At 72.5% G+C, this 56,685-nt stretch carries 50 protein-coding genes, 1 pseudogene and 1 riboswitch (1 of these 52 only partly in view); of the genes and pseudogenes, 34 read left to right on the top strand and 17 right to left on the bottom strand.

Annotation, left to right across the window (positions count from 1 at the left end; all coding sequences use genetic code 11):
• A protein-coding gene (locus ACIP4P_RS16985; protein WP_400919033.1) for an LLM class flavin-dependent oxidoreductase crosses the window boundary here: on the top strand, positions 1–386 show its 3' end. It extends 688 nt beyond the left edge of the window; only the last 386 of its 1,074 coding nucleotides appear in the window; its start codon lies off the left edge, out of view; it ends in the stop codon at positions 384–386.
• Positions 387–571: 185 nt separating this feature from the next.
• On the opposite strand, the gene ACIP4P_RS16980 is transcribed toward ACIP4P_RS16985, so the two are convergent.
• The gene (locus ACIP4P_RS16980; protein ID WP_400919030.1) at positions 572–1,564 is read right to left on the bottom strand and encodes an aldo/keto reductase; all 993 of its coding nucleotides are present in this window, start codon (positions 1,562–1,564) and stop codon (positions 572–574) included.
• A gap of 402 nt (positions 1,565–1,966) precedes the next feature.
• Here ACIP4P_RS16980 and ACIP4P_RS16975 point away from each other — a divergent pair, with 402 nt between their 5' ends.
• From ACIP4P_RS16975 to ACIP4P_RS16955, 5 genes are all read left to right on the top strand, one after another.
• Complete coding sequence (locus ACIP4P_RS16975) at positions 1,967–2,986, top strand: LLM class flavin-dependent oxidoreductase (protein WP_400919027.1); 1,020 nt, start codon at positions 1,967–1,969, stop codon at positions 2,984–2,986.
• 297 nt (positions 2,987–3,283) lie between these two features.
• The gene (locus ACIP4P_RS16970; protein WP_350513435.1) at positions 3,284–3,850 is read left to right on the top strand and encodes a TetR/AcrR family transcriptional regulator; all 567 of its coding nucleotides are present in this window, start codon (positions 3,284–3,286) and stop codon (positions 3,848–3,850) included.
• Positions 3,851–3,926: 76 nt separating this feature from the next.
• Positions 3,927–4,511 carry a DUF4865 family protein gene (locus tag ACIP4P_RS16965; protein ID WP_400919024.1) on the top strand — a complete coding sequence of 195 codons (585 nt, stop codon included), beginning with the start codon at positions 3,927–3,929 and terminating at the stop codon, positions 4,509–4,511.
• Between the two features lie 17 nt (positions 4,512–4,528).
• A complete protein-coding gene (locus tag ACIP4P_RS16960) occupies positions 4,529–5,050 on the top strand; it encodes a carboxymuconolactone decarboxylase family protein (RefSeq protein ID WP_400919022.1) in 522 nt (173 codons plus the stop codon).
• Complete coding sequence (locus ACIP4P_RS16955; RefSeq protein ID WP_400919019.1) at positions 5,047–6,018, top strand: phosphotriesterase; 972 nt, start codon at positions 5,047–5,049, stop codon at positions 6,016–6,018. The genes ACIP4P_RS16960 and ACIP4P_RS16955 overlap by 4 nt, the downstream gene beginning before the upstream one ends.
• 146 nt (positions 6,019–6,164) lie before the next feature.
• Here ACIP4P_RS16955 and ACIP4P_RS16950 read toward each other — a convergent pair whose 3' ends face one another.
• Complete coding sequence (locus ACIP4P_RS16950; RefSeq protein ID WP_400919016.1) at positions 6,165–6,929, bottom strand: SDR family NAD(P)-dependent oxidoreductase; 765 nt, start codon at positions 6,927–6,929, stop codon at positions 6,165–6,167.
• Positions 6,930–7,066: 137 nt separating this feature from the next.
• Here ACIP4P_RS16950 and ACIP4P_RS16945 point away from each other — a divergent pair, with 137 nt between their 5' ends.
• Together ACIP4P_RS16945 and ACIP4P_RS16940 are read left to right on the top strand one after the other, a co-directional pair.
• Entirely contained in the window at positions 7,067–7,747 is a 681-nt protein-coding gene (locus ACIP4P_RS16945; RefSeq protein WP_400919014.1) for a TetR family transcriptional regulator, read from the top strand.
• Positions 7,748–7,845: 98 nt separating this feature from the next.
• Positions 7,846–8,997, top strand: coding sequence for an alpha/beta hydrolase-fold protein (locus ACIP4P_RS16940; protein WP_400919011.1), 1,152 nt, complete (start codon positions 7,846–7,848; stop codon positions 8,995–8,997).
• A 144-nt stretch (positions 8,998–9,141) separates the two neighbouring features.
• On the opposite strand, the gene ACIP4P_RS16935 is transcribed toward ACIP4P_RS16940, so the two are convergent.
• Entirely contained in the window at positions 9,142–9,471 is a 330-nt protein-coding gene (locus tag ACIP4P_RS16935; protein WP_350513442.1) for a MoaF-related domain-containing protein, read from the bottom strand.
• A 246-nt stretch (positions 9,472–9,717) separates the two neighbouring features.
• Here ACIP4P_RS16935 and ACIP4P_RS16930 point away from each other — a divergent pair, with 246 nt between their 5' ends.
• Positions 9,718–11,055 (top strand): esterase/lipase family protein, encoded by a 1,338-nt coding sequence (locus ACIP4P_RS16930; protein WP_400919008.1) that lies wholly within the window; start codon positions 9,718–9,720, stop codon positions 11,053–11,055.
• A gap of 260 nt (positions 11,056–11,315) precedes the next feature.
• A riboswitch (cyclic di-AMP (ydaO/yuaA leader) is annotated at positions 11,316–11,481 on the top strand.
• Position 11,482: 1 nt separating this feature from the next.
• A complete protein-coding gene (locus ACIP4P_RS16925; protein WP_400919005.1) occupies positions 11,483–12,817 on the top strand; it encodes a hypothetical protein in 1,335 nt (444 codons plus the stop codon).
• 169 nt (positions 12,818–12,986) lie between these two features.
• Here ACIP4P_RS16925 and ACIP4P_RS16920 read toward each other — a convergent pair whose 3' ends face one another.
• Positions 12,987–13,784, bottom strand: a complete 798-nt coding sequence (locus ACIP4P_RS16920) for an IclR family transcriptional regulator (protein ID WP_400919002.1) — start codon at positions 13,782–13,784, stop codon at positions 12,987–12,989.
• A gap of 201 nt (positions 13,785–13,985) precedes the next feature.
• Between ACIP4P_RS16920 and aceB the strand changes: the two genes are divergently transcribed.
• Both aceB and ACIP4P_RS16910 read left to right on the top strand, forming a co-directional pair.
• Positions 13,986–15,668 carry a malate synthase A gene (aceB, locus tag ACIP4P_RS16915; RefSeq protein WP_400918999.1) on the top strand — a complete coding sequence of 561 codons (1,683 nt, stop codon included), beginning with the start codon at positions 13,986–13,988 and terminating at the stop codon, positions 15,666–15,668.
• Between the two features lie 104 nt (positions 15,669–15,772).
• A complete protein-coding gene (locus ACIP4P_RS16910; protein ID WP_400918996.1) occupies positions 15,773–16,174 on the top strand; it encodes a gamma-glutamylcyclotransferase in 402 nt (133 codons plus the stop codon).
• A 318-nt stretch (positions 16,175–16,492) separates the two neighbouring features.
• Here ACIP4P_RS16910 and ACIP4P_RS16905 read toward each other — a convergent pair whose 3' ends face one another.
• The 7 genes from ACIP4P_RS16905 to ACIP4P_RS16875 all read right to left on the bottom strand — a co-directional run bounded on the left by ACIP4P_RS16905 (position 16,493) and on the right by ACIP4P_RS16875 (position 22,543).
• Complete coding sequence (locus ACIP4P_RS16905) at positions 16,493–17,878, bottom strand: 8-oxoguanine deaminase (protein WP_400918994.1); 1,386 nt, start codon at positions 17,876–17,878, stop codon at positions 16,493–16,495.
• Between the two features lie 69 nt (positions 17,879–17,947).
• Positions 17,948–19,486, bottom strand: a complete 1,539-nt coding sequence (locus ACIP4P_RS16900) for a nucleobase:cation symporter-2 family protein (RefSeq protein ID WP_400918991.1) — start codon at positions 19,484–19,486, stop codon at positions 17,948–17,950.
• Positions 19,487–19,800: 314 nt separating this feature from the next.
• Positions 19,801–20,721, bottom strand: a complete 921-nt coding sequence (pucL, locus tag ACIP4P_RS16895; RefSeq protein ID WP_350512662.1) for a factor-independent urate hydroxylase — start codon at positions 20,719–20,721, stop codon at positions 19,801–19,803.
• A 30-nt stretch (positions 20,722–20,751) separates the two neighbouring features.
• Positions 20,752–21,087, bottom strand: coding sequence for a hydroxyisourate hydrolase (gene uraH / locus ACIP4P_RS16890; RefSeq protein WP_400918987.1), 336 nt, complete (start codon positions 21,085–21,087; stop codon positions 20,752–20,754).
• A 104-nt stretch (positions 21,088–21,191) separates the two neighbouring features.
• Entirely contained in the window at positions 21,192–21,695 is a 504-nt protein-coding gene (gene uraD / locus ACIP4P_RS16885) for a 2-oxo-4-hydroxy-4-carboxy-5-ureidoimidazoline decarboxylase (protein WP_400918985.1), read from the bottom strand.
• A 225-nt stretch (positions 21,696–21,920) separates the two neighbouring features.
• Positions 21,921–22,301 carry a helix-turn-helix domain-containing protein gene (locus ACIP4P_RS16880; RefSeq protein ID WP_350512664.1) on the bottom strand — a complete coding sequence of 127 codons (381 nt, stop codon included), beginning with the start codon at positions 22,299–22,301 and terminating at the stop codon, positions 21,921–21,923.
• Positions 22,298–22,543: a thiamine-binding protein gene (locus ACIP4P_RS16875; protein ID WP_400919768.1), complete on the bottom strand. Its 246-nt coding sequence runs from the start codon at positions 22,541–22,543 to the stop codon at positions 22,298–22,300. The genes ACIP4P_RS16880 and ACIP4P_RS16875 overlap by 4 nt, the downstream gene beginning before the upstream one ends.
• A gap of 239 nt (positions 22,544–22,782) precedes the next feature.
• On the opposite strand from ACIP4P_RS16875, the gene ACIP4P_RS16870 reads away from it, so the two are divergent.
• The 14 genes and pseudogenes from ACIP4P_RS16870 (at position 22,783) to ACIP4P_RS16805 (ending at position 38,265) form a co-directional block, all read left to right on the top strand.
• A complete protein-coding gene (locus ACIP4P_RS16870) occupies positions 22,783–23,625 on the top strand; it encodes a TIM barrel protein (protein WP_400919766.1) in 843 nt (280 codons plus the stop codon).
• A 130-nt stretch (positions 23,626–23,755) separates the two neighbouring features.
• Positions 23,756–24,649 (top strand): 2-hydroxy-3-oxopropionate reductase, encoded by an 894-nt coding sequence (locus ACIP4P_RS16865; RefSeq protein WP_350512667.1) that lies wholly within the window; start codon positions 23,756–23,758, stop codon positions 24,647–24,649.
• Positions 24,650–25,024: 375 nt separating this feature from the next.
• Positions 25,025–26,167: a glycerate kinase gene (locus ACIP4P_RS16860; RefSeq protein ID WP_350512668.1), complete on the top strand. Its 1,143-nt coding sequence runs from the start codon at positions 25,025–25,027 to the stop codon at positions 26,165–26,167.
• Positions 26,168–26,358: 191 nt separating this feature from the next.
• Positions 26,359–27,738: an allantoinase AllB gene (gene allB / locus ACIP4P_RS16855; RefSeq protein ID WP_400918980.1), complete on the top strand. Its 1,380-nt coding sequence runs from the start codon at positions 26,359–26,361 to the stop codon at positions 27,736–27,738.
• A gap of 150 nt (positions 27,739–27,888) precedes the next feature.
• Positions 27,889–28,935 (top strand): annotated as a pseudogene (alc, locus tag ACIP4P_RS16850) (allantoicase); the annotation flags it as partial.
• Positions 28,936–29,255: 320 nt separating this feature from the next.
• Complete coding sequence (locus ACIP4P_RS16845; protein ID WP_400918977.1) at positions 29,256–30,716, top strand: catalase; 1,461 nt, start codon at positions 29,256–29,258, stop codon at positions 30,714–30,716.
• A gap of 284 nt (positions 30,717–31,000) precedes the next feature.
• On the top strand, positions 31,001–31,780 hold the full coding sequence (locus ACIP4P_RS16840; RefSeq protein ID WP_400918974.1) for an IclR family transcriptional regulator: 780 nt from the start codon (positions 31,001–31,003) through the stop codon (positions 31,778–31,780).
• Between the two features lie 209 nt (positions 31,781–31,989).
• The gene (locus ACIP4P_RS16835) at positions 31,990–32,907 is read left to right on the top strand and encodes a metal-dependent hydrolase (RefSeq protein ID WP_350512673.1); all 918 of its coding nucleotides are present in this window, start codon (positions 31,990–31,992) and stop codon (positions 32,905–32,907) included.
• Positions 32,908–33,088: 181 nt separating this feature from the next.
• The gene (locus ACIP4P_RS16830; protein WP_400918971.1) at positions 33,089–34,177 is read left to right on the top strand and encodes a PDR/VanB family oxidoreductase; all 1,089 of its coding nucleotides are present in this window, start codon (positions 33,089–33,091) and stop codon (positions 34,175–34,177) included.
• 25 nt (positions 34,178–34,202) lie between these two features.
• Positions 34,203–35,168: a M24 family metallopeptidase gene (locus ACIP4P_RS16825; protein WP_400918968.1), complete on the top strand. Its 966-nt coding sequence runs from the start codon at positions 34,203–34,205 to the stop codon at positions 35,166–35,168.
• The gene (locus tag ACIP4P_RS16820; RefSeq protein ID WP_400918966.1) at positions 35,165–36,907 is read left to right on the top strand and encodes an SDR family oxidoreductase; all 1,743 of its coding nucleotides are present in this window, start codon (positions 35,165–35,167) and stop codon (positions 36,905–36,907) included. Before ACIP4P_RS16825 ends, ACIP4P_RS16820 begins: the two co-directional genes overlap by 4 nt.
• 96 nt (positions 36,908–37,003) lie before the next feature.
• A complete protein-coding gene (locus tag ACIP4P_RS16815) occupies positions 37,004–37,201 on the top strand; it encodes a type II toxin-antitoxin system VapB family antitoxin (protein WP_400918964.1) in 198 nt (65 codons plus the stop codon).
• Positions 37,194–37,610 (top strand): PIN domain nuclease, encoded by a 417-nt coding sequence (locus tag ACIP4P_RS16810; RefSeq protein WP_350512678.1) that lies wholly within the window; start codon positions 37,194–37,196, stop codon positions 37,608–37,610. Before ACIP4P_RS16815 ends, ACIP4P_RS16810 begins: the two co-directional genes overlap by 8 nt.
• A gap of 34 nt (positions 37,611–37,644) precedes the next feature.
• Positions 37,645–38,265, top strand: a complete 621-nt coding sequence (locus ACIP4P_RS16805; protein WP_400918960.1) for a LysE family translocator — start codon at positions 37,645–37,647, stop codon at positions 38,263–38,265.
• 24 nt (positions 38,266–38,289) lie between these two features.
• Here ACIP4P_RS16805 and ACIP4P_RS16800 read toward each other — a convergent pair whose 3' ends face one another.
• The 5 genes from ACIP4P_RS16800 to ACIP4P_RS16780 form a co-directional block, all read right to left on the bottom strand.
• Positions 38,290–39,483, bottom strand: a complete 1,194-nt coding sequence (locus ACIP4P_RS16800; RefSeq protein WP_400918957.1) for an XdhC family protein — start codon at positions 39,481–39,483, stop codon at positions 38,290–38,292.
• 145 nt (positions 39,484–39,628) lie between these two features.
• Entirely contained in the window at positions 39,629–41,113 is a 1,485-nt protein-coding gene (locus ACIP4P_RS16795; protein WP_400918954.1) for an NCS2 family permease, read from the bottom strand.
• 271 nt (positions 41,114–41,384) lie between these two features.
• On the bottom strand, positions 41,385–43,751 hold the full coding sequence (gene pucD / locus ACIP4P_RS16790) for a xanthine dehydrogenase subunit D (RefSeq protein WP_400918951.1): 2,367 nt from the start codon (positions 43,749–43,751) through the stop codon (positions 41,385–41,387).
• A complete protein-coding gene (locus ACIP4P_RS16785; RefSeq protein ID WP_350512684.1) occupies positions 43,748–44,236 on the bottom strand; it encodes a (2Fe-2S)-binding protein in 489 nt (162 codons plus the stop codon). The genes pucD and ACIP4P_RS16785 overlap by 4 nt, the downstream gene beginning before the upstream one ends.
• Positions 44,233–45,120 (bottom strand): FAD binding domain-containing protein, encoded by an 888-nt coding sequence (locus ACIP4P_RS16780; RefSeq protein ID WP_350512685.1) that lies wholly within the window; start codon positions 45,118–45,120, stop codon positions 44,233–44,235. Before ACIP4P_RS16780 ends, ACIP4P_RS16785 begins: the two co-directional genes overlap by 4 nt.
• A 401-nt stretch (positions 45,121–45,521) precedes the next feature.
• On the opposite strand from ACIP4P_RS16780, the gene ACIP4P_RS16775 reads away from it, so the two are divergent.
• Positions 45,522–47,114 (top strand): PucR family transcriptional regulator, encoded by a 1,593-nt coding sequence (locus ACIP4P_RS16775; protein ID WP_400918946.1) that lies wholly within the window; start codon positions 45,522–45,524, stop codon positions 47,112–47,114.
• 203 nt (positions 47,115–47,317) lie between these two features.
• On the opposite strand, the gene ACIP4P_RS16770 is transcribed toward ACIP4P_RS16775, so the two are convergent.
• Positions 47,318–48,400, bottom strand: a complete 1,083-nt coding sequence (locus tag ACIP4P_RS16770) for an alpha/beta hydrolase-fold protein (RefSeq protein WP_350512687.1) — start codon at positions 48,398–48,400, stop codon at positions 47,318–47,320.
• Between the two features lie 360 nt (positions 48,401–48,760).
• Here ACIP4P_RS16770 and ACIP4P_RS16765 point away from each other — a divergent pair, with 360 nt between their 5' ends.
• From ACIP4P_RS16765 to ACIP4P_RS16735, 7 genes are all read left to right on the top strand, one after another.
• Positions 48,761–49,780, top strand: a complete 1,020-nt coding sequence (locus tag ACIP4P_RS16765) for a substrate-binding domain-containing protein (protein ID WP_400918943.1) — start codon at positions 48,761–48,763, stop codon at positions 49,778–49,780.
• Positions 49,777–50,817 carry an ABC transporter permease gene (locus ACIP4P_RS16760; protein WP_350512689.1) on the top strand — a complete coding sequence of 347 codons (1,041 nt, stop codon included), beginning with the start codon at positions 49,777–49,779 and terminating at the stop codon, positions 50,815–50,817. Before ACIP4P_RS16765 ends, ACIP4P_RS16760 begins: the two co-directional genes overlap by 4 nt.
• Positions 50,814–51,629, top strand: coding sequence for an ATP-binding cassette domain-containing protein (locus ACIP4P_RS16755; RefSeq protein WP_400918939.1), 816 nt, complete (start codon positions 50,814–50,816; stop codon positions 51,627–51,629). The genes ACIP4P_RS16760 and ACIP4P_RS16755 overlap by 4 nt, the downstream gene beginning before the upstream one ends.
• The gene (locus tag ACIP4P_RS16750) at positions 51,626–52,732 is read left to right on the top strand and encodes an ROK family glucokinase (protein WP_400918936.1); all 1,107 of its coding nucleotides are present in this window, start codon (positions 51,626–51,628) and stop codon (positions 52,730–52,732) included. Before ACIP4P_RS16755 ends, ACIP4P_RS16750 begins: the two co-directional genes overlap by 4 nt.
• Before the next feature lie 268 nt (positions 52,733–53,000).
• Complete coding sequence (gene ggt / locus ACIP4P_RS16745) at positions 53,001–54,788, top strand: gamma-glutamyltransferase (RefSeq protein ID WP_400918933.1); 1,788 nt, start codon at positions 53,001–53,003, stop codon at positions 54,786–54,788.
• Between the two features lie 168 nt (positions 54,789–54,956).
• Positions 54,957–55,760, top strand: coding sequence for an exodeoxyribonuclease III (locus tag ACIP4P_RS16740; protein ID WP_400918930.1), 804 nt, complete (start codon positions 54,957–54,959; stop codon positions 55,758–55,760).
• A gap of 184 nt (positions 55,761–55,944) precedes the next feature.
• Complete coding sequence (locus tag ACIP4P_RS16735; protein ID WP_400918927.1) at positions 55,945–56,532, top strand: hypothetical protein; 588 nt, start codon at positions 55,945–55,947, stop codon at positions 56,530–56,532.
• Positions 56,533–56,685 lie beyond the last annotated feature (153 nt).

Genomic DNA, 56,685 nt, shown 5'->3' with positions numbered 1-56,685 from the left:
TGATCGTCCGGGACACCGAGGACGAGGCCTGGGCGGCCGCCGACCGGCTGCTGGACGTGACCAGCCAGGCCACGTACGCCCGGCAGCTGGGCTCGGTCGAGGGGGAGGACGGCGTCGGCTGGCAGCGCCAGTTCCGCCAGCACGGCGGCAAGGTCCCTGCGCGCGCCCGGGAGTTGGAGGCCTACCCCAACCTCTGGCCGGGCATGAGCCTGTTCCGCCCCGGGCCGGGAACGGCGGTGGTCGGCTCGACCGCCCAGGTGGTCGAACGGCTGAAGGAGTTCGAGAGCCTGGGGGTCGACACCTTCATCCTCTCCGGCAACCCGTTGCTGGAGGAGGCCCACCGGGTCGCCGAGACCGTACTGCCCGCGCTGGGCATCCGGCGCTGACCTGCCGATCCGCTGATCCGCTGATCCGTCGACCGGGGGCGACAGCGTCGGCGAACAGATGACAGCTGACGGATAACAGCGAACAGATGACAGCAAACGGATAACAGATGACAGATTTCGAAATCTGTCATCTGTCATCCGTCATTCGTCACCCGCCCGCCGTCATCCGTCCGCTGTCGTCACCCTCAGAGGCTCAGCCGGTCGATCTCGGCCAGCTCCTCCTCCGTCAGCGGCCCCCCGGCCAGCGCGTCGAGGTTCTGGTCCAGCTGGGCCACGCTGCTCGCCCCGATGATCACCGACACCACCCGCGGGTCCCGCAGCACCCAGCACAGCGCCAGCTGCGCCAGGCTCTGCCCGCGCCCTTCGGCGACCTTGTTCAGCGCCCGCAGCTGCTCCAGCTTCTGCTCGGTCAGCGCCTCCTCCTTCAGGAACTTGCCGACCGACATCCGCGACCCGACCGGCACCTGTCCGGAGAGGTAGCGGTCCGTCAACAGCCCCTGGGCGAGCGGCGAGTAGGCGATCAGACTGGTCTGGGTGTCACCCACCGCGTCCAGTACCCCGGCCTCCTCGACCTTCCGGTTGAGGATCGAGTACACCGATTGGTTCAGCAGGACCGGCGTCCCCAGCTCGCGCAGGATCGCCACCGCCTCCCGATGCTGCTCGGCCGGGTAGTTGGAGATCGCCGCGTAGAGCGCCTTGCCCGAGCGCACCGCGCTGTCCAGCGCCCCCATCGTCTCCTCGATCGGGGTCTCCGGGTCGTAGCGGTGCGAGTAGAAGACGTCGACGTAGTCCAGCCCCATCCGTCCCAGCGACTGGTCCAGGCTGGCCAGCAGGTACTTGCGGCTGCCGCCGTTGCCGTACGGGCCGGGCCACATGTCCCAGCCGGCCTTGGTCGCGATGAACAGCTCGTCGCGGTACGGCCGGAAGTCCTGCGCGAACAGGTAGCCGAAGTTGCGCTCGGCGCTGCCGTACGGCGGGCCGTAGTTGTTCGCCAGGTCGAAGTGGGTGACACCCCGGTCGAAGGCCCGGCGCAGCACTGCCCGCTGCACGTCCAGCGGCTGGGCGTCACCGAAGTTGTGCCAGAGCCCCAGCGAGACGGCGGGCAGCTGCACGCCACTGCGGCCGGCCTTCCGGTAGGTCATCGAGGCATAGCGGTCATCCGCGGCGAGGTAGCTCATGCCGGACATCTTGCCAGCCGGGCCCGCCCGATCAAGCCCTTGCCCGACTTTCCGGCCGCTGCTTATCCTCGCGGAGGACCGTGTGGGCCGTACAGAGCGACGAGCGAGGCGAGGGGGAGCGTGATGGCAGTCCGGACCGTGACCGCCGCGCCCCGCTGTTGTTGTCGTCGCACCCGCCGCAGCACCGCGCGCTGAGGCCGCCGCCGAGCGGCCTCGCCCGCCGGGTCCGTCCTGGATCCAGACCCGCCCCGGTGCGGGCTCCGATTCCGGTCCCCGGTCCGCCCCGGTGCTGCCCGCCCGAGCGCAGCGCCGCCGTGCCCGTACCGCACCCGTACCCGCAGCGCTCCGAGCGGCCCAGCGCCCTCCCGTCCTTCGACCATCGAGCGCCCCAAGGAGACCGCCGTGCGGTTCACCGTCTCGTCCCTCGTCGCCAACGCCCCCGATCCGGTCACCGGGGTCCGGCGCAGTCCGCAGCAGAAGCTCCGGAACGTGATCGACCAGGCCGTCCTGGCCGAGCAACTCGGTTACGACGGTTACGGGGTGGGGGAGCGGCACGGCGAGCCGTTCCTCTCCCCGGCGCCGCCCGTCCTGCTGAGCGCGATCGCGGCCCGCACCACCACCATCCGGCTGTTCACCGCGGTGACCGTGCTCAGTGTCCTGGATCCGGTCAGGGTCGCCGAGGACTACGCACTGCTGGACCAACTCTCCGACGGACGGGTCGAGTTGATCATCGGCAAGGGCAATGATCCGCGCCACTCCGGTCTGTTCGGCCTTCCCGAGGAGCGTCAGTGGGAGGCGCTCGCTGAGAACTACGCACTGCTGCGCAGGCTTTGGCGCGAGGAGAAGGTGACCTGGCAGGGGTCGACCCGCCCGCCGCTCACCGAGGCCACCGTCTGGCCGCGCCCGCTGCAGGAACCGATCCCGGTCTGGCACGGCAGCGCGACGAGCACCGGGTCCACCGACCTGGCCGCCCGCTTCGGCGACCCGCTGTTCTCCGCCAACTCCTTCCATTCGCTGGCGAAGTACCGGGCCCTGGTGGAGCACTACCGCGAGCGCTGGGAGCACTACGGCCGCGACCCGAAGGAGGCCCGGGTGGGTGCGAGCTTCGGTGGGCTGTACGTCGCGAAGCGCTCCCAGGACGCCGTCGAGGGCTTCCGCCCGTACTGGGACGCGATGTTCAACTCGGCGGCGGGCAGGCACAACAACTCGCCGTTCGGGTCGCTGGAGGACGCATTGGAGGAGGGGTCGGCCCTGGTCGGCAGTCCGCAGCAGGTGGTCGAGAAGATCCACCGCTACCACGAGGCCTTCGGCAACGAGGTGGTCGGCATCGGGGTGGACGCGCTGACCGAGGGTGCCCAGCGGGAGCAGCTGGAGCTGTTCGCCGAGGAGGTGGCCCCGGTGATCCGGCGCGAACTCCCCTGAGGGGCCGGCCCCGCCGGTCGGCGCCTACTCCGTGTGACGTCCGCCACGGTACGTGACGTGACGCGCGCCACCGGCGGAGACGGAATGCCCGTCGGTGGCGCGGGGGATGACGAACGGTCGAGGGGCCGTGGCCGCCGGGGGGCGGCGCACGGCCCTCTGTTCTTCCGCGGGCCCTCCCGTCGCGCGCTCCCACTACGCGTTCCCACTGCGCGTACCCGCCGCCTGCCCCCACTGTGCGCTCCTGCCCGGTGAGGAAAACCGCTTCCCGCTGTACCTACTGGTATGTACAGTGGAGCCATGAGCACCCAGGACCGCCTCATCGAGAGCACCCAGGCACTCCTCTGGGAGCGCGGCTACGTCGGCACCAGCCCGAAGGCCATCCAGCAGCGCTCCGGCGTCGGCCAGGGCAGCATGTACCACCACTTCACCGGCAAGCCCGACCTCGCCGCCGCCGCCCTTCGCCGCAGCGCCGAGCAGATGCGGGGCATCGCCGAGGCCGACCTGGCCGCCCCCGGCACCGCGTACGACCGGATCGCCGCCTACCTGCAGCGCGACCGCGAGGTGCTGCGCGGCTGCCGGATCGGCCGGATGGCCCAGGACCCGGACGTGGTCGCCGACCCGCAGCTGCGCGCCCCGGTCGAGGAGACGTTCGACTGGCTGCGCGGCCGGATCGCCGACCTGGTCGCCGAGGGGCAGACGCACGGCGAGTTCGCCCCGGGCCTCGACCCGGCGGACACCGCCGCCGCCGTGGTCGCGGTCGTCCAGGGCGGCTACGTCCTGGCTCGCGCGGCGGACAGCGCCGAGCCCTTCGACCAGGCCGTCCGCGGCGCCCTCGGCCTGCTCGCCGCCCACCGCCGGGCCTGACGACCGAAGCCCGCCGGCTGCGGGCCGAGGCCCAGCCGAACCACCGTCGAAGCCCGCCCAGCCCGGGAGTCCCGCCGTGCACGCCATGCAGTACGAGATCACCCTCCCCGCCGACTACGACATGGGCATCATCCGCAAGCGCGTGGCCGACAAGGGCCACCTGCTCGACGCCCACCCCGGCCTCGGCCTCAAGGTCTACCTGGTCCGCGAGCGCGGTCAGGACGGCTCGCCGGTCAACCAGTACGCGCCGTTCTACCTCTGGCGCACCGCCGAGGGCATGAACGGATTCCTCTGGGGCCCGGGCTTCCGCGGTCTGAGCGCCGACTTCGGCCGCCCCGTCGTCCACCACTGGCTCGGCGCGGGCCTGGCCGAGGGCAGCCGGACCGAGGCCCCGACCACCGCCACCCGCACGACCGTGCGGCTCCCCGAGGCCGCCGACCCGGCCGAGGCGGTCGAACGGGCGCTGGCCGAACTCCCCGCGCAGCACGCGCACCCCGCCCTGCACACCGCCGTCGTCGCCGTGGACCCCAGCCGTTGGGAACTGCTCAGCCTCGCCCTCTGGCACGGCCCGGCCCCCGAGGACGTGCCCGGTGCCCGCTACCGGGTGCTGCACCTGTCCCGCCCCGAACTCGACCGGCTGCCGGCCGGTCGCCACTGGTGAAAGGTCCCCTCCCCGCGATGCCCGCCACGCCCCTGCCCCCGCCCGCCCCCGCCGACGTCGCCGCAGCCTCGCTCGTCCCCGCCGACCTCGCCCCGGCCGCGCTCGACCGCGAAGCCGGCTACGCGCTGCTCGCCGAGCTCGGCGGCCCGGTCGCCGCCGAGACCCTCGGTGGCCTGGACGCGCTCGCCCCCGGCTTCCCCGACTGGATCGTCACCAGCCTCTTCGGCGGCACCTACCAGCGCCCCGGCCTGGCCCTGCGTGACCGGCAGATCGCCAACCTGGCCGCGCTGACCGCCCTCGGCGGCGTCGAGCCGCAGCTCGCCGACCACGTCCGCAACAGCCTGCGGATCGGGCTGACGCGCGAGGAGATCACCGAGGTCATCGTCCACCTCGCCCCGTACGTCGGCGTCCCCAAGGCCCTGGCCGGCCTGCGGGTCGCCACCACGACCTTCGCGGCCGCTTCGGCCGGCACCGGGACGGCCGGCACCGAGACGGCCGGCACCGGGGCAGCCGGCACCGGGACGGAGGACGCGTCATGACGGCGACCCGCACGGTGCGGACCGTCCTCGGCGACCTCGCCCCCGCCGAGCTGGGCGCCACCGACTCCCACGACCACCTCTTCATCCGCAGCCCCCTGCTCCCTGGCCAGGAGCTGGACGACCCGGCCGCCGCCGAGGACGTGCTGCGCGCCTACGCCGCGGCCGGCGGTCGCACCTTCGTCCAGTGGACCCCGTGGGGCATGGGCCGCGGCGCGGAGTCCCTCGCCGCGCTGTCCCGCGCGACCGGCGTTCACCTCGTCGCCGCAACCGGCGCGCACCAGGCCGCCCACTACCCCGCAGGTCGTCTCCCCGGCCCCACCTCGCACGCCGTCCCGGGGGCGGTGCCGTCCCCCGACCTGGCCGAGCGCTTCGTCACCGAGCTCACCACCGGTCTCCCTGCTCTCCCCGGTCTCCCCGGCGGCGCCGTCGACGGCGTCCGGGCCGGTCTGATCAAGATCGCCGACGACGCGGGCCCGCTCACCGAGCACACCCGCCGGACGGCAGCCGCAGCCGCCGAGGCGCACCACGCCACCGGTGCCCCGATCGCCGTCCACCTCGAACCCGCGGGCGACCCGCACGGCCTCCTGGACCGGCTCTCCGGACGCCACGGAGTGAGCCCCGACCGGATCGTGCTCGGCCACCTCACCCGCTTCACCGACCGGTCCGTGCACCGCAGCCTCGCCGCCGAGGGAGTGTTCCTCGCCCTGGACAGCCCCTCCAGGATCGGTCACCCCGACGACCTCCAGGCCTTCGACCTGATCGCCGACCTGGTCGAGGCGGGCCACGCCGACCGCCTGCTGCTCGGTGCCGACACCACCACCCGGACGGCCCGTGCGGCCGGCGGCCCGGTCCGGCTGCTCACCGAGCTCGCCCCGCGACTGGCCCGCACCTTCGGACCCGAGCTGCCCGACCGGCTGCTGGTCGCCAACCCGGCGGTCGCCCTGGCCGTCGACTGGCGCACGCCCTGAGAGCGTCCGGACCGCTGAACCGCTGAACCGCTGAACCGTCCCGTGCGCGCATGGAGCGGGGCCTGTGCCCCATGGGGGATGGCACAGGCCCCGCCGTCATCCGCACCCACGGTTCACAACCGGACCGAGGGTTCACAACCGCGGGCTCACATGTGGGTGCCGCCGTCGATGCGGAGCTCGGTGCCCGTGACGAAGGCGCCGTCGTCGGAGGCCAGCATGGCGATCACGCCGGCCACCGTCTCGGGGCCCGCGAAGCCCTGGCCGAGGGCGGGGGAGAGCTTGGCGAGCAGGCTGAAGTCGGCGTCGGCGGGCAGGCCCGGGTTGTTGGTCATGCCGCTGTCGATGCTGCCCGGCGCGACGCAGACCGCGCGCAGGCCCTGCTTCGAGTACTCCGAGGCGATCGCGTGGGTGAAGGACTGGATGCCGCCCTTGGTCGCGGCGTACGCGGCCATGTAGGGGTGGGCGAAGCTCGCGGAGGTGGAGCTGAAGTTGACCACCACGCCCCGGCCGTCGGTGAGCAGCGCGGGGAGCGCCTCGCGGGTCATCAGGAAGGTGCCGGTCAGGTTGACCGCGAGGAGCTTGTTCCAGAAGTCCAGGGTGGTCTCGTGGGTGTGCGAGGAGCGCAGGATGCCGGCCGCGTTGACCAGGACGTCCAGGCCGCCCAGGCCCGCGATCGCCTCGGCGACGCCCGCCACCACGGCGGCCTCGTCCGAGATGTCCAGCACCTGGATCGTCAGGCGCTCGGCGGTGCCGTCGGCGGCCGCGCGGTCCAGGGTCTTCTTCAGGCCGTCCTCGTTGACGTCGACGGCGACGACCTTCCCGCCCTCGGCGAGGATCCGGTGCACGGTCGCCTGGCCGATGCCAGAGCCGCCGCCGGTGATCAGGACGTTCCGTCCGCTGAAGCGCTCCATGGTGGTTCTCCTTCGTTCGTGGTCTCTCGACCTCAAGAGGCACGGTACGCCTGAATGGCACGTTGTGCCAATAAGTCTTGATGTGACATGTCGGCGCGACGTGCCATGCTGATCGTCGAGTGCGTACGCTGACCCCTGTGACCGGACGCCCGACCCTGACCCAGCGCCGCCGTGATGCCACCCGGCTGGAGATCGCCCGCACCGCCGCCGCGCTCTTCGCCGAGCAGGGCGCCGAGGCGACCACCGCCGAGGAGATCGCCGCCGCCGCGGGCATCTCGCTGCGCACCTTCTACCGGTACTTCTCCGTCAAGGAGGACGCCGTCGCCCCCTTGCTGGCGGCGGGCGGGCAGCGCTGGGTGGACCTGCTCGCCGAGAGCCCGGCCGAGCTCCCGCTGCGGGAGGCACTGGAGCGCTCGGCGGTCGAGTCGCTGACCCCGGCCGACGACGGCGCCGTCGAGGCGATGCACTGGACCCGCAGCCTGCTGCGCGATCCCCGGCTGGACGGCACCTGGCAGCGGGTCCACTCGGCGTCGGAGGAGCGGCTGCGGTCCGTGCTGGCCGACCGCTGCCCGGAGGGCGCCGACCCGCTGGAGATCCGGCTGGCCGCCGCCGCGGCCACCGCGGCGATCCGGGTGGCCCTGGAGCAGTGGGCGGCCTCGGATGCGCCGGTGACCGGCCCGGGCTCCCCGCAGGACCTCGGTGCCCGCTGTATGCGCGAGCTCACGGCGGGCCTGCGGCTCTGGGGTCGGACGGCCGAGGCGTGGCCCCACGGCCGCAGCCGCACAGCCGCCGATCAGCTTCCTCCCAGCTCCCGCTAGGGTTGGTCCTCGTGCCCCGGTGGGGGAACCGGGGTGATCGCCTCGGATGTCCCTGAGCGGAGGGGGCGCGGAGTTCGAGGCGTGGGAGCAACTGGGACATGGGTCTGACGAGCCACAAGGTGCTGGCACTGGCCGTACTGATCGCGGTCGTGATGATGGTCGGCACGGTCTGGCTGTGGCCCAGACTCGCCAGGAAGAGCTGGCAGGCGGTGCTCGGCCGGATCGGCGCGCTGCTCACCACCCAGCTCGCGGTGCTCGCCGCGCTCGGCCTGGTGGCCAACAACTACTTCGCGTTCTACAGCAGTTGGGACGACCTGCTGGGCACCGGCAGCACTGGCCCGGTGGTCATACACAACAAGGCGGACGCCTCCGGCCGCCTGCTCGTGGAGACCATCGGCCAGGCGTCGGTCAAGGGCGGCGGCGCGATGGGCCGTGAGCCCGCCCAGTCCGGCGAGATCCGCAAGGTCCGGATCGACGGCAAGGAGAGCCGGCTCTCCACCGAGGGCTTCGTCTACCTGCCGCCGCAGTACTTCCAACCCGAGTACGCGCAGCGGCAGTTCCCGGCCGTGATCGTCAGCACCGGGTTCCCGGGAATCGCCGAGAACCTGATCACCCGCTTCAACTACCCCGGCGCCGCGCTCAAGCTGCTGCAGGAGGGTCGGATGCAGCCGACCGTCATGATCATGCTGCAGCCCTCGCCCGCCCTGCCGCAGGACACCGAGTGCGAGGACATCCCGGGCGGCGCCCAGTCCGACACGTACTTCACCAAGGACGTCACCTCGGCGATCCAGGCCAGCTACCGGGTATCGACCGATCCGCACGCCTGGGCCTTCATGGGCAACTCGACCGGCGGCTACTGCGCGGTCAAGATGGCCATGCGCCACCCGGACGTGTTCCCGACCGCCGTCTCCCTCTCCGGCTACTACGACGCCGCCGACGACCCGACCACCGGTGACCTCTTCGGCGGCAGCAAGCAGCGCCGCAACGAGGCCAACCTGATGTGGCGGCTGAAGAACCTGCCGCAGCCGGAGGTCTCGGTGCTGCTGGCCGGCACCAAGAAGGGCGACGGCAACTACCGGCAGGAGACCGAGGCGTTCGTCGACGCCGTGCAGAGCCCGATGAAGGTCTCGTACAGCATGCTGGAGAACGGCGGCCACAACTTCGAGACCTGGAGCACGCTGCTGCCGTCCTCGCTGGAGTGGCTGTCCCAGCACCTCAAGGTGCCCGCCCAGCCGGGCCACACCGTCTGACGCCCCTCGGGCGACGCCCCCTCGGACGAGGCTTCCCCCGGGTGACGCTCTCCTCGGGCGAGCCGGCGCCGAGCACACGACGAACCCCCGGAGCGCCAGCCGATGGCGCTCCGGGGGTTCGTCGCATGCTCGGCGCGGAGCCGGTCAGGCCACCCGCTCCAGCGTCCCGGTGTGCAGCTGGCCGACCCGGCCGCCCTCGCCCTCGAAGGTCCAGAAGGCCCGGACGGTCAGTGCGTTGAGGTCCATCACATGACTGACGGTGATCCCGCTCTGCTCCGTCCAGCTGACGAAGTAGATCTCCGGCGCGACCTCGGCGACGTGCAGCCGCACGTCCTCCCACTGGCCCGCCGACTCGCCGAGGCCCTCCCAGCGCAGCCGGGTGCCGTCGGCCGAGTAAGAGTTGCGGAAGGCCGCGCCGTTGTCGACCTGGAAGAGGTAGGTGCGGCCGGCGAAGGCGGGCAGGGACGCGGTCATGGTGGGGCGGGACCTCTTCTCGGAAGCGTGCGCCGCGACGGTCACGGACGGTCACGGGCGGTGCGGATCGTGCGGGTCGGGCTCGGTGCTCTTTGTGCACCGCGGAAAACGCCAGGGTTCCAATTTATCCGACCGGGCGGACTCGGGCGGCCCCGCGCCACGGTACGGTCCGCCATCGCCCGGCCGCCCGCGGTGTGCGACCGGCACATGGGCACGGACGACGCGCCGGTCCTACCGTCCACGCCCATGAGACGCACCCCCACCAGTGCCCCCACCGGCGCCGCAGCAGGACTCCCGGCCCGGACCCCCGCCCGGACGCCCGCCAGGACTCCCTCCGGACGCGTCCCCGCCGCACTCGTCGCGCTGCTGCTGACCCTTACGGCCCTCCTCCTCGGCGCCCCCACCGCCGGCGCGGCGAGTGCCGCTCCGCTCACCCTCGAAGCGACCTTCCCCGCCCCCGGCAACGGCTGGGCGAAGGTCGAGCGCTACCTCGACCCCACCCCGGGCTTCGGCCCCGAGCAGTACCCCGCCGACGGCCGCGGCGACCAGGACGGCGCCCGCCGCACCTACTTCGGCACCGGCGAGCCCTCCTCGGCACGCTTCCTGCTCTACTCGGCCACCGGCTGGGACGCCGGCGGCACCGGCACGCCCGTCCTGCTGGTCCACGGCGCCAACGACAACGCCGACCGGGCCTGGGCGAACCCGGGGGAGAGCGGCACCTGCGGGGCGTCCGCCTGCCCCTCCACCGGCCTGGCCCAGTACCTGGCCGGCACCGGCCGCCGGGTCTTCGCCGTCGGCTTCGCCCACAAGCAGGGCGACAACCTGCTCCAAGCCCAGGCCGTCGGCGACGCGCTCGCCCTGATCCGGGCCCGGCTCGGCGTCCCCCGGGTCGACGTGGTGGCCTGGAGCAAGGGCGAGGTGGCGGCCCGGGCGTACGTGTCCTCGGTGCGCCCGGCGCAGGGACGGGCGTACGCGGGCGACGTGCGCCGCCTGATCACCCTCGGCGGGCCGAACGGCGGGCTCGACTACGTCTACGCGCACGGCTGGGACTTCGACCTGGCCACCTGGCCGGCCTGCGGGGGCACCGCCAACGCACCCTCCCCGCACCTGTACATGACCTGTTACGGGACGTACACGGCGCAGCCCTGCCTCGGTGTGCTGCCGACCGGCGGCAGCGACTGCTACCCGGGCCAGCGCCAGCTGCTGGCCCGCTGGGACGCGACCTACGGGGTGGACACCACCGCCCAGGACTGGTGGACCACCTACTACGGCGGCCAGGGCTTCTACACCTCCGGCCAGGGCATCCAGGCGGCCGTCGGCGCCGGCTCGCTGATCGCGCCGCTCCAGCGGGCCGGGATCCCGGCCTCGGTGCCCACCTACCTCCTCGCGGGCGGGTCGGCCGACATCCCGGGCGTGCTGAACGAGAACCGCGGACCCAGCGACGGCATCGTGTTCACCGCGAGCGCCCTGGACACCACCGGCATCGCGACGGTCGGCGGCACCCGGCTGCTCACCGGGCTCAACCACCTGGAGCTGGCCTGGGCGCCGGACGCCGAGGCCCAGGTCGCCGCCTGGCTCGACTGAAGCTCCGGCCGTGCCCTTGGCCGAGTCCCCGGTCGAGCCCCGGCCGAACCTCGGTCGAGCCCTTGGACGAGCCTCCGGGTACCGCCAGGGGATTGATCAACTCGCCGACCACGCAGCGTCGTTGATCGACACCACTGTGAGCTGTGCGACAACCGGCCGGATCCAGTTGTCCGTTCACGGACGGACTGCCTAGCCTGCAACGGTCGTCCGCCGTCGCGGACCCCGCCGCCGGGACGCCGAGTCCCGTCCACCCGCCGGCGGGCACTCGAGCACCACAGCGGACGGGAGCGGGGGAACCAAGGTCAGCGCCCGGCCCGTACGTACCAGCGTGCGGGTCGTGGCTAGGGGTGAAGCCGCTCCACAGGCGGCCGGGCAACTGCAGCCCGAATCCGACAGCTCACCTCGCAGGCGTCGCAGAGGACCCGCCATGCACCAGCCTGCCGGGCGCCGTCGCGCGCCCCGCCACGCCCGTCCCTCCCACCGCGGCCGCAACGCCGCCCTCGCCGCCACCGGCGCGATCGCGATCACCGGCGCCGGCCTGTTCGCGCTGCCGTCCGGCGCCCAGGCCGCCACCGCCCCGACCGTCACCCAGGACCGGCTCGCCCCCGCCGCCATGGTCGCCGGCAAGGCCACCACCGCCTCGCTGGCCCTGCACTCCTCGTCCTGCGTCACCGCGAAGACCGTCGGCGTCGGCGTCCGCGACGCCCGCGGCACCAACCTGGACTTCCCGGGCAACGCGAGCAACGTGCAGATATGCCCGAGCGGGTTCAGCTTCACCAGCGGCGCGCGCACCCTGCCCGCCGGGACGTACAACCAGTTCGGCTTCTGGCAGGACCTGGGCGGAGCCTGGCACAACCTGCCCTCGCAGCAGCTGGTGGTCTCCCGCGCCGGTACCGCGACGCCGACCCCGACCCCGGCGCCGACCCCGACCGCCAAGCCGTCCCCGACCCCGGCCCCGACCACCGCGCCGACCACCGCCCCCACCGCGCAGCCCTCCCCGAGCGTCACCCCGACCCCGACCCCGACCCCGAGCGCCACCGCGACCCCGAGCACCCCGGCGCCGTCCTCCCCGATCGCCGGCAAGTCGCTGACCTGGTCCGACGAGTTCAACGGCCCGATCGCCTGGGGCCAGCGCTGGGTGGGTGACAAGAGCACCGCGTACAAGTACGGCAACCACAACCCGGGCGACAACAAGCTCGACTGGCTGAACAAGAACAACGTCACCGTCGCGAACGGCGTCGCCACCTTCACCGCCACCCCGGGCGGGCCCGCCCTGGAGAACGGCCAGCAGTCCTGGAACACCGGTTTCCTGACGACCGAGGGCTCCGCGGAGGGCTTCCAGGTCAAGACCGGCGACTACGCCGAGGCCCGGGTCAAGATGCCCTCGGTGGCCGGCGCCTGGCCCGCCCTGTGGACCTGGAAGAACGGCAACGGGGAGATCGACTCCTTCGAGTACCACCCGGACAACCCGAACCTGCTGGAGCTGACCAACCACGTCAACCCCAGCAACCCGGAGTACTACACCGACGCCAAGGCCGTCGCCGCGGACCAGTGGGTGACCATCGGCACCTACTACGGCGCCAACTCGGTGGACTGGTACGTCAACGGCGTCAAGGTGTACTCGGACAACAAGGGCGTGGGCAGCAACTTCTCGGCGTACCTGATCCTCAACCTCTCGGTGAGCGCCGGAAAGTACCACCCGGCGCCGCAGGGGAACACCCCGATCAGCTTCTCCGCCGACTACGTGCGCGTCTACCGCTAGGCCGTCGCGTAGGCCATCGCGCAGGCCGTCTAGGCCAGCCGACCCCCAGGACCAGCCGCTCTCAGGAACCGGCAGCCCCCCGACCTCCCCGAGGTCGAGCGGCTGCCGGTTCTTGCGTCTCCACCCTTGCCGTGCAGGTGAATTGACGGGATGTCAGTGGACCCGGAGGTCAGGGCGCCAGGACCTGCCCGAGCCGGGCCGCGATCTGGTGCATCACCGGTACCAGCGCGGACGCCCCCGCCTGCTCCTCCAGGGCCCGGATCCGGGCCTCCGGGCCGGACACCGACAGTGCGGTGGGCGTCGGCGCGCCGGGCACCGCGAGCGCGATGCAGCGGACGCCGATCTCCTGCTCCTGGTCGTCGACCACGTACCCGCGCTCGCGCGCCTCGGCGAGCTGGTCCATCAGCTGCTGGGGGTCGGTGAGGGTGTACTCGGTGTGCGCGGGCAGCGGGTTGGGGCCCAGGATCGCGCGCGCCTCGTCCTCCGGCAGCTGGGCGAGCAGCGCCTTGCCGACGCCGGTGCAGTGCGGCTGCACCCGCCGCCCGACCTCGGTGAACATCCGCATCGAGCGCCGCGACTGCACCTGCCCGACGTACACCACCTCGCCGCCCTCCAGCACCGCCAGGTTGGCGGTCTCGCCGGTGGCCTCCATCAGCTCGGCCAGGTACGGGCGGGCCCAGCTGCCGAGCAGGCGGCCGGCCGTCTCGCCGAGCCGGATCAGCCGGGGGCCGAGGGTGTAGCGGCGTGCGGTGTCCTGGCGGACGTAGCCCTGCTGGACGAGGGTACGGACCAGTCGGTGGATGGTCGGCATGGGGAGGCCGGACGTGCTGGAGAGTTCGCTGAGGGTGGCGATCCCGCCGGAGTCGGCCAGCGCCTCCAGGAGTTGGAAGGCGCGCTCGACGGACTGCACGCCGCCGCTCGCGCGGTCGGCGCCTGTCGTCGATGCTGTGTCGGGGGTCGCAACCACCGGCGTTCCCTTCGCTGTCGGGGAGGAGTAGAGTCCCGGCGACCTCTTCAACAAACCGTTGAAATTCTGTATCGCGGAAACTAGTCTCCACCTTACAGAATCGAACTCGCCGACAGGCGGGTAACGATCGAGGAAGTTCCCCAGGAAGTTCCCACCGGAGCTCCCTTCGTCAGGCTCAACCGTCTTAGGAGTGTCCTGCTCATGGCTGCAGATCAGGGACCCTCCCCCAGCCTCCGGCCGGGGGTACCCCCAATCACCTCCTCTCTCGCCGCTCCGGTCGTCACTGTCGCCGGACCGCGCGTCCACCGGGCGGAGGAGGTGCTCACCCCGGAGGCGGTCGCCTTCGTCGTGGGCCTCCATCGCGCCTTCGAGGGCCGCCGGCAGGAGCTCCTGGCGAGGCGGAGGACCCGACGGGCGGAGATCGCCCGCACCGGCACGCTGGACTTCCTCCCCGAGACCGCCGACGTCCGGGCCGGGGACTGGAAGGTCGCCGAGGCGCCGCGCGCCCTCCAGGACCGCCGGGTCGAGATCACCGGCCCGACCGACCGCAAGATGGTCATCAACGCGCTCAACTCCGGGGCGCGGATCTGGCTCGCCGACTTCGAGGACGCCACCTCCCCGACCTGGGAGAACGTGGTCAGCGGGCAGGTCAACCTGATCGACGCCTTCGAGGGCCGGATCGACTTCACCAGCTCGGCCGGCAAGGCCTATGCCCTCAAGCCCGCCGCCGAGCTCGCCACCGTCGTGGTCCGCCCGCGCGGCTGGCACCTGGACGAGAACCACCTGCTGGTCGACGGCGTCCCGGTGGCCGGCGCCTTCGTCGACTTCGGCCTGTACTTCTTCCACAATGCCGCCCGGCTGCTCGCCAAGGGCGCCGAGGACCCCAACTCCGGCCCGTACTTCTACCTCCCGAAGACCGAGAGCCACCTCGAAGCCCGGCTCTGGAACGACGTCTTCACCCACGCCCAGGCCGAGTTGGGCATCCCGCACGGCACCGTCCGGGCCACCGTGCTGATCGAGACCATCACCGCGGCCTTCGAGATGGACGAGATCCTCCACGAGCTGCGCGAGCACGCGGCCGGCCTCAACGCCGGGCGCTGGGACTACCTGTTCTCGATCGTCAAGAACTTCCGCGACGCCGGCGAGCACTACATCCTGCCGGACCGCAACAGCGTCACCATGGCCTCGCCGTTCATGGCCGCCTACACCCGACTGCTGGTGCGGACCTGCCACCGGCGCGGGGCCCACGCGATCGGCGGCATGGCCGCGTTCATCCCCAGCCGCAAGGACCCGGAGGTCAACGCCGCCGCCCTGGAGAAGGTCAAGGCGGACAAGGACCGCGAGGCCGGCAACGGCTTCGACGGCTCCTGGGTCGCCCACCCGGACCTGGTCCCGGTCGCCCGGGCCTCCTTCGACGCGGTGCTCGGCGAGCGGCCGAACCAGAAGGACAACCCGGGACCGGCCGAGCCGGTCGGCGCCGCCGAACTGCTCGACATCGCGGGCGCCGGGGGCACCTGCACCCGCGCGGGGCTGCACAACGCCGTCCAGGTGGGCCTCCGCTACATCGAGGCGTGGCTGCGCGGGTTCGGCGCCGTCGGCATCTTCAACATGATGGAGGACGCCGCCACCGCCGAGATCTCGCGCTCGCAGATCTGGCAGTGGATCCACAACGGGGTGGTGCTCGCCGACACCGGCGAGAAGGCCACCGCGGAGCTGGTCCGCACCCTGGTCGCCACCGAACTGGCCGAGCTGCGCGCCGAGTTCGGCGACCAGGCCTACGAGGCCGGCCGCTGGCGGGAGGCCGCCCAGCTCTTCGAGCAGGTCGCCCTGGCCGAGGAGTTCGCGGACTTCCTGACCCTCCCGGCCCTGCCGCTGCTCGGCTGAGCCCCCGCTTCCGCCTTCCCCCCAACTCCGTTCCGTACGGCGACGAATCCACCTGTCCTCTCGTCGCCGTACGGAACGGCCTTTTGCACCTGAGGAGTTCAGAGATGGCGCGCATCTTCTTCAACGGCCAGGCGATGGTCGGTGGCCCGTTCCACGCCAAGGTCGCCGACGCCCTGATCGGCCCGGCCCGCACCGCGCCGGGCTACCGCTTCTTCTCCATCGACCACAGCGGCGGGACGGACGTCTGCCCGGGCCTGCTGCCCGACCCGGCGGTCGACAGCGCGATCGAGGGCGAGCTGTACGAGATCACCCTGGAGCGCCTGCGGGACGTCATTCTGCCCGGCGAGCCCCGGGAGTTGGAGCTCGGTGTGATCGAGTTGGAGGACGGTTCGGCGTGCTTCTCGATGCTGCTCGCCCGCGGTGAGGTCGAGCGCGGAGTGCACCGCGAGATCACCCACCACGGCGGCTGGCGCGCCTACCTGGCGACGCTCGGGCGCACGGCCTGACGGCGCACGTCCTGACAGCGAACAGCTAACAACTGACAGCTGACAGCGAACAGCTGACAACGAACAGAGTTCAGCGAACAGATGACGGCATTCATCATCTGTTCGCTGAACTCTGTCATCTGAAATCTGTTCGCTGAATCCCGTCCGTTGAACCCCGTCACCTGAACGCCGCGGCCCCGAACCCTCGCCGTGGGTTCGGGGCCGCGGTCCGCACACCCGACCGGGCGTGCGGAGTCCGGGAGCGCACCGTCCCTGGGCGCTCCCGGAATCAGTGGGGCGGGCGGGCCGGAGGGCAGCTCCGGCCCGCCCAGCGGACCGTCAGACCGGCCGGGAGGCCAGCTCCTTGGCCGCGCGGGCGCAGGCGCGGGCGATCCGGTCCTCGTTGACGGTGGTCAGCTCGCCCTTCTCGACCACCGCGTTGCCGTTGACGAACAGCGTGGCCAGCGGCGGCAGCGCGCCGAAGGTGAGGGCGGCGACCGGGTCGGCGATCGAGGAGTGCATGACCCCGTCGATCTTCCACAGCGCCAGGTCGGCCAGCTTCCCGGCCTCGATCGAGCCGATCTCGTTCTGCCGCCCGAGCACCCGGGCGCCGCCCATGGTGCCCAGCCGCAGCGCCTGCCGCCCGGTCAGCGCGGTCGGGGAGCCGTGCAGCCGGTTGATCAGCAGCGCGTTGCGCAGCTCGGTGCCCAGCTCGCCGGACTCGTTGGAGGCGGTGCCGTCCACCCCGAGCCCGACCGGCACGCCGGCCTTGAGCATGTCGGGCACCCGGGCGATCCCGGCGGCCAGTCGGGCGTTGGAGGACGGGCAGTGCGCGACGCCGGTCCCGGTCTCGGCGAACTTGGCGATGTCGGAGTCGTTCATGTGGACGCAGTGCGCCATCCAGACGTCCTCGCCGAGCCAGCCCACCGACTCGAAGTAGTCGGTCGGCCCCATGCCGAACAGCTCCTTGCAGAACTGCTCCTCCTCGGCCGTCTCCGAACCGTGGGTGTGCAGCCGGACGCCCTTGCGGCGGGCGAGTTCGGCGGACTGCCGGAGCAGGTCGGTGGAGACCGAGAACGGCGAACAGGGCGCCAGCGCGACGTGCAGCATCGAGCCGAAGGAGGCGTCGTGGTAGCGGTCCACGGCGGCCTCGGAGGCGGCCAGGATGTCGTCCAGCTCCTCGACGGCGTGGTCCGGCGGCAGCCCGCCGTCCTTCTTGCTGCGGTCCATCGAGCCGCGCAGCGCGGTGAAGCGCAGCCCGAGCTCCTGGACGGCCTCGATCGAGGCGCCGAGCACGTCCCCGCCGTCCTTGGGGAAGACGTAGTGGTGGTCGGAGGCGGTGGTGCAGCCGGACTTGAGCAGGGCGGCGGCCGAGCCCTGGCTGGCGGCGTGCACGAGCTTCTCGTCGATCCGGGCCCAGGTCGGGTAGAGGGCGACCAGCCAGTCGAAGAGGATGTCGTCCTGGGCGAGGCCGCGGGTGATCCACTGGTAGAAGTGGTGGTGGGTGTTGACCAGGCCCGGGGTGAGCAGGTGGCCCTCGCCGTTGATCCGGCGCACCACGTTGTCCAGCCAGTTCGGGGCGGGGCCGTCGCCGACCGATTCGATCCGGTTGCCGAGGATGACCACGTGGCCGCGGGCGTACTCGGTGTCGGTGGCGTCGACGGTGGCGATCGCGACGTTCTCGATCACGGTCCGCTGGTCGGCGGGCGGGGGCTGGACTGCCATGGTGTCACTCCTATGGGGGAGGGCCAGGAGGGGCGTGCACCGGGTGGTGCGCGCCCCTGCCCGGACCGGTCAGGACGGTGTCGCCGTCGGCACCGTCGCGCCGGAGGCCCGGCCGGATCTGGATCCGGATCCGGAGTCCGAGGACCCGGCCCCGGACCCGGTATCCGACGACCCGGCCCCGGAAGCAGGGTCCCCGGCCCGGCGGGCGGCTCCGACGTGGTGGAAGAGCAGGTTGAGCAGGACCGCCATCACGCAGCCGGCCGAGATCCCCGAGTGCATCAGGGTCCGGACCGCCTCCGGGAAGGCGTCGTAGAAGGTCGGCACGGCGATCGGCACGATGCCGACCCCGAGCGAGACCGACACCAGGATGGTGTTGGCGCTGGACTCCATGCCGGCCTCCGCGAGGGTGCGGATGCCGCTCGCCGCGACCGTGCCGAAGAGCACGATCCCGGCGCCGCCGAGGACGGGCTGCGGCACCAGGGAGACGACCGAACCGAGCACGGGGAAGAGCCCCAACAGGATCAGGATGCCTCCGCCGGCCGCGACCACGAAGCGGCTGCGGATCTTGGTCAGTGCCACCAGCCCGATGTTCTGGGCGAAGGCGCTGGCGGCGAAGCCGTTGAAGACGGGGCTGAGCGCCGTGGCCAGTCCGTCGGCCCGCAGGCCGGCCGCGAGCGTGGGTTCGTCGGCCTCGCGTCCGACGATCTTCCCGAGCGCGAGCATGTCGGCGGTGGACTCGGTCATCGAGACCACCATGACGATGCACATCGAGACGATCGCGGCCGCGTCGAACATCGGCGCGCCGAAGTGGAACGGGGAGGGGAGCGCGAAGACCTTCGCGTCCCGGACCGTGCCGAAGTCGGCCAGCCCCAGCGGGAAGGCGATCAGGGTGCCGAACGCCAGACCGATGAGCAGGGACAGCTGCTGCCAGAAGCCGCGCAGCAGCCGGTTGCAGAGCACCACCGCGACGAGGGTGATCGCGGCGAGGCCGACGGCCCGCACGGAGCCGTACCCGGGGGCGCCCGGCGAGCCGCCGCGCGCCCAGTTCACCGCCACCGGGAGCAGGGACACCCCGATGAGGGTGATCACGGTGCCCTGGACGACCGGGGGGAAGAACCGGATGAGCTTGCAGAAGTACGGTGCCGCGAGGAAGCACAGGATCCCCGCGACGATCACCGCTCCGAAGATCACCGGGAGGGCGGTCTTCGGGCCGTGCTCCTTGGCTATGGCGATCATGGGCGCGACGCCCGCGAACGACACGCCGTTCACGAACGGCAGTCGCGCGCCGATCCGCCAGATGCCGAGGGTCTGGAGCAGGGTGGCCAGTCCGGCGGTGAACAGGCTGGCCGAGATGAGCAGGGCGAGGTCGGCGGCGGAGAGTCCGACGCCGGCGCCGACGATCAGCGGGGGTGCGACGACCCCCGCGTACATCGCGGCGACGTGCTGGAGCCCGGTGGAGAACAGCTTCACCGGGGGCAGCACCTCGTCCACGGGGTGGGGCCCGGACCCGGACGGCCCGCCGGGGAGGCGGGTCGAGGTGTCGTTCGGGCCTCGGGTTCTTGCCGGGGTGGAACCGCCGTCGTTACTGCTGGTGTTGCTGGGTGCCATGTCGAGCCCCTCTTGTGCCCGTGGCTCCCGGCGCGCCCGTGGCGCTGGAGATCCCCCGAGGGCGGGACGGCGGAGCAAGGATCCCTCGGGGTGCTTCTCCAGTGCCCCGGGCCGGCCGCCGCGAGGCAGACACGAACTCCGGTTGGTGGGGGTGGAGAAACGGGTGGTACGTGAACTGGTGCGATCTCTGGACGAGTCGCGGGTGGCGCGGGTGGTGCCGGTGCTGCGGCCCGCCCGGACTCGACCGGTCCGTACGGACCGGAGGGTGCGGCGATTCCGGGCGGAGTGCATGCGGTCGGGGTGGGGGAGGGAGGTCAGACGACCGGGATGACCGGGACGACGCCCTCGCGGTGCACGGTGCCCTCGATCAGGCCGTACATGCGGTCCGCGGCGTAGTAGACCTCGTTCTCGTTCTTGAGGCCGAAGGGCTCCAGGTCGACCAGGAAGTGGTGCTTGTTGGGCAGTTCGAGGCGGACCTCGTCCACCTCGGCGCGGTTGTTGAGGACCCGAGTGCCCATCGAGTGCAGGGTCTGCTGCAGCGAGTAGGAGTAGGTCTCGGCGAACGCCTCCAGCATGTGCCGCTTCACGTGGGTGTAGGAGCGGTTCCAGTTGGGCTGGGCCTCGCCGTCGCGGCCGCTGTAGCCGTACTTCCAGCGGGCGGTGACCTGGGTGGCGAGGATGCGGTCGTACGCTTCCTGGAGGGTGGTGTACTTGTCCTTGATGTAGCCCCAGAACTCCGAGTTGGTGGAGTTCATGACGACGAGGTCCTTGAGGCCGGAGATGACCTGGACGGACTCGCCGTCGTAGACGATCTCGGTGGTGCGGGTCTCCTGGCCGTTGCGGACGAAGGAGTGGCCGACCTCCTCCGAGCCGATGAAGCGGGCCGAGTTGTCCGGCGTCCTGATCCGGTCCCAGGAGTACTCCTCGATCCGGATCCGGGCGCTGTGCACGACGCCGCGCTCGGTGTCGTCGACGAAGTGCCGGGCCAGCAGGATGCCGAAGGCCTCGGCCGAGTCGATCCCGTACTCCTTGGCGAAGGCGTAGACGGTGTTCTTGGTGGTGTCGGTGGGAAGGCAGTTGGCGTTGGACCCGGTGAGGTGGACGTCCTCGAACTCGCCCTGGAGGGAGACCGAGACGTTCAGGTCCTTGATCTCGTGCCGGGTGGAGTCGCGGTAGACCCGGACGATGCGGTTCTCCGCCTTGCCGTACTGGTTCTGACCGAGCACGTGGGCCATGACAGGCTCCTAAGCTTCCAGGTCGGTCCACTAGCTTCCGCGGTAGACCGAGTATCCGAACGGGTTCAGCAGCAGCGGCACGTGGTAGTGGTGCTGCTCGGGCGCGACCGTGAAGACGATCGAGACCTCGGGGAAGAACGGCGGCTCGGCCGACTTCGCCGCGTAGTACGCGCCGGTGTCGAAGAGCAGCCGGACGACCGAGCCCGCCTCCACGGCCGGCAGGTCCTTGACCCGGCCGTCGGAGTCCGCGGCGGAGGTGCCGAGCACCTTCCAGCCACCCTCGGTGTGCAGTGCGAGCTCGACCGGGACGCCCTCGGCCGGGCGGCCGAGGCTGGTGTCGAGCACGTGGGTGGAGATGCCAGTCATGGGTGAGGTGACCTTACTGATGGCAGAGGTGATGGTGCGTCAGATCGCGAAGGGCGACCGTCCGGGGGCGGAAAGCCCGCCCACGAAGAATTGTTGACGATGCGTCAGGCCGCGTCGAGGAGGCGGTTGAGCCGGATGTCGTTGATCTTGCGCAGCTCGCCCCGGACGATTCCCGCCTCGGTGGCGGGGTCGTTGGGCTGGCGCTCGCGCAGGGCCGCGAGCATGGTGACCGCGGTGCGGCCGGTCGCGCAGATCAGGAACACGTGGCCGAACTTGGCCTCGTAGGCGGCGTTGGCCTCGCGCAGTTCGTCGAGGATCGCCCGGTCCACGCCCTGGACGCCGGCCTGCTCCCGTTCGGAGGTGGCGTCGCCCGCCTTGGGCTGTCCGATCCGGGCGTGTCCGGCCATCGCGTCGCGCAGGTCCGCGTCGGTCAGTCCGGCCGTCGCCGCCGCGTTGGCGGTGAGCAGGGCTTCGCGGCTGGACCAGGGCTCGGCCGCCGCGATCGCGGTGGCCCAGCGGGGGCTGGAGCATATCTCCAGCAGGATCTCCGCCAGTTCCGCGGCATCGGCCGCGGCCAGGGAGTCAAGGGCGTGGGGGTGGTTGGTCACGGGTGGACCTCCTGAAGAGTGGTGCCACCCGGAAAAGCTAGATCGGCCCCACCCGGCCGTCAACAGTTTGTTGAACGGTTGGTGGTTACGTTTTGAACCGGACCGCGCTGCGGGGCCCTTTCGTGTGCGATTCGCCAAGTGTGCCCCGCCGTGGGCCGATCCAGACTTCTCGGCACCGGCGGGGTCACTCCTGCGGCGGGGTTCCCGCCGGACGCTCGCGGCCGCTCAGGAGGGCTTCGAGCCGTCCTGGCGGTTCAGGTAGTTGTACACGGTGAACCGGCTGACGCCCAGGGCGGAGGCGACCGTCTCCACCCCGTGGCGGACGGTGAAGGCGCCGCGCTCCTCCAGGAGGGCCACCACCCGCTGCTTCTCCCAGCGGTCCAGCTCGGCCAGCGGGCGGCCGTCGAACTGGCGGGTCATCTCGGTCAGCAGCCGGTCCAGCGCACTGCTCAGGTGCGGCAGCCGGACGGCCAGGGCCGGGGTGCCCTCCCACTCCAGGACGACGTCCTCGGCCTTCGCCTCGTCCAGTGGGACGGGCGTCGCGCCGACCGCGTCCAGCAGCGGCTTGACCGCCGCGGCGAGCGGGTGTTCCACGAACTCGGTCACGGCTTACCGCCCTCCTCGCCCAGCAGGCTGACCTGGACGGAGATCCGGGTCGCCCCGGCGTCCAGGGTCTCCCGGAGCAGTCGGGTCACCGCGGCGAGCACCTGCTCGGCCTCGCCCTCGGCGCCGGTCCCGAAGGGGCCGACCGACACGTCCAGGCCGGCCTCGTCGACGACCTTGCGGGCCGCGGCGGCGTGCTCCGGGAACGTGTCCAGTTCGAACGGTTCTGTCGTGAACTCCACCATCAATCGCACCTGCTCACTGTATCGAGCGCGGCTCGGCGGGGGCAGGTCCTGGGTCCCGTCCGGCCCGGCCTGGGTGATCGAACAGCCGGCGGGTCGGTCGGCGGGCCGCTCCGGGCCACTTCAACAAAATGTTGCGGCAGCCTTGACACCCGCTCGGCGAGCCGGAGATGCTTCCACCACACAGAATCCCTCTTCCGGATCGTGGAAGTTGCGGATGACGGAAGAGAGAGTGAGAGGTGATGGACGTGACGGCGGCTGCCAAGCACGGCTTCACGGTCAACCTGTCGATCCTGTTCGGCGAACTCCCGCTGCTGGAGCGCCCCGCGGCCGCGGCCGCGGCCGGCTTCACGGCCGCCGAACTCTGGTGGCCCTTCGGCGTCGAGCACAGCCCGAGCCGGGCCGAACTGGACGCGCTGCGCAAGGCGTTCACCGACGCGGGCGTACGGCTCACCGGCCTCAACTTCCTGGACGACCTCAGCCAGGGCGCCCGTGGCACCGTCTCGGTCCCGTCCGAGCGGGAGCGCTTCCGCGCCAACCTGCCGGTCGCCGCGGAACTCGCAGCCTCGCTCGGTGCCACCGCGCTCAACGCGCTCTACGGCAACCGGGTCGAGGGCGTCGAGCCGGCCGAGCAGGACGCCCTGGCGCTGGAGAACCTGGTGCTCGCGGCCCGCGCCGCGCACGAGATCGGCGCCGTCCTGCTGATCGAGGCCCTGAACGGGGCCGAGTCCCCGGACTACCCGCTGGTCTCCGCGGCCGCCGCGGTCGAGGTGGTCGACAAGGTCAACGCCGCCACCGGCCTCGGGAACGCCCGGTTCCTCTGCGACCTCTACCACCTGGCCAAGAACGGCGAGGACCTGGCGGCGGTCATCGACACCTACGCCGACCGGATCGGCCACGTGCAGATCGCCGACAACCCGGGCCGCAACGAGCCCGGCACCGGCGAACTGGACTTCGAGGACCTGTTCGCCCGGCTCAGCGCCGCCGGCTACACGGGCTCGATCGGCCTGGAGTACCGGCCCTCCACCGGCGTCAGCGCCGACAGCTTCGACTGGCTGCCGCGCGAGCTGCGCGCGGCCCGCTAGCTCGCGGCGCGCCGGCTCGCGAGCGCCTCGCGCGGCAGCAGCCCGCCGACAGCCCGGCAGCGGCCCGGCGGCCGCCGGGCGGCCCGCCCCGCCACCCCTCCCCACCCGCACACGTAAGGAACCCGACGCGATGAGCGCCTCCCGCAAGATTGCCTTCGTCGGCCTCGGCATCATGGGCAAGCCCATGGCCGTCAACCTGGTCAAGGCCGGCCACCACGTGACCGGCTTCGACCTCTCCCAGGCCTCGATCGACACCGTCGTCGCGGCCGGCGGCCACGGCGCCGGCAGCATCGCGGACGCGGTGAAGGACGCCGAGGTCGTCATCACCATGGTCCCGGCCGACCCGCACGTCGAGGCGGTCATCCTCGGCGAGGGCGGCGTCCTGGAGAACGTCCAGGCCGGCACCCTGGTGATCGACATGTCCTCGATCACCCCGCAGACCTCCATCAAGGTCGGCAAGGCCGCCCGGGAGAAGGGCGTGCGCACCCTGGACGCCCCGGTCTCCGGCGGCGAGGCCGGTGCGGTCGAGGCGGTGCTGTCGATCATGGTCGGCGGCGAGGCGGCGGACTTCGCCGAGGCCGAGCCGCTGTTCGCCGCGCTGGGCACCACGGTGGTCCACGTCGGCCCGGACGGCGCCGGCCAGACCGTCAAGGCCGCCAACCAGCTGATCGTCGCGGTCAACATCCAGGTGCTCGCCGAGGCCGTGGTGTTCCTGGAGAACGCCGGGGTCGACCTCGCCGCCGCGCTGGACGTGCTCGGCGGCGGCCTCGCCGGGTCCACCGTGCTGAACCGCAAGAAGGCGAACATGCTCAACCGCGAGTTCGCCCCGGGCTTCCGGATCGACCTGCACCACAAGGACATGGGCATCGTCACCGACGCCGCCCGTGCCGTGGGCGCCGCGCTGCCGGTCGGCGCCGTGGTGGCCCAGCTGGTCGCCTCCGCCCGGGCCAACGGCGACGGCTCGCTCGACCACTCGGCGCTGCTGCGCGGCGTCGAGCGGCTCTCGGGCCGTGAGGTGGCCTGACGCCGAGGTGGCCTGACACCTCCCGCAAGCTCCTCCTGGTGGCGTGTACCTGATCCGGTCGTGCCCGCGCCGCCAGGAGGCCAGACCCGACCGGCGGTCGGGCCGGGGCTCATCCGCCCGCCCGCCGGTCGATCCAAGCGGGTGACGCGCACACCCTCCCCCGGGGGCACTTCGGTCGTGCCAGTTGCGTGTCGCCTGACCCCCTCCCCGCCGAGGGGAGCCCCTCGTACGTCGGAAGCGGGACGAGGGGAACGGCGGGGAGGGGGTCGCACCACCCCCTCCCGGGGCCGCCCCCACCCGGGGGTCGCCTTCCGGGACCACCGGACCGATGCTTGTCGAACCACCGCCGGACCCGTACGGAAGTGAGGACCACCGATGCCCCCCACCCCCCACCAGGGTCACGTGGTCGTAGCACCGGACAAGTTCAAGGGCACCCTGGAGGGTGCCGAGGCCGCGGCCCGGATCGCCGCCGGCATCCGGCGCGCCGCGCCCGGCACCGAGGTGCGCGAACTGCCCGTCGCCGACGGCGGCGAGGGCACCCTGGCCGCGGCGCTCGCGGCCGGCTTCGCCCGGGTCCCGGCCAAGGTGGCCGGCCCGACCGGCCTGCCGGTGGACGCCGCGCTCGCCGTCCGCGGTGACACCGCCGTGGTCGAACTGGCCCAGGCCTCCGGGCTCGCCCGGCTGCCCGGCGGCCGGACCGCCCCGCTGGCGGCCGGCTCCTACGGCGTCGGCCAGCTGATCGGCCGGGCGGTCTCGATGGGCGCCAAGCGGATCGTGCTGGGCCTCGGCGGCAGCGCCAGTACGGACGGCGGGGCCGGCATGGTGCAGGCCCTCGGGGTCCGGCTGCTGGACGCCGACGGAGTCGAACTCCCGCCCGGCGGCGCCGCGTTGCGCCGGCTGGAACGGATCGATCCGGGCCCGCTGGCCGAGCTGCTGACCGGCGTGGAGGTCGTGGTCGCCTGCGACGTGGACAACCCGCTGCTCGGCCCGCGCGGCGCGACCGCCGTGTACGGCCCGCAGAAGGGCGCCGACGGGGACGACCTGGTGGTCCTGGAGCAGGGCTTGACCCGCTTCGCCGACCAGGTCGCCGCGGTGACCGGGCGGGACGTGCGGGAGGCCCCCGGCGCCGGGGCCGCGGGCGGGGTGGGCTTCGCCGCCCTCGCCCTGCTCGGCGCCACCATGCGACCCGGTATCGAGCTGCTGCTCGAACTGCTGGGTTTCGACGGGGCCGTGCGTGGGGCACGCCTCGTCGTCACCGGTGAGGGCTGCCTGGACGCTCAGACGCTCCATGGCAAGGCCCCCGCCGGAGTCGCCGCGGCGGCTGCCCGGGCGGGGGTTCGGGTGGCCGCCGTGGCGGGTCGGCTGGAACTGTCCGAGCCCGAGTGGCGGGCGGCCGGCTTCGTCGCGGCGATCGCCCTCACCGACCTGGCCGAGCAGCCGGGGGACAGCCTGACCAGGGCCGGTGAGCTCGCCGAGGTGGCGGGGGAGCGGCTGGCCGAAGGGCTGCTGTCGGGCTGAGCCCTCGTACGTTCCTCCATTGACGTTTTGTTGAAGGCGGGCCTAGGCTCCCGGCAATCCTTCGGTTCCCGCCCACTCCGACCACCCGCGAGCGCCTCCCCGGGCCGCGTGGTCCGGTGTGTCCCCGCATACCCGGGTACCCGCGTGTACCCCGCCGTGTCCCCACCCAGTTCCAGGTTTCGGAGGTCCCCATGCCGTTCAGCGAGCCAGCGGTGATCCGCTCCCGCCGGGCCGTGCTGCCCGACGGCGAGCGCCCCGCGGACGTGCTCATCCGGGACGGCAGGATCGAGCGGGTCGCCGCCCACGGCTCGCTCACGGCCGGCCACGGCGAGCTCGTCGACCTCGGCGACACCGCCCTGCTGCCCGGCCTGGTCGACACCCACGTGCACGTCAACGAGCCCGGCCGGACCGAGTGGGAGGGCTTCGCCACCGCCACCCGGGCGGCCGCGGCCGGCGGCGTCACCACGATCATCGACATGCCGCTCAACTCCGTCCCGCCCACCACCACGCCCGCCGGGCTGGAGGTCAAGCGGAAGACCGCCGAAGGCCAGGCCTGGGTCGACCTCGGTTTCTGGGGCGGGGCCGTCCCCGGCAACGTCCCCGACCTCGAACCCCTGCACCGGGCAGGCGTGTTCGGCTTCAAGAGCTTCCTCGCCCCGTCCGGCGTTGACGAGTTCCCGCACGTCGAGGCCGCCGACCTGGAGGCCGCCCTGGCCGAGCAGGCCCGGATCGGGGCGCTGGCGATCATCCACGCCGAGGACCCGGCCGTACTGGACGCCGCACCGCAGCAACCCGGCGTCCACTACCGGGACTTCCTCGCCTCCCGACCGGCCGGCGCGGAGACCGCGGCGGTCGCCCGGCTGCTGGACGCCGCCCGGCGCACCGGCGCCCGGGTGCACATCCTGCACGTCTCCTCCGCCGCCGTGCTGCCGCTGCTGCGCCGGGCCCGCGCGGACGGCGTCCAGGTGACCGCCGAGACCTGCCCGCACTACCTGACCCTCGCCGCCGAGCAGGTACCGGACGGCGACACCGCCTTCAAGTGCTGCCCGCCGATCCGCGACGAGGCCAACCGGGACGCGCTCTGGGAGGCCCTGGCGAACGGCGAGTTCACCGCCGTCGTGTCCGACCACTCGCCGTCCACCCCCGACCTCAAGCTGCTGCCCGAGTTCGGCGGCAGCGGCGACTTCGCGGCGGCCTGGGGCGGCATCGCCTCGCTGCAGCTGGGCCTGCCCGCGGTCTGGACCGAGGCCCGCCGACGCGGCCACGCCCTGGCCGACGTGGTGCGCTGGATGTCCGCCGGACCGGCCGAACTGGTCGGCCTCACCGGCACCAAGGGCGCCATCGCGGCGGGCTGCGACGCGGACCTGGTCGCCTTCGACCCCGACGGCGAATTCGCCGTCCACGCAGGCGAGTTGCACCACCGCAACCCGGTGACCCCGTACGCCGGACGGACGTTGAGCGGCGCCGTGCGCACCACCTGGCTGCGCGGCCGGGCGGTGGACACCGGTGCCGAGCCCTTCGGCCGTCAACTGGTCCGACCGGTCAACTACCGCCCCGCCGAAGGTTCGTGAATCGACACCTTCCAGAACGAGCCGGGCTTCCCGAACCAACCGGGCTTCCTGAACCAACAGAGCTTCCTGAACCGCCCGAGCTCCCCGAGCCGCCCGAGCTCCCCGAGCTCCTGAGATCCCCGTACCGCAACCTTCTTCCGAGGAGAGTCAGTGACCACTGCCGACACCCCCAGCGCTCCTTTCACCGAGCTGGTCAACCTGGCCTCCCGGCTGCTCGGCGCGGGCGTCGTCGCGACCAATGAGGACACCTTCGCGGACGCCGAGAACCTGCTGGTGGCCAAGCCCGCCGAGTTCCGCCCGCACACCTTCGGCCACAAGGGCCAGATCATGGACGGGTGGGAGTCCAAGCGCCGACGCGGCGTCTCCGCCGACCAGCCGCACCCCACCGACCAGGACCACGACTGGACGATCGTCCGGCTCGGCGTCGGCGGCGTGATCCGCGGCGTGATCGTCGACACCGCCCACTTCACCGGCAACTACCCGGAGAGCGCCGCGGTCGAGGCGGCCTCCGTGCCCGGGCACCCGTCGCCCGAGGAACTGCAGGCCGCCGAGTGGACCGTCGTCGTGCCGCGCACCCCGCTGCGCGGCGACACCGCCCACGAGTTCGCCGTCCAGGACGACACTCGCTACACCCACGTGCGGCTCAGCATCTTCCCGGACGGCGGCGTCGCCCGGCTCCGGGTGCACGGCGAGGTGCTGCCCGACCCGCGCGAACTGGACGGCCTCACCTTCGACCTGGCCGCCCAGGAGTACGGCGGCGTGGCCGAGGCGGCGTCCGACCGCTACTTCTCCTCCCCGCACAACCTGAACGCTCCCGGTCGCGCCTCCGTCATGGGCGAGGGCTGGGAGACCCGGCGTCGGCGCGACAAGGCCAACGACTGGGTGCAGATCGCCCTGGCCGGGGGCGGTGAGGTCCTGGCCGCCGAGGTGGACACCACCCACTTCGTCGCCAATGCCCCCGGCTGGGCCGACCTGATCGGCTTCGACGCCTCGACCGGGGACGACCCGGCCGACGGCGAATGGTTCGAGATCCTGCCCCGCACCCGCCTGCAGCCCGACACCCGGCACCGCTTCCGGCTCGACGTCGGCCGTCCGGTGACCCACGTGCGGATCAACGTCCACCCGGACGGCGGGCTCGCCCGGCTCCGGCTCACCGGCCGCCTCACCGAGGCCGGCCGCGCGGCCCTCGCGCTGCGCTGGTTCGACGCCCTGCCGGCCGCCGAGGCCGCCGCCGCGCTCACCGAGGCCGGCCTGACCGCCGAGGAGGCCGCGGTGCTGGCCGCCGCCCGCCCGCTGGCGAACCCGGCCACGGCCACCGCCGCCGTCGCGGACCTCCAGCCGGCCGACGGCCCGGACGGCGAGCACTCCGCCCGCCGCCGCTCGGCGCTGTGGCGCCTGCTGGGCGTCTGACGCCCCGCGCGCGCGTCCGCCCCCGTTCCTCCCCGAGCACCGCCCTCACGCACCGCCTCCAAGCACCGCCTTCACGCACTGCCTTATCGACACCTGAAGGACCCTCCATGTCCAAGATCCTGACCACGGAGTCCGGCGCCCCGGTCGCCGACAACCAGAACTCGGCCTCGGCCGGCGAGTACGGCCCGCTGCTGATCCAGGACCAGCAACTGCTGGAGAAGCTGGCCCGGTTCAACCGCGAGCGCATCCCGGAGCGCGTCGTGCACGCCCGCGGCTCCGGCGCGTACGGCTACTTCGAGGTCACCGACGAGGTGTCGAAGTACACCCGGGCGGGGTTCCTGGCCGAGGTCGGCAAGCGCACCGAGGTCTTCCTGCGCTTCTCCACCGTCGCGGGCAACCTCGGCGCCAGCGACGCGGTGCGCGACCCGCGCGGCTTCGCGCTGAAGTTCTACACCGAGGACGGCAACTACGACCTCGTCGGCAACAACACCCCGGTGTTCTTCATCAAGGACCCGGTCAAGTTCCCGGACTTCATCCACTCGCAGAAGCGCGACCCGTACACCGGCGTGCAGGAGGCGGACAACGTCTGGGACTTCTGGGCCCACTCGCCCGCCTCGACCCACCAGATCACCTGGCTGTTCGGCGACCGCGGCATCCCCGCCTCGTACCGCCACATGAACGGCTACGGCTCGCACACCTACCAGTGGGTCAACGCCGAGGGCGAGGCCTACTGGGTGAAGTACCACTTCAAGACCAACCAGGGCATCCGCAGCCTGGACGGCGACCAGGCCGCCGAGGTGGTCGGCGCCGACGCCGACTCGCACCAGCGCGACCTGCACCAGGCCATCGAGCGCGGGGTGTTCCCGTCCTGGACCCTCTACGTCCAGCTGATGCCGGTCGCCGAGGCCGCGGACTACCGCTTCAACCCCTTCGACCTCACCAAGGTCTGGCCGCACGCCGACTACCCGCTGGTCAAGGTCGGCCGCCTGGTGCTCAACAAGAACCCGGAGAACGTCTTCGCCGAGGTCGAGCAGTCCGCGTTCTCGCCGAACAACTTCGTGCCCGGCATCGGCCCGTCCCCGGACAAGATGCTGCAGGGGCGGCTGTTCGCCTACGCCGACGCCCAGCGCTACCGCCTCGGCGTCAACCACACCCTGCTGTCGGTGAACGCCCCGCGCGCCACCGAGGCCAACAACTACGGCCGGGACGGGCTGATGGCCGTCAACAGCGCCGGCCGCGGCAAGAACTACGAGCCCAACTCGTACGACGGCCCGGCCCAGACCGACAACGCGCTCGCCGCACCGGTCAAGGTGAACGGCCACACCGGCACCTACACCACGCCGGCCCACACCAAGGACGACGACTTCTTCCAGGCCGGCGAGCTCTACCGGCTGATGTCGGAGGGCGAGCGGGCCCGCCTGATCGGCAACATCGCGGGCTTCCTCTCCCAGGTCACCCGGGACGACGTGGTCGAGAAGAACCTCGCCCACTTCCACGCCGCCGACGAGGAGTACGGCGCCCGGCTGGAGGCCGCCGTCGCCAAGCTCCGCGCGGGCGACGAGGGCTGACCCCGGGTCTGACTCCCTCAGCACCCTCCGCACCCTCAGGACCGCCGGGGCCCGCACCCCGGCGGCTCCACGACGGGCCCCTCCCCCCGGGCAGTGGGGGAGGGGCCCGTCGGCGTCCCCGCGGTCGCGGCACCGCACGGTTCGGGCCGTTCCCGCCAGCCGACCGGCCGTTGCTCCACGGAATGTTCACCGATATTCACGGACGGCAGTCGTCCGAGCCGCCGGGTGGATAGGCTGGACACCGCCCGCGGTCGCTCCGTGGGGGGACATCGGAAGGGGACGACATGTCGACACCAGCCCCGGGTCGTCACGCCGCACTGGACCAGGGCCCGACGGGCCCGTTCACCTCCCTGCAGCACGCCCTCAGACTGCTGGAGGCCGTCGACCGCCACCCCGACGGCGTCACCCTGGTCGGCCTCGCGCGGGAGACCTCGCTGGGCCTGCCGACCGTCCGTCGGCTCGCCGAGATCCTGGAGATCGAGGGCTACCTCCAGTGCCAGGACGGCGGTTGGGTGCTCGGCGGCACCTTCGCCCTGCTCGGCCAGCACAACCGGGAGCAGCTCGTCAAAGCCCGGCTGAACCGCAAACTCGCCGAACTCCGGGACGAGTTGGGTGCCGCGGTGTACTTCAGCCGGTACCACGACGGGGAGTTGTCGGTCGAGGCGGTCTCGGCGGCCGACTACGCGCCCGCCGTCCAGGAGTGGGTGGACTTCCGGGCCACCGCGCACGCCAGCGCGATCGGCAAGTGTCTGCTCAGCCAGCTCGACTCGGACGCCCGCCGGGACCACCTCTCCCGGCACCCGGTCGCCCGGCTCACCTCCCGCACGGTCACCGACGCCGACCAGCTGATGCACCGGCTGGAGCGGCAGCCGGCCACGGTGCCGGTGCTGGACATCCAGGAGTACGCGCTCGGCACGGTCTGCGCGGCGGTGCCGATCACCGCGGGCAGCACGGTCGGCTGTCTGGCCACCTCGATGCCGGTCGACAACATCCACAAGCTGAAGGCCGCCGCCGAGCTGCTGGCGGCCCAGGCGGCGCCGCTGATGCTGGCGATGGCGGTCTGAGCACCGATCACCACCTGTGGGGCCCCGTCGGACGCGTCGTCCGGCGGGGCCCGCGTGCTGTCCGCAGGGGGTTTCCGGGGTGCTCCCGCGGTGCACATCACTTATTAGACTCGATGTCGATAAGAGTTGTCGAACCCCTTGTCCCCGCCGCTACCGGCGAGTACGTTTCGCAGAGTCGAGCCGCCGCCCCCAGGTCAGGAGGGCCTGCCATGCCCAGCTCCACCCCCGTCCCCGCCCTCGCCGCCCCCGCCGCGCGCGTGCACGAGAGCCTCGTCCTGGAGCCCCGGGACGTCCGCTTCGACTGGTCGCGGCTCCCGCTGCACTGGATCCCGGACGAGCCGATGGCCACCCACGTGATCAACGTGCTGCACCTGCTGCTGCCCGAGGGCGAGCGCTGGTTCGTCAAGGTGTTCAAGGAGGCTCTGCCGCTGATCCGGGACGAGCAGCTGCGCGAGGAGGTGCTCGGCTTCATCGGGCAGGAGGCCATCCACGCCGAGGCCCACCAGGAGGTGCTCGACCACCTGCTCGGCCAGGGGCTCGACCCGCGCCCGTACGTCCGGCAGATCTCCTGGCTCTTCCAGCGCGTCCTGGGCGACAAGCCGGGGCTGTCGCCGGCCCGGCGGCGGGAGAACGTCATCGAGCGGGTCGCCTTCGTCGCGGCGATCGAGCACTTCACCGCCTTCCTCGGCAACTGGGCGCTCAACTCCCCGGGCCTGGACCGGGCGAAGGCCGACCCGACGATGCTCGACCTGCTGCGCTGGCACGGCGCCGAGGAGGTCGAGCACCGCAGCGTCGCCTACGACCTGATGGTCCACCTGGACCCGGGCTACCTGCGCCGGGTCCGCGGCATGGCGGTGTCCGGGCCGCTGCTGGTGCACCTGTGGGTGCGCGGCGCGCGCTTCCTGCTGGCCGCCGACCCGACCCTGGAGGGGCGGCTCAAGCCCACCTGGCGGGAGGCGGGCCGGATCGCCAAGCGGGGACTGCTGCCGGACCCGATCCGCTCCGTCCGCTCCGGGCTGCGCTACCTGCGGCCGGGCTACCACCCGACCCAGGAGGGCTCCTCCAGCCAGGCGCTGGGCTACCTCGCCACCTCCCCGGCCGCCCGGGCCGCCGCCGCGCACGGCTGACGGGCGTTCGGCGGACGGGTGTTCGGCGAACAGATGACAGCGAACAGATCACAGAGTTCAGCGAACAGAGAACGTCATCTGTTCGCTGTCATCTGAACTCTGTTACCTGTTCGCCCCCGCCTCGTCCCGTCCCCGCCCCCCGCCGCCCGCCCTGCCCCTCCCACGCCAAGGACCCCGCCGGATGGACCTGCTCACCCCGCCCCCCGACCTCTACGGCCGTCCCCGCGCCGACGCGTTCATCCGCTGGCTCACCGCCTTCAGCGACCGCTACTCCCCGGCCCTCGGCAGCCCGCTGCTGCGTCGCAACCCCCGCCGCCCGTTCAGCCGCCCCACCCCGCCGCTGCAGCTGGTCGTCGCCGCCCGCCGCGAACTGGCCGCCGACGTAATCGAGTTGAGCCTCGCCGACCCCTCCGGCGGCCAGCTGCCGCCCTGGCAGCCCGGCGCCCACCTGCGCCTGGTGCTGCCCTCCGGCCGCGAGCGCCACTACTCGCTCAGCGGCGACCCCGACGACCGCCGCCACTACCGGATCGCCGTCCGGCGGCTGCCCGCGGGCGGCGGCGGATCGGTCGAGGTGCACGAAGCCCTCCACCCGGGCGCCCGCCTCACCGCCCGCCGCCCGCGCAACGGCTTCGCGTTCTGCGCCGAGCCCGCCGTCCTCCTGCTGGCCGGCGGCATCGGCATCACCCCGCTCCTCCCGATGGCCCGCGAGGCGCAGCGCCACGGCCTCGACTGGCGCCTGGTCCACGTCGGCCGCAGCGCCGACACCCTCCCGTACGCGGAGGAGCTGCGCGCCCTCGACCCGCACCGCGTGGTGCTGCGCACCGACGACGAGCACGGCGGCGTCCCCACCGGCGCCGAACTGCTCGCCCACGCCCCGCGCGGCGCCGCCGTCTACTGCTGCGGCCCGGCCCCGATGCTCACCGCCGTCCAGGGGGCGTTGGACGGATCCGCCGCCACCGCCCTGCACTTCGAGCGCTTCGGCGCGGCGCCCGTCACCGACGGCGAGCCCTTCGCCGTCCGCCTCGGCGCCGACGGCCCGACCCTGGAGGTCCCCGCCGACCGCTCCGCCCTGGACGTGCTGCGCGAGGCCCGCCCGGACCTGCCTTACTCCTGCCACCAGGGCTTCTGCGGCACCTGCGAGGTCCGGTTGCTGGCCGGTGCGCCCGAGCACCGGGACCGCCGCCTCACCCCCGAGCAGCGCGCCGCCGGCGCCCTGCTGCCCTGCGTCTCCCGGGCCGCCGAGGGCGAGACCCTCGTACTGGACCTCTAGCCGGACCTCTGGAAGGAGCCCTCCGATGCCCCCGACGGCGACCGCTGCGATGCCGACCTTCCCCTACACCGAGCGAGACCTGGCCCGCTTCCGCGAGACCCAGCAACTCGCCTACCACTGCGCCGAACAGGTCGCCGCCTGGATCGAACCGGGCGTCACCGAGCGGCAGGCCACCGCCGAGCTGCGCCGCCGCCTGGTCGCCGCCGGGGTGCAGGACTTCTTCCACGTCCCGTTCGCCTGGTTCGGCGACCGCACCGCCTTCCGGCACTTCCACACCCCGCTGCAGTTCTTCGCCGGCAACCGCCGCCTGGAGGAGGGCATGCCGTACGTGCTGGACTGCGCGCCCATCGTGGACGGCTACACCGCCGACATCGGCTACGGCGGCAAGGTCGGCGAGAACCGGGTCTGGGACCGCCTGGCCGCCGACCTGAAGGTCTACCGCGAGCTGATCCTCGCCGAGGTGCGGGCCCGCAAGCCGCTCAACGAGGTGTACGCGGCGGTGGACGCTCAGATCGCCGCGCACGGCTACGACAACCGCCACCAGGTCTACCCGGGCCGGGTGATCGGCCACCAGGTCACCCGCACCACGATGCGCGGCCCGGCCGGGGTGAACGTCCTCGGCTTCGGCGTGCGCACCCTGCAGACCCTCGGCCGCGAGCTCATCTCCGAGCGCCTGCACGGCCGTTCACCGCTGTGGGCGGACGGCCGGTCGTCCCGGCACGCCCCCACCCCGGGCCTCTGGGCGGTCGAGCCGCACATCGGCTTCCGCGGCGTGGGCATCAAGTTCGAGGAACTTCTCGTGGTCACCGACGACGACGTCCAGTGGCTGGACGACGACCTCCCGCACGTCCGCCGCTGGACCGCCGCCGACGATTCGGCCACCATCGAGCCGACCGGCACCGAGCCCACCGATGCCATGCCCATCGGCACCGAGCCGTCCGATGCCACGCCCACCGGTACCGAGCCGACCACCCAGGAGGCCACCCGATGACGACCCCCCTCCCGGCCGCGCCCGTCCGCCGCCGCACCGTCCACTCCGGCGGCCTGGCGCTCGCCGTCTTCGAGCAGGGCGACCCCGAGGCCCCCACCGTCCTCCTGGTGCACGGCTACCCGGACACCCACGCCGTCTGGGACGACGTCGCCGCCGACCTCGCCCGCGACCACCACGTGGTCCGCTACGACGTGCGCGGCGCCGGCGAGTCGGCCGCCCCGGCCCGCCGCGAGGACTACCGCCTGGAGCGCCTCGCCGACGACCTGTTCGCGGTCGCCGACGCCGTCAGCCCGGACCGCCCGGTGCACCTGGTGGCCCACGACTGGGGCTCGATCCAGTCCTGGGAGGCCGTCACCGCCCTCGGTGCCGAGCAGCGGATCGCCTCCTACACCACGCTGTCCGGCCCCAGCCTGGACCACATGGGCTACTGGCTGCGCCACCGGCTGCGCCGCCCCACCCCGCGCCACCTCGGGCAACTGCTCCACCAGGGCCTGCACTCCTGGTACATCACCGCCTTCCACCTGCCGTTCCTCGCCCCGGCGGTCTGGCGCCTGGGCCTCGCCCGGGCCTGGCCGCGGGTGCTGCGCGACCTGGAGCACGTCACCCCGCGGGCCGGCCACCCGCAGCCCACCCTGCGTCGCGACGCGGTCCGCGGCATCGAGCTCTACCGGGCCAACTTCCGCCCCACGATGGGCAGTCCGCGCGAGCGGCGGACCGAGGTGCCGGTCCAGCTGGTCACCCTGACCCGGGACCGCTACGTCGGCACCTACCTCTCCGAGGGCCTGGAGCGCTGGGTGCCCCGCCTGACCCGTCGTACGCTGCACGCCGGCCACTGGTCGGCGCTGCTGGAGAAGGGAGCCACCGTGGCCGGCATGGTCCGCGAGTTCACCGCCCGCATCGACGCGGGCCCGAAGGGCGAAGTTGCCGAGGGCGACGGCCGGTTGGTGGTCGTCACCGGCGGCGGCAGCGGCATCGGACGGGCCACCGCGCTGGCCTTCGCCGAGGACGGCGCCCGGGTGGTGGTCTGCGACCTCGACCTGGCGGCCGCCGAGCGCACCGCCGAACTCGCCTCGCTGGTCGGCCCGCAGGCGCACGCCTACCGGGTGGACGTCTCCGACGGCGGCGCGATGGACGACTTCGCCCAGAGCGTCGCCGCCGAGCACGGCGTGCCCGACGTGATGGTCAACAACGCCGGCATCGGCCACTCCGGGACCTTCCTGCAGACCACCGAGAAGGAGTGGCAGCGCGTCCTGGACGTCAACCTCTGGGGCGTGATCCACGGTTGCCGCGCCTTCGGCTCCCTGATGGCCGACCGCGGCCAGGGCGGCCACATCGTCAACGTCTCCTCGGCCGCCGCCTACCTGCCGTCCAAGGCGCTCACCGCCTACGCGACCAGCAAGGCCGCCGTCTTCATGCTCTCCGACTGCCTGCGCGCCGAGTTCGTCGCCCACGGCATCGGCGTCTCCACCATCTGCCCGGGCATCGTCAACACCAACATCACCCGCACCTCCACCTTCTCCGCGACCACCGCCGACGAGCAGTCCGCCAAGCAGGCCCGCGCCGCCAAGCTGTACGCCCGCCGCGGCTTCCCCCCGGAGAAGGTCGCCACCGCCGTGGTCACCGCCGTCCGCACCGGCAAGCCCGTCGTCCCGGTCACCCCCGAGGCCAAGGCCGCCCGCTTCCTCTCCCGCCTCAGCCCCGGCCTCCTCCGCCTCGCCGCCCGCCTCAACGTCACCTGATCGGGCGATCGTCACCAGATCGGCCGCAATGGGTCTGCGATATCAATTACCATCGATTGTGATATCGCAGGCCTGTATTCCTTTGGGAGGTCAGCCATGGCTCGCACCGTGATAGACGTCAACGACGAACTCCTGGCCGAGGCCGCCGAGATTCTCGGTACGACAACCAAGGTCGCGACCGTCAACGCCGCTCTTGAGGATCTCGTCAAGCGCCGCAAGCGCGAGAAGTTCATGGCCTGGCTCGCCGACGGTGGACTGCCCGATCTCACCGGGCCGGTGGAAAAGGGTGACTGAGCGCTACCTGATCGACAAGTCGGCCTTCGCGCGCTTCTCCAAGCCGGGGGTCAGGGCGGTCCTCAGACCGCTGATCATCAGGGGAGTGGTCGCGATCTGTGGCGCTGTCGAGCTGGAGATCATGCACAGTGCCCGCTCCAAGGCGGATGCCATCGAGATCCGTGAGGGCCTCAGCGGCTTCGACTGGCTCCCCACCCCCGACGAGGTGTGGGACCGCGCCATCGAGGTGCAAGCCCTCCTGACAGCAGCCGGAAACTGGCGGGCCTTGTCCGTGGCGGACCTTGTCATCGCCGCCACCGCTGAACGCCATGGCGCTACGGTCCTTCACTACGACGGCGACTACGACATGATCGCCGCCGTCACCGGCCAGCCGACCGAGTGGGTCGTCCCGCAGGGGACGGCCGACTGATCTCTCCATCGGGGCTGTGAGAGCATCGAGGCCCATGGAGATGACAACGGCTCTGTGGTCCTTCGCCCTCGTCGTGGGGCTGCTCACGCTGACGCCCGGGCTCGACACCGCGCTGGTGCTGCGGACGTCCGCGCTGGGGCGGCGGCGGCAGGCGTGGGGGGTGGTGCTGGGGATCCAGACCGGGACGCTGATCTGGGGGACGCTGACCTCGGCCGGGGTGACGGCGCTGCTGACCGCTTCGCAGGTGGCGTACGAGGTGCTGCGCTGGGCCGGCGCCGCCTACCTGGTGTGGATGGGCGTCGGGATGCTGCGTAAGCGCGGGAGCGCGGCCGCGGCCGAGGAGGAGCCTGCCGAGGGTGGATTCCGGTACGGCTGGCGGCGCGGGACGCTGACCAATCTGCTCAACCCCAAGGTCGGGGTGTTCTACGTGGCCGTGCTGCCGCAGTTCATTCCCGCCGGGGCCCCGCACTTCGCCGCCGGGGTGGCGCTGACCTGCGTGCACGTCGTGGAGGGCGTGCTCTGGTCGACCGTCCTGGTCGGCTTCGCCCGGGTGCTGGGCGGCTGGCTGCGGCGCCCGGCCGCCCGGCGGCTGATGGACCGGGTGACCGGCGCGGTGGTGGTGGGCTTCGGCGTCAAGCTGGCGCTGGGCGACTGAGGCGCCGGGCGGCCCGGGCGGGCCTCAGGCGGCGTGGGTCCGCGGCGCCTTCGCGGAGGACTCGTCCGGAGCCGGCACCGCCGCGACGTCGTGGTGGATCGGCCCGTTCCCGGCGCTCAGCGGCAGGCAGCTGCCGCCCCGCCGGTGGGCGATGATCTCGGCGGCCACCGAGACGGCGGTCTCCTCCGGGGTGCGCGAGCCGAGGTCGAGGCCGATCGGGGAGCGCAGCCGGCCGAGTTCGGTGTCGGTCAGGCCGGCCTCGCGCAGCTTGGCCTCCCGGTCGCGGTGGGTGCGCCGGGAGCCCATCGCGCCGACGTAGCCGACCGGCAGCCGCAGGGCCCGCTCCAGCAGCGGGATGTCGAACTTGGCGTCGTGGGTGAGCACGCACAGCACGGTGCGGCCGTCGATCCGGTCGAGCTGGGAGTCCAGGTAGCGGTGCGGCCAGTCGACCACCACCTCGTCCGCCTCGGGGAAGCGCCGGGTGGTGGCGAAGACGGGCCGGGCGTCACAGACGGTGACGTGGTAGCCGAGGAACTTGCCGATCCGCACCACCGCGGCGGCGAAGTCGATCGCGCCGAAGACCAGCATCCGCGGCGCGGGCACGTAGGACTCGACGAAGCAGGTGACGGTGCCCTGGTCCCGGTCGTCGCAGGGCCGTCCGTCCAGGCCGAGCACGATCCGCCCGGTGCGGCCGGCCTCCAGCATGGCCCGGGCCTCGGCGACCAGGGCGCGTTCCAGGGCGCCGACCGTGGACGGTCCGACGGAGAGCGCCCCGTGCACGCCGTCGCCGGTGACGGCGAGGGTGGCGCCGAGCAGTCCGGCCGGTCCGGCGATCACCCGGGCGAGCGCGACGGGCGTCCCGTCGGCGATGCACCCGAGACCGGCGTCCATCCCCGGGTCGGCCCCGGGCACGACCGGTTGGACGAACACGTCGAGGATCCCGCCGCAGGTCAGCCCGACCGCGAAGGCGTCCTCGTCGCTGTAGCCGAAGCGCTCCAGCACGGATTCGCCGCTCTCGATCGCGGCCTGGCAGAGCTCGTACACCGCTCCCTCGACGCAGCCGCCGGAGACGCTGCCGATCGCCTCCCCGGTCGCGTCGACGGCGAGTGCCGCACCCGGGTCGCGTGGGGCGCTGCCGGAGACACCGACGACGGTGGCCACGGCGAAGGAGCGCCCGGACGCGTGCCAGGCCCGCAACTGCTCGGCGATGTCCTGCATGTCGGAGGCTCCTTACACGGTTTCGACAGTAGCGGGAGACGCCGCCGTACGGGAAACGATCCCGTACGGCGGCAGTGGTGCACAAAGAGCGGCCAGTGCACAAAGAGCAGCTGGTGCACAGAGAGCGGCCAGTGCACAGAGGGGGCTAGTGCACGCCCAGCCAGGACTTGATCGGGCTGAGCGCGAAGTACACGACGAACACCGCGGTGAGGATCCACATCAGCACCCCGGGCTCGCGCCACTTGCCCTGTCCGGCCTTGATCACCGTGTACGAGATCACGCCGGCCGCGACGCCCGCCGTGATGCTGTAGGTGAACGGCATGAGCACGCAGGTCAGGAAGGCCGGGATGGCCACCTCGCGGTCGGACCAGTCGATGTGCCGGGCCTGGCTCATCATCATCGAGCCGATCACCACCAGGGCAGCGGAGGCGACCTCGACCGGCACGATGCCGGCCAGCGGCGAGAAGAACAGCATCAGCGCGAACAGGGCGCCGGTGACGGTGGAGGCGAGGCCGGTCCGGGCGCCGTCGCCGACGCCGGTCGCGGACTCCACGAAGACGGTCTGCCCGGAGGCGCCGGCCAGGCCGCCGACCGCGCCGCCGGCGCCGTCGATGAACAGGGCCTTGGACAGTCCGGGCATCCGGCCCTGCTTGTCCGCGAGCCCGGCCTCGGTGCCGACGCCGATGATGGTGGCCATCGCGTCGAAGAATCCGGCCAGCACCAGGGTGAAGACCGCGACGGAGGCGCTGATCGCGCCGAGGCCCTGGCCGCCGAAGGCGCCGAACAGGTCGACGTGGCCGAACAGGCTGAAGTCGGGGGCGGCGACCGGGCTGCCGGGCCAGACCGGGACGGAGCTCGCCCAGGCCTTGGCCGGTACGTGGGCGAGCTTGTTGACCAGGATCGCGACCACGGTCCCGCCCGCGATGCCGATCAGGATCGCGCCGCGCACGCCGCGCGCCATCAGCACGAAGATCGTGAGCAGGGTGAGGCAGAAGACCAGGACCGGCCAGCCGGAGAGCTCGCCGAACGGGCCGAGCGACAGCGGGGTGGGGCCGCCGGTGTGCACGAAGCCAGCCTTGTAGAGGCCGATGATCGTGACGAACAGGCCGATGCCGATGGTGATCGCGTGCTTGAGCGGCAGCGGGATGCCGTTCATGATCTTCTCGCGCAGTCCGGAGACCACCAGCAGCACGATCAGCAGGCCGTAGATCACGCACAGGCCCATGGCCTGGGGCCAGGTGGTGTGGGGGACCACCAGCGCGGAGACCGCGCCGGAGACCGAGAGTCCGGCGGCCAGCGCCAGCGGCACGTTGCCGACGACGCCCATCAGGATGGTGGTGACGGCGGCCGCGAGGGCGGTGGCGGTGGTCAGCGCGGCGTGGTCGAGCTTGACACCGGTGACGTCCGCGCCGCCGAGGATCAGCGGGTTGAGCAGGATGATGTACGCCATCGCCATGAAGGTGGTGAGGCCACCGCGTAGTTCGTTGGCGAGGGTCGAGCCGCGGGCCGAGATCTTGAAGTACGCGTCGAGCGCGCCCTTCGGCCCTGGTGCCGGGGAGGAGGGGTGGGGCTCGTCCGCGGCGGGTCTGTCTGCTTCAGTGGTGCCGGGCTCCGTGGGGATCCTGGTCATGTCCACTCCCAAGTGTCAAAGGGGGTTGGGGTGGGCGAGCCGACCTGACTGCCAGTCAAGGGAGTTGGCACAGGGGGACGGTATCGACTCACTGGGGCACTCGTAGGGGAGTGCCAGTGGTGCAGGTGGTGGTGCAGGTGAGGGTGGTGCGCACCACTGCGGGAACCCCGGCGTGGGCAGGGCAGCGGGTGGGGGTCCCGGGGCGGCGGGGAAGACGTCACCGCCCCGGGAAGTGTGACTCGTTGTACCGTTCCGGCTCGAACTCCCGGTGTCAGCCGGGCTGTTCGGTGGTCAGGTGCTCGGGTCGGACCGGGATCCGGTTGAGCGCGAGACCGGTGGCGTTGCGGATCGCCGCCACGATCGAGGGGGTCGCCGACACGGTCGGCGCCTCGCCGACGCCGCGCAGCCCGTACGGGGCGTGCGGGTCGGGCAGTTCGAGGACGTCCACCGGGATCGGCGGGGTGTCCAGGATGGTGGGGATCAGGTAGTCGGTGAAGGAGGCGTTGCGCACCTTCCCGTCCCGGACGATGATCTCCTCCATCACCGCGAGCCCGAGCGCCTGGGTGCAGCCGCCCTGGATCTGGCCGACCACGGAGAGCGGGTTGAGCGCCTTGCCGACGTCCTGGACGGCGGTGAGCTCGACCACCTTGACCAGGCCCAGTTCGACGTCCACGTCCACCACCGCGCGGTTGGCGCAGAAGGTGTACTGGACGTGGCCGAAGCCCTGTCCGGTCTCCTTGTCGAAGGCCTGGGTGGGCCGGTGGTGGTGCTCGCGGGTGAGGTCGATGGCCTCGTCGCCGAGCAGGTCCACCATGGGCACGAGGACCCCGGCGCTCTCCGAGACGACCTTGCCGCCGGCCAGCGTGATGTCCTTGTGGGTCCAGCCGTACCGCCGCCGGCCCTTCTCGATCAGCTCCCGCGCGACGGCCTCCGCGGCCAGCTTCACCGCGCCGCCGGTCATGTACGTCTGGCGCGAGGCGGAGGTCGAACCGGCCGATCCCACCTCGGTGTTGGCCGGGTGGATGGTGACCTGCTCGACGCCCAGCTCGGTGCGGGCGATCTGGGCGTGCACGGTGACGCCGCCCTGGCCGACCTCGGCCATCGCGGTGTGCACCATGGCGACCGGCTCGCCGCCGATCACCTCCAGCCGCACCCGGGCGGTGGAGTAGTCGTCGAAGCCCTCGGAGAAGCCGACGTTCTTGATGCCGACCGAGTAGCCGATCCCGCGCACGATGCCCTCGCCGTGCGAGGTGTTGGACAGCGCTCCGGGCAGTGCCCGGACGTCCAGGTGCTCGGTGTCCAGCGGCGGCGGCAGCGGCATCTCCTTGGCCCGGCGCAGCAGTTCGGCCACCGGCGCGGGCGAGTCGATCTGCTGGCCGGTGGGCATGAAGTCGCCCTCCGACATCGCGTTCAGCTGCCGCAACTCGACCGGGTCCATGCCGAGTTCGGCGGCCAGCTTGTCCATCTGGGACTCGTAGCCGAAGGCCGCCTGGACGGCCCCGAAGCCGCGCATCGCCCCGCAGGACGGGTTGTTGCTGTACAGCGCGACGGCGTGCATCCTCACGTTCGGGATCACGTACGGCCCGTGGCCGAGCGAGGCCGCGTTGCCGACCACGGCGGGGGAGGCGGAGGCGTAGGCGCCGCCGTCCAGCACGATCCGGCAGTCGGCGAAGACCAGCTTGCCGTCCCGGGTGGCGCCGTGCTCGTAGTGCATCCGGGCCGGGTGGCGGTGGACGTGGCCGTAGAAGGACTCGTCCCGGGAGTAGACGATCTTGACCGGCTTGCCGGTGTGCAGGGCCAGCAGGCAGGCGTGGATCTGCATCGAGATGTCCTCGCGGCCGCCGAAGGCGCCGCCCACGCCGGCCAGGGTGAGCCGGACCTTCTCCTCGGGCAGGTCCAGCACCGGGGCCATCTGCTCGCGGTCCACGTGCAGCCACTGGGTGGCGATGTAGAGGTCGATGCCGCCGTCCTCGGCGGGCACCGCCAGGCCGGACTCCGGGCCGAGGAAGGCCTGGTCCTGCATGCCGACCTCGTAGTCGCCGCTCACGACGACGTCCGCCAGCGCCCGCACCTCGTCGGTCACGCCGAGGCCGGAGACCAGCTTCTGCTCGTGGCAGATATTGCCGTACGCGTGCGACTTGTACTCGTGCGGCTCGTGCACGTAGCCGTGGGTCTCCGGGTCGAGGCACTGCTCCTCGGTGACGATCGGGGTGAGCACCTCGTACTCGACCTTGATCTTCTTCACCGCGCGCCGGGCCGTCTCCGGGTGGTCGGCGGCGACCAGTGCGATCGCCTCGCCGTGGTACCGGATCTTGTCGATCGCCAGGGCCGGCTGGTCCTGGATCTCCAGGCCGTAGTACTTGGCGCCGGGGATGTCCTCGTGGGTCAGCACCGCGTAGACGCCGGGCACCTTGAGGGCCTCGGAGATGTCCACCGAGAGGATGTTGGCCCGGGGGTGCGGCGAGCGCAGCGCCATGCCCCAGAGCATGTCCTCGTGCCACAGGTCGGAGGAGTAGGCGAACTCGCCCCTGACCTTCAGGTTGCCGTCCGGGCGCAGCGGCGAGCCGCCGATGCCGTCCTTGGAGGCCTGGTTGATGTTCTGCAGGTTCTTCTGGCCCTGGATGGTACGGGTGGTCATGCCGACGCCCCCTTGCCCGAGCACTTGCGGGCGGAGGCGAGCCGCACCGCGTCCATGATCTTCTCGTAGCCGGTGCAGCGGCACAGGTTGCCCGACAGCGCCTCGCGGATGTCGTTGTCGCTCGGCTGGGCGTCCTTCTCCAGCAGGGCGTCGGTCTGCACCAGCAGCCCCGGGGTGCAGAAGCCGCACTGGACGGCGCCGGCGTCGACGAACGCCTGCTGGACCAGGCCCAGCTCGCCGTCCTCCTCGGCCAGGCCCTCGACCGTGCGCACCTCGCGGTCCTGCACCTGTCCGGCCGCGACCAGGCAGGAGCAGACCGGCACGCCGTCCAGGTAGACGGTGCAGGAGCCGCACTCGCCCTGCTCGCAGGCGTTCTTCGAACCGGGCAGGCCGACGCGCTCGCGCAGCACGTAGAGCAGGCTCTCGCCCTCCCACACGTCGTCGGCCTCGACCGGCTTGCCGTTGGCGGTGAACGTGACCCTCATGCCGCGCTCCTGATCTGCTTGCTGTAGTCGTTCCAACACCAGGTGAGGGTGCGGCGGGCCATCACGGCGAGCGAGTGGCGCCGGTAGTCGGCGGTGCCGCGGACGTCGTCGATGGGGGAGGCGGCGGCCTTCACCAGCTCGCCGAAGCGCTGGATCACCTCGGTGCCCAGCAGCTCCCCGGACTCCCAGAGCCCGCGCTCGGCGAGCACTCCCCGCAGGTACTCCTCGGCCTCGACGGCGCGGCGCGGCGTGGGGGCGGCCGAACCGATCCCGGTGCCGACGGTGCCGTCCTTCGGGTGCAGCGCGAAGCCGAACGCGCAGACCGCGATCACCATCGCGTTGCGGGTGCCGATCTTCGAGAACTGCTGGGGGCCGTCCGCGACCGGGATGCGCACGGCCCGGATCAGCTCGTCGGCCTCCAGGCTGTTGCGCTTGACCCCGACGTAGAACTCGTCGATCGGGATCAGCCGGGTACCGCGCACCGAGGCCGCCTCGACGAACACGTCCCGGCCGGCCGCCAGCAGCGCGGGGTGGGCGTCACCGGCCGGAGAGGCGCCGCCGAGGTTGCCGCCGACGCCGCCGCGGTTGCGGATCTGCGGCGAGCCGACGGTGTGCGCCGCCAGCGCGAGCCCGGGCAGCGGGCCGGACAGCTCGTCGATGATCCGGGCGTACGGGACGGAGGCGCCGAGCCGGACGACGCTGCCGTCGTTCGTCCATTCGGTGAGCTCGGTGACGCGGTTCAGGTCGAGAATCGCGGATGGCCGGTGCACGTCGAAGTTCAGCTCGACCATGACGTCCGTGCCGCCCGCGATGGGCAGCGCGGTCGGGTACTCAGCCTTCGCCGCGAGAGCCTCGTCCCAGGTGGCGGGCCGAAGGAACTCCATGCGGGTTTCTCCTCAAGTCTTCGCCGACCGGGTGTCCGGCGGCGTGTCGCCCAGTGAACCCCTGTGACGCGGCCCACTGGCAGTCACCGATGGCATGAAGCCCCGGCTGTGAGCCCGCCCGGCATCCTGTACGTTCCTCTAAGCAGGAGAATCCCGCAGCCCAGGTGTTCGCCGAGTGCTACCTACGACCGTAATCCGGCCGTGATTGCCGGGCTACGGGCCCGTGACCCGGCGGTCCGCTGGTACGTAACGCCGAGCACGGATGTTCGGGCACACTGTCACCCCCACCCCCTCGATCCGGCCGCCGACGCTTGGCCCGGCCGCCGTTCCGACGCTCTGTTCCACCCCTTGTTCCAACCCCTGTTCCAACCCCTGTTCCAGCCCCCGTAAGGAGTCCGCGGATGCGTGTCCGTGACCTGCTCGCCCCCGGTGCCCCCCGACTGCGCCTGCTCGCGGCCGAGGAGGAGCTGGACCGGCAGGTCAGCGGCGTGATGACCACGGACCTGCACGACCCCGGCCGCTACCTGCACGGCGGCGAGCTGGTGCTCACCGGGATGCTCTGGCGCAGCGGCCCCGCCGACTCCGAGCGGTTCGTCCGCACCATCGCGGCCGGCGGCGCGGTCGCCCTGGCGGCCGGCGAGGCCGAGGTCGGCCCGGTGCCCGAGGACCTGGTCGAGGCCTGCCGCCGGCACCGGATGCCGCTGCTGGCCGTCCCCGACGACATCGCCTTCGGCACCGTCACCGAGTTCATCGGCCGTCAGGTCTCCGCCGACCGCGCGGCCGACCTCGCCGCCCTGGTCGACCGGCACCGGCTGCTGGTCTCGGCGGCCGGCGGCGGCGGACTGGACGCCGTGCTGGACCTGCTCGGCGGCGACCTCGACCTGGACTGCTGGGTGCTCACCCCGACCGGCGGGGTGATCGCCGGCCCGGCCGACCGGCTCACCGCCGAGGACCGCGACCAGCTGGTCCGCGCCCACCTGGCCGCCCAGCGCCAGCGCCGCCGCCCCCCGCACCGGGCCCGACTGGCGGGCGGCGCCTACTCGTTGCTGCCCGCCGCGGCCTCCGCCGAGCACGAGGCACCGCTGGCGGACTGGGTGCTCGCGGTGGCCGGCGACGTCACCGAGTGGACCACCAAGCGCCAGCAGCTCGCCGAGAACCTGGCCCGGCTGGTCGCCGCCGAGCGCCACCGCCGGGACGAGGGCCGCCGACTGCGCCGCCGGCTGGCCGACGAACTGCTCGCCCTGCTGCGCCGGGACGCCGACCCGGCCGAGATCAGCCGCACCCTGTACGCCTCCTCGGCGATGGCCGCCCGCTACGAGAGCCCCGAGCCCAAGTCCCACTCCCAGGACGCCTCCTGGCTGGTGCTCAGCGCCGAGGGCACCGGCCTGCCGGAGGGTACGGTGCGGGCGGTCCTGGAGGAGGCGCTCGGCGGCACCACCGACCGCGCCCTGGTCGCCGGGGCGGGGCACGGCGCCGTGGTGGTGCTGCCCGCGATGGACAGCCCGGTGCCCGCCGACACCCTGCGCGAGCTGCTCGCCCCGCTGGAGGCCGGGCTCGGCTCGGAGGGCCGGATCACCCTCGGCGTCTCCGCCCCCGCCTCCGAGGCGGGCGGTCTGCGCGGCGCCCTGGAGGAGGCCCGGCACGCCCGCCGGATCGCCGCCGCCCGGGTCGGCCGGGTCTGCGTGGCCGGCCCCGAGGAGCTGGCCTCGCACGTGCTGCTGCTGGCCGCCGTCCCGGACGAGGTCCGCCGGGCCTTCCGCAGCCGGCTGCTGGACAAGGTGATCGCGTACGACATCGAGCACCAGGCGGACCTGGTCCGCACCCTGGAGGCCTTCCTGCGCTCGGACGGCTCCTGGACCCGCTGCGCCGGGCAGCTGCACGTCCACGTCAACACCCTGCGCTACCGGATCGGCCGGATCGAGGAGCTGACCGGCCGGGACCTCTCCCGGCTGGAGGACCGGGTGGACTTCTACCTGGCGCTGGAACTGGCCTGAGCGTCGACCGGGAAGGCCGGGGGCCGGGGGCCGGGAAGGCCGGGAGCCTTCGCCGGCCCGCCCGGAATCCGCCTGATCGGTTCCTGTCAGTTCCGGTCGATTCCTGGCAATCCGCTGACAGTGACCGGACGTGGAAGATCAGAAACGGCTGAGGGCCCGCCGCGAACGTTCGCGGCGGGCCCTCAGTCATGTCCGGCGGTCGGCTACTGCGCCGGGATGATCGTGGTCAGCCACTCGAAGGCGCTCGGGACCATCCGCTTCCACATGTCGGTGGTGTGCGGGCCGGTGCTCTCCTCGACCTGGACCTTGGTCGGCTCCTTGGCCGCGGCGGCGATCGCCTGGCCGTCCTCGTAGCCGTCCCCCTTGGCGCCGCTGACCAGCAGGGCGACCTTCGGCGGCTGCTGGGCGGACTTGAGGATGTTGACCGGGTTGTTCTCGGTGCGCAGCTTCGGGTCCTTGCCGACCAGCGAGTCCGGCTCGGACCCCGGGTCGTTGTAGCCGGACATCGCGATGCCGGCCCGGTAGCGGTTGGGGTGGGCCAGCGACAGCTTGGCCGCGCAGTGGGCGCCGGCCGAGTAGCCGGCGATCGCCCAGCGGTCCGAGGACGGGTCGGCGCGGAAGTTGTCCAGCACCATCTGCGGGACGTCGCGGGTGATCCAGGCGTCGGCGTTGATCTTGCCGGGGATGTCGGTGCAGCCCGCGTCCTGGTGGTTGCCCAGCAGCAGGGTGCGCGGCGAGACCAGGATGAAGGGCGCGACCTTGCCCTGCTGCATCAGCGGCTTGAGCTGCTCGGAGACCTTGAGGGTGCCGTACCAGGTGGAGGAGGAGCCCGGGTAGCCGGGGATCAGCTCGACCACCGGGAACTTCTTGTCCTTGAACGCCGGGTCGTTGTACTGCGGCGGCAGCCAGACCAGCACCTCGCCGTCGACGCCGGACACCTGGCCCTTGAGGTCGGTCTTCTGGACGTCGCCCGGCACCGCCGGGTCGTTCACCCCGCCGAACTTCTGCAGCACCTTGGGCGGCTGCTTGGCGGCGTCGCCCGAGCCGTCCTTGGCGTTGCCGGCCGGGTCCACCGGCGCCACCGAGGGCACCGCGCGGACGTGGTCACCGGTGCCGAGCAGGTCGTCCCAGTTGCCGTAGATCAGGTTCGCGTTGTTCACCATCACGAAGACCATCAGCACGGCCGTGACCTGGCAGAACATGATCATGACGATCCGGGACAGGGTGCGCACCGGCTGGGGGCCGCGCACCTTCCCCCAGAACAGCAGCGCCACTGTGATGGACACCGGCACCAGGATGACGGTGAGGATGAAGAATGGCGTACCTGTCAGTTCCATCAAGTTCTCGTATCCGGATCGCTCGCCGCCCGGGCCCCGCTCGCCCGAACGCACGTCAATGGCATCAGACGGTGCGAACCGATGATCGGTTGCCGTCCGAATCTGTGCGGAACCTGAGAGGAACATCACGTTTCCGAGCTGTTCCTGCTTCGGGTCGGCGCCTAGTCTGTCACCCGGACGGCGGTGCTCCGGACCAGATGTTCAGCGAACTTCCAGGAAGGTCCCCCGGGGCACCTTACCTCCCGCGCCGATCGCGCTGCCGGGCGAGGCGGTGCGATCCCGCGCGGCCGGGCCAGAGAGACTAGGGGGATGAGCACAACCCGCTTTCGCCCGTCCCGCCGCTTCTGGCCCGTGTGCGCCGTCCTGGCCATCGCGGTCACCGCGGCCGGTTGCAGCAGTACCGGAGGCAGACGCGCCGAGGAGGCCCGCGCCAAGGCCGCGGCCGCCGGAGGCAGCGCCGTCACCACCCCGCGCTGGAAGGTCGCCATGGTGACCCACGCCGGAGCCGGCGACGCCTTCTGGGACAGCGTGCGCAAGGGCGCCGAGCAGGCCGCCGCCAAGGACAACATCACCTTCCTGTACTCCAACGACGCGCAGACCCAGAACCAGGTCCAGCTGGTCCAGGCCGCCATCGACCAGAAGGTCGACGGCCTGCTGGTCACCCTCGCCAAGGGCGACGCGATGGCCGACGTCCTCGGCAAGGCCAAGGCGGCCGGCATCCCCGTCATCACGATCAACTCCGGTCAGGAGTACTCCGCCAAGTTCGGCGCCCTGACCCACATCGGTCAGGACGAGTCCTCGGCCGGTCAGGCGGCCGGCACCGAGCTGGCCTCGCGCGGCCGGAAGAACGTGCTCTGCGTGATCCACGAGCAGGGCAACGTCGGCCAGGAGGAGCGCTGCTCCGGCGCCCAGTCCAAGGCCGGCGGCGGCTTCCAGGTCCTCTACGTCAACGGCGTCGACATGCCGGACGCCCGGGCGGCGATCTCCGCCAAGCTCCAGGCCGACACCTCCATCGACACCGTCCTCACCCTCTCCGGCCCGATGGCCGCCACCGGGCTGCAGGCCGTCCAGGACGCCCACCGCACCGTGGAGCTGGACACCTTCGACCTGGGACCGCAGGTGGTGGCCGGGCTCAAGTCCGGCAGCGTCGGCTTCGCCGTCGACCAGCAGCCGTACCTCCAGGGCTACGAGGGCGTCGACCTGCTGTGGCTGTACAAGTCCAACCTGGACATGCTCGGCGGCGGCAAGCCCGTCGCGACCGGCCCGCAGATCCTCACCAAGGACAACGCCGACGCGCTCGCCGAGTACGTGGCGAGGGGGACCAGGTGAGCAGTCCGACCACCCCGGACCTGCTCGTCCAGGACCGTCCGGCCGCCCTGCGGCGCCTCCTCGCCCGCCCCGAGCTCGGCTCGCTGATCGCCGCCGTCGCGGTGTTCGCGGTGTTCGCCGCCGTCGCCGAGCCCTTCCTGCGGGTCTCCTCGCTGGGCACCGTGCTCTACGCGGCGTCCACCATCGGGATCATGGCCGTCCCGGTCTCGCTGCTGATGATCGGCGGCGAGTTCGACCTGTCGGCCGGCGTGCTGGTCACCACCGCCGCGCTGACCTCCTCGATGGTCTCGTACCAGTTCACCGCGGTCACCTGGGTCGGCGTGCTGGTCTCGCTGGCCACCACGCTGGCCATCGGCGGCTTCAACGGCTGGATGCTCGGCCGCACCAGGCTGCCCAGCTTCATCGTCACCCTGGGCACCTTCCTGATGCTGACCGGCGCCAACCTGGGCCTCACCAAGGCGATCTCCGGGACGGTCTCCACCAAGCCGATCTCCGACATGCAGGGCTTCGAGACCTGCCGCTGGCTGTTCGCCTCGGAGCTGAACATCGGCGGACTGGCGATCAAGGCCACCGTCTGGTGGTGGCTCGGCCTGCTGGTGGTCGGCAGCTGGGTGCTGCTGCGCACCCGCTTCGGCAACTGGATCTTCGCCGTCGGCGGCGACGCGGCCGCCGCCCGCGCGGTCGGCGTGCCGGTCGCCCGCACCAAGACGGTGCTCTACCTGGGCGTCGGCTTCGGGGCCTGGGTGCTCGGGCAGCACCTGCTGTTCTCCTTCGACACCGTGCAGTCCGGCGAGGGCGTCGGCAACGAGCTGATCTACATCGTCGCGGCGGTGATCGGCGGCTGCCTGATCACCGGCGGCTACGGCTCGGTGGCGGGCTCCGCGCTCGGCGCGCTGATCTTCGGCATGGCCAGCAAGGGGATCATCTACGCCCAGTGGAACCCGGACTGGTTCAAGTTCTTCCTCGGCGCGATGCTGCTGCTGGCCGCGCTGCTCAACGCCTACGTCAAGCGCCGGGCGGAACGGGGCCCGCGATGAACGACTCGGAACTCCTCTCGCTCCAGGGCGTCGGCAAGACCTACGGGACGGTCCGGGCGCTGCAGGACGTCTCGCTGACCCTCCGGGCCGGTGAGATCAGCTGCGTGCTCGGCGACAACGGGGCCGGCAAGTCCACCCTGATCAAGATCATCGCCGGGCTGCACCGGCACGACGAGGGCAGCTACACCATCGGCGGCGAGGAGGTCCGGCTGGACTCCCCGCGCCAGGCGCTGGACCGTGGCATCGCCACCGTCTACCAGGACCTCGCCGTCGTCCCGCTGATGCCGGTGTGGCGCAACTTCTTCCTCGGCTCCGAGCAGGGCATGCGCCGCTGGGGCGGCCTGCGGCTGGACGCCGACGGCATGCGCGCCACCACCCGCCGGGCGCTCGCCGAGATGGGCATCGACCTGCACGACGTCGACCGGCCGATCGGCACCCTCTCCGGCGGCCAGCGCCAGTGCGTGGCGATCGCCCGGGCCGTCCACTTCGGCGCCAAGGTGCTGATCCTGGACGAGCCGACCGCGGCGCTCGGCGTCAAGCAGTCCGGGGTGGTGCTCAAGTACGTCACCGCGGCCCGCGACGCCGGCCTCGGGGTCGTCCTGATCACCCACAACCCGCACCACGCCTACCTGGTCGGCGACCACTTCACGCTGCTGAAGCGGGGGCGGATGGCCGGTAGCCACCCGCGCGCCGAGATCAGCCTCGAACAGCTCACCACCGAGATGGCCGGCGGCTCCGACCTCGCCGAACTCTCGCACGAGCTGGCCCGTCCGAACCCCACCCCCTCCCGTGAGGAGCGTCCGCAGCCGTGACCAGCCCCCAAGGCAGCACTCGGCCGGCCGTCCTGCCCACCCTGCTCGGCCTCGGCCCGCGCGCCGAGCGCCGCCGCCGTGCCCTGCCCGCGGGGATACTGCGGCTGCCCACCATCGGCGTCGACATCGGCGGCACCAAGGTGGTCGCCGGGGTCGTCGACGGCGAGGGCAAGGTGCTGGAGAAGCTGCGCACCGACACCCCGCACAAGAGCAAGAGCGCCAAGGTCGTCGAGGACGTGATCGTCGAGCTGGTGCTCCAGCTCGCCGACCGGCACGACGTCCACGCGGTGGGCATCGGCGCGGCGGGCTGGGTCGACGCCGACCGCTCCCGGGTGCTCTTCGCCCCGCACCTCAACTGGCGCAACGAGCCGCTGCAGCAGGCGCTCAGCGAGCGGCTGCGCTTCCCGGTGATCGTGGAGAACGACGCCAATGCGGCCGCCTGGGCGGAGTGGCGCTTCGGCGCCGGGCGCGGCGAGGACCACATGGTGATGCTCACCCTGGGCACCGGCATCGGCGGCGCGGTCGTCCGGGACGGCTACGTCGACCGCGGCAAGTACGGCCTGGCGGGCGAGTTCGGGCACATGCAGGTGGTGCCCGGCGGCCACCGCTGCCCGTGCGGCAACCGCGGCTGCTGGGAGCAGTACTCCTCCGGCAACGCACTGGTGCGGGACGCGCGGGAGCTGGTCGCGGAGGAGTCCCCGGTGGTGCAGCAGCTGCTCGCCCGGGCCGGCGGCACGGTCGAGGGCATCACCGGACCGCTGGTCACCGAGGCCGCCCGGGAGGGCGACCCGACCGCGATCGAGCTGCTCTACGAGGTCGGCACCTGGCTCGGGGTCGGCATCGCCAACCTGGCCGCCGGCCTCGACCCGGGGCGCTTCGTGATCGGCGGCGGCGTCTCGGAGGCCGGCGACCTGCTGCTCGGCCCGGCCCGGGACACCTTCCGCCGCACCCTGACCGGCCGCGGCTTCCGGCCCGAGGCCACCATCGTCCACGCCGCCCTCGGCAACGAGGCGGGCCTGGTCGGCGCCGCGGACCTGGCGCGGCAGGTCGCCCGGCGGTTCCGCACCATCAAGCGGCGGCGGGTGGAGCGCAGCGCGCCGTAGCCGGCGGGGTCGTACGGGCGGCCGGTGCCGCCGGTGGCAGCCGACGGGTAACAGCTGACAGCTGACAAGTAACAGCTGACAACTTTCGGCGAACAGACAACGTTCTCTGTTCGCTGAAAGTTGTCAGCTGTTTTCTGTTTCCCCTCCCGCCCAGGCCTTTGTCGCCCACCTGTCGCCACATCACCCGTTGGTAATGGCAAGGTGTGGTTGTCGGATCATCCCTCCTGTGGAACAACTGATGAGTTGACGTCACATCAGGAGGACTCGGATGAGGGCCGTGACCCGTCTCGTACCATCCCTGCTGCTCGCCACCGCACTGGTCTGGGCCACCACCGGCCCCGCCGGGGCCGCGGCGCCGCCGGCGAAGACGCCGGAGGCGGTGGGCTGGGGCGGGGCGGTGGCGTCGGTGGACGCCGACGCCACCGCCGCCGGGATCGAGGTGCTGCGCAAGGGCGGCAACGCGGTGGACGCGGCGGTGGCCGCCGCCGCGGCGCTCGGGGTGACCGAGCCGTACTCCTCCGGGGTCGGCGGCGGCGGGTACTTCGTCTACTACGACCACGCCACCGGCCGGGTGCACACCATCGACGGCCGCGAGACGGCCGGTCGCACCGCCGACAGCGGGCTGTTCCTGGAGGGCGGCAAGCCGCTGGCCTTCGCCGACGCCGTCACCAGCGGCCTGTCCGTCGGCGTCCCCGGCACCCCCGCCACCTGGGACTCCGCCCTGCGCCAGTGGGGCACCCGCTCGCTCGCGCAGAACCTCGAACCCGCCGAGCGGATCGCCGAGAACGGCTTCGTGGTCGACGCCACCTTCCGCGGCCAGACCTCCGACAACTACGCCCGGTTCAAGGACTTCCCGGCCACCGCCAAGCTCTACCTGCCGAACGGCAAGCTCCCCGAGGTCGGCTCCGTGCTGCGCAACCCCGACCTCGCCGCGACCTACAAGCTGCTGGCCAAGGACGGCGTGAAGGCCTTCTACCAGGGCGAGTTGGCGCAGGACATCGCCAACACCGTGCAGCACCCGCCGGTTGACCCGGCGGCCGGCCGCAACGCCCGCCCGGGGAAGGTCGACACCACCGACCTGGCCGCCTACCAGGTCCGCCGCCAGGCGCCCACCCACGTCGCCTACCGCGACTACGACGTCTACTCGATGGCCCCGTCCAGCTCCGGCGGCACCACCGTCGGCGAGGCGCTGAACATCCTGGAGGACGGCGACCTCTCGACCTACAGCAGCACCCAGTACTACCACCACTTCCTGGAGGCCTCCCGGATCGCCTTCGCCGACCGCAACCGCTGGGTCGGCGACCCGGCCTTCGAGGACGTCCCCACCAAGCAGCTGCTCTCCGAGCGCTACGCCGCCTCCCGGGCCTGCCTGATCAGCCCCGACCACGCCCTCACCAGCCCGCTCGCCCCCGGCGACCCGCGCCACCCGGCCGACTGCGCCGACACCGGCCAGGCCGTCCCCGAGCCGTACGAGGGCCCCAACACCACCCACCTGACGGTGGCCGACCGCTGGGGCAACATCGTCTCCTACACCCTCACCATCGAGCAGACCGGCGGCAGCGGCATCACCGTCCCCGGCCGGGGCTTCCTGCTCAACAACGAGCTGACCGACTTCGACTTCACCCCGCTCGCCGCCGGCGTCCCCGACCCCAACCTGCCCGGCCCCGGCAAGCGGCCGCGCTCCTCGATGTCCCCGACCATCGTGCTGCGGGACGGCGAGCCGCTGCTGGCCACCGGCAGCCCCGGCGGGGCGACCATCGTCACCACCACCCTCCAGGTGCTGCTCGGCCGCCTCGACCGGGGGCTGAGCCTGGAGCAGGCCATCGCCGCGCCGCGCGCCAGCCAGCGCAACACCGCCGTCACCCAGGCCGAGCCGGGCTTCCTGGCGCTGCCGGAGCGGACCGCGCTGGAGGCCCTCGGGCACACGTTCGCCGACGGCGGCGAGATCGGTGCCGCCACCGGCGTGGAACGGCTGCCGGACGGCCGCTGGGTGGCCGCCGCCGAACCGGTGCGGCGCGGCGGCGGCTCGGCCGCGGTGGTCCGGCCCGCCGGCTGACGCCCCGCCGTCGGTGCCCCGGCCCGAGCGGCTCCGGACCCCGGTGCCGCTCCGGCCAGGGCGCCGGTCGGGCCGGGTTGTCGGTGCCGGGCGGTATGTTCGGGGTGGGCCTCCTGCAGGGGCCCACCCCCGTCCGTACCGACCGAACCACCGGGAAGGCCGCCCGCCGTGACCGTCCGCATCGCCACCTGGAACATCAACTCCGTCACCGCGCGGCTGCCCAAGCTCCTGGAGTGGCTGGAGAGCGCCAAGCCCGACGTGCTCTGCCTCCAGGAGCTCAAGTGCGCGGCCGACGCCTTCCCGTACGAGCCGGTCCGCGAGCTCGGCTACGAGACGGCCGCGCACGGCACCGGCCGGTGGAACGGCGTCGCCATCGTCTCCCGGATCGGCCTGGACGACGTGGTGCGCGACCTGCCCGGCCAGCCCGGGTACCTCGCCGACGGCGCCCTGCTGCCCGACGTCGAGCCGCGCGCCATCGCCGCGACCTGCGGCCCGGTGCGGGTCTGGTCGGTCTACGTGCCCAACGGCCGCGAGGTCGACCACCCGCACTACCACTACAAGCTGGAGTGGCTGGAGGCGCTGCGCAAGGCCTCCGTCGAGGACGCGGCCGGCCCGCGCCCCTTCGCCGTGCTCGGGGACTTCAACATCGCCCCCGCGGACGAGGACGTCTACGACGTCGCCGCCTTCGAGGGCCTCACCCACGTCACCCCGGTCGAGCGCGCCGCGCTGGAGGCCCTCGGCGAGATCGGTCTGCACGACGTGGTGCCGCGCCCGCTGAAGTACGACCGCCCCTACACCTACTGGGACTACCGCCAGCTGGCCTTCCCGAAGAACCGGGGCATGCGGATCGACCTCACGTACGCCAACAAGCCCTTCGCCGACGCCGTCACCGACAGTTACGTGGACCGCGAGGCCCGCAAGGGCAAGGGCACCTCGGACCACGCCCCGGTCGTGGTCGACCTCGACCTCTGAGTCACCACTGAGTCACCATCGGGGCGCCGCGGTCACCCGCGGTGACGGGCCGTCGCTCCAACGGTCCTGAGCGGTGGCCGGGCACCGGAGGCCTGCCTACCGTCGGTGAATGACCGGGTGCAGTTGAAACACCACGTGGACATGGGAGTCCCCGGCTGCGCCCGAGAATCCCGGAGGTTCCGGCATGCGCCCCACGCGTACGGCCGCCGCCGCCCTGATCGGCGCGACGGTGCTGACCGGTCTGACGGCCCCCCTCGCATCGGCCAGGGACGGCGCGGCCTCGGTCAGCCCGACCCAGGCCGCACCGGGCCAGACCGTGACGGTCACGGTCTCCTGCGAGAAGTCGGACAAGCCCGACGCCAAGACCATCACCGCCCACTCCGCCGCCTTCGAGGGCGGCCCGGCGACCCTCACGCTCGGGGCCGACGGCAAGCACAGCGGCTCCGCCCGGCTGGCCTCCCAGCACAACGGGGACAGCAAGGTCGACGGCACCTGCCCGGACGGCGGCGCCTTCTCCACCACCGTCAAGGTCACCACCGTGACCGCCGGCGGTGCCGACAAGGGCCTCGGTGACTGGGGCAAGGCGGCGGGGGAGTGGGCCGGCTCGCTCGGGCAGTCCGGTGCCGGCAGCCAGCAGGTCGCCCCGCACGGCGCGGCGAAGACCGGCCTCGGCGGCTCGGTCGCGGCGGACCCGGCGGAGCTCGCCGGAGGGCTGGCCCTGGTGGTCGGCGGCGTCGGCGGCTTCTGGCTGCTCCGGAGGCGCAGTGCCTGACGGCCCCGACGCTCCGCGGCAGTGCCGCGGCGGGGGGCCCCCGCCCCGGCGCCCCGCGGGGGGGGGGGGGGGCGGGGCCGCCCCCCCCCCCCCCCCCCCCCGCCGCGGGGGCCCCCCCCAACCCCCCCCCCCCCGGGGGGGGGGGGGCCCGGG

The sequence above is a fragment of the Kitasatospora sp. NPDC089509 genome (genome assembly GCF_044749365.1).
Classification (GTDB): domain Bacteria; phylum Actinomycetota; class Actinomycetes; order Streptomycetales; family Streptomycetaceae; genus Kitasatospora.
The sequence above is the reverse complement of the archived record's forward strand: the minus strand, read 5'-3'. Positions and strand labels throughout refer to the sequence as shown.

Bases quoted from the DNA above. Each gene is read 5' to 3' on its own strand.
- ACIP4P_RS16980 (WP_400919030.1), bottom strand. From the start codon at position 1,564: ATGAGCTACCTCGCCGCGGATGACCGCTATGCCTCGATGACCTACCGG.
- ACIP4P_RS16970 (WP_350513435.1), top strand. From the start codon at position 3,284: ATGAGCACCCAGGACCGCCTCATCGAGAGCACCCAGGCACTCCTCTGG.
- ACIP4P_RS16960 (WP_400919022.1), top strand. From the start codon at position 4,529: ATGCCCGCCACGCCCCTGCCCCCGCCCGCCCCCGCCGACGTCGCCGCA.
- ACIP4P_RS16955 (WP_400919019.1), top strand. From the start codon at position 5,047: ATGACGGCGACCCGCACGGTGCGGACCGTCCTCGGCGACCTCGCCCCC.
- ACIP4P_RS16950 (WP_400919016.1), bottom strand. From the start codon at position 6,929: ATGGAGCGCTTCAGCGGACGGAACGTCCTGATCACCGGCGGCGGCTCT.
- ACIP4P_RS16940 (WP_400919011.1), top strand. From the start codon at position 7,846: ATGGGTCTGACGAGCCACAAGGTGCTGGCACTGGCCGTACTGATCGCG.
- ACIP4P_RS16935 (WP_350513442.1), bottom strand. From the start codon at position 9,471: ATGACCGCGTCCCTGCCCGCCTTCGCCGGCCGCACCTACCTCTTCCAG.
- ACIP4P_RS16930 (WP_400919008.1), top strand. From the start codon at position 9,718: ATGAGACGCACCCCCACCAGTGCCCCCACCGGCGCCGCAGCAGGACTC.
- ACIP4P_RS16925 (WP_400919005.1), top strand. From the start codon at position 11,483: ATGCACCAGCCTGCCGGGCGCCGTCGCGCGCCCCGCCACGCCCGTCCC.
- aceB (WP_400918999.1), top strand. From the start codon at position 13,986: ATGGCTGCAGATCAGGGACCCTCCCCCAGCCTCCGGCCGGGGGTACCC.
- ACIP4P_RS16910 (WP_400918996.1), top strand. From the start codon at position 15,773: ATGGCGCGCATCTTCTTCAACGGCCAGGCGATGGTCGGTGGCCCGTTC.
- ACIP4P_RS16905 (WP_400918994.1), bottom strand. From the start codon at position 17,878: ATGGCAGTCCAGCCCCCGCCCGCCGACCAGCGGACCGTGATCGAGAAC.
- ACIP4P_RS16900 (WP_400918991.1), bottom strand. From the start codon at position 19,486: ATGGCACCCAGCAACACCAGCAGTAACGACGGCGGTTCCACCCCGGCA.
- pucL (WP_350512662.1), bottom strand. From the start codon at position 20,721: ATGGCCCACGTGCTCGGTCAGAACCAGTACGGCAAGGCGGAGAACCGC.
- uraH (WP_400918987.1), bottom strand. From the start codon at position 21,087: ATGACTGGCATCTCCACCCACGTGCTCGACACCAGCCTCGGCCGCCCG.
- ACIP4P_RS16875 (WP_400919768.1), bottom strand. From the start codon at position 22,543: ATGGTGGAGTTCACGACAGAACCGTTCGAACTGGACACGTTCCCGGAG.
- ACIP4P_RS16870 (WP_400919766.1), top strand. From the start codon at position 22,783: ATGGACGTGACGGCGGCTGCCAAGCACGGCTTCACGGTCAACCTGTCG.
- ACIP4P_RS16865 (WP_350512667.1), top strand. From the start codon at position 23,756: ATGAGCGCCTCCCGCAAGATTGCCTTCGTCGGCCTCGGCATCATGGGC.
- ACIP4P_RS16860 (WP_350512668.1), top strand. From the start codon at position 25,025: ATGCCCCCCACCCCCCACCAGGGTCACGTGGTCGTAGCACCGGACAAG.
- allB (WP_400918980.1), top strand. From the start codon at position 26,359: ATGCCGTTCAGCGAGCCAGCGGTGATCCGCTCCCGCCGGGCCGTGCTG.
- ACIP4P_RS16845 (WP_400918977.1), top strand. From the start codon at position 29,256: ATGTCCAAGATCCTGACCACGGAGTCCGGCGCCCCGGTCGCCGACAAC.
- ACIP4P_RS16840 (WP_400918974.1), top strand. From the start codon at position 31,001: ATGTCGACACCAGCCCCGGGTCGTCACGCCGCACTGGACCAGGGCCCG.
- ACIP4P_RS16835 (WP_350512673.1), top strand. From the start codon at position 31,990: ATGCCCAGCTCCACCCCCGTCCCCGCCCTCGCCGCCCCCGCCGCGCGC.
- ACIP4P_RS16830 (WP_400918971.1), top strand. From the start codon at position 33,089: ATGGACCTGCTCACCCCGCCCCCCGACCTCTACGGCCGTCCCCGCGCC.
- ACIP4P_RS16825 (WP_400918968.1), top strand. From the start codon at position 34,203: ATGCCCCCGACGGCGACCGCTGCGATGCCGACCTTCCCCTACACCGAG.
- ACIP4P_RS16820 (WP_400918966.1), top strand. From the start codon at position 35,165: ATGACGACCCCCCTCCCGGCCGCGCCCGTCCGCCGCCGCACCGTCCAC.
- ACIP4P_RS16815 (WP_400918964.1), top strand. From the start codon at position 37,004: ATGGCTCGCACCGTGATAGACGTCAACGACGAACTCCTGGCCGAGGCC.
- ACIP4P_RS16805 (WP_400918960.1), top strand. From the start codon at position 37,645: ATGGAGATGACAACGGCTCTGTGGTCCTTCGCCCTCGTCGTGGGGCTG.
- ACIP4P_RS16800 (WP_400918957.1), bottom strand. From the start codon at position 39,483: ATGCAGGACATCGCCGAGCAGTTGCGGGCCTGGCACGCGTCCGGGCGC.
- ACIP4P_RS16795 (WP_400918954.1), bottom strand. From the start codon at position 41,113: ATGACCAGGATCCCCACGGAGCCCGGCACCACTGAAGCAGACAGACCC.
- pucD (WP_400918951.1), bottom strand. From the start codon at position 43,751: ATGACCACCCGTACCATCCAGGGCCAGAAGAACCTGCAGAACATCAAC.
- ACIP4P_RS16785 (WP_350512684.1), bottom strand. From the start codon at position 44,236: ATGAGGGTCACGTTCACCGCCAACGGCAAGCCGGTCGAGGCCGACGAC.
- ACIP4P_RS16780 (WP_350512685.1), bottom strand. From the start codon at position 45,120: ATGGAGTTCCTTCGGCCCGCCACCTGGGACGAGGCTCTCGCGGCGAAG.
- ACIP4P_RS16775 (WP_400918946.1), top strand. From the start codon at position 45,522: ATGCGTGTCCGTGACCTGCTCGCCCCCGGTGCCCCCCGACTGCGCCTG.
- ACIP4P_RS16765 (WP_400918943.1), top strand. From the start codon at position 48,761: ATGAGCACAACCCGCTTTCGCCCGTCCCGCCGCTTCTGGCCCGTGTGC.
- ACIP4P_RS16755 (WP_400918939.1), top strand. From the start codon at position 50,814: ATGAACGACTCGGAACTCCTCTCGCTCCAGGGCGTCGGCAAGACCTAC.
- ggt (WP_400918933.1), top strand. From the start codon at position 53,001: ATGAGGGCCGTGACCCGTCTCGTACCATCCCTGCTGCTCGCCACCGCA.
- ACIP4P_RS16735 (WP_400918927.1), top strand. From the start codon at position 55,945: ATGCGCCCCACGCGTACGGCCGCCGCCGCCCTGATCGGCGCGACGGTG.